Annotated in this window: 55 protein-coding genes, 2 tRNA genes and 2 rRNA genes (2 of these 59 only partly in view); 37 read left to right on the top strand and 22 right to left on the bottom strand. The window is 32.6% G+C overall.

Translation table 11 applies throughout. The annotated features are described in order from the left end of the window. The 5 genes from CELLY_RS01800 to CELLY_RS01780 all read left to right on the top strand — a co-directional run. Positions 1 to 370 carry the 3' end of a thioredoxin fold domain-containing protein gene (locus CELLY_RS01800; RefSeq protein WP_013619942.1) on the top strand. 617 nt of this gene lie to the left of the window's left edge, so the window shows 370 of its 987 coding nt (coding positions 618-987); its start codon lies off the left edge, out of view; the stop codon is at positions 368 to 370. A 2-nt stretch (positions 371 to 372) separates the two neighbouring features. After that, a complete protein-coding gene (gene map, locus CELLY_RS01795; RefSeq protein WP_013619941.1) occupies positions 373 to 1,137 on the top strand; it encodes a type I methionyl aminopeptidase in 765 nt (254 codons plus the stop codon). 149 nt (positions 1,138 to 1,286) lie between these two features. Beyond that, positions 1,287 to 2,183, top strand: coding sequence for an energy transducer TonB (locus tag CELLY_RS16595; RefSeq protein ID WP_013619940.1), 897 nt, complete (start codon positions 1,287 to 1,289; stop codon positions 2,181 to 2,183). Positions 2,184 to 2,349: 166 nt separating this feature from the next. After that, entirely contained in the window at positions 2,350 to 2,799 is a 450-nt protein-coding gene (locus tag CELLY_RS01785) for a hypothetical protein (RefSeq protein WP_013619939.1), read from the top strand. Between the two features lie 177 nt (positions 2,800 to 2,976). Continuing rightward, positions 2,977 to 3,570, top strand: coding sequence for a hypothetical protein (locus CELLY_RS01780; protein ID WP_013619938.1), 594 nt, complete (start codon positions 2,977 to 2,979; stop codon positions 3,568 to 3,570). Between the two features lie 149 nt (positions 3,571 to 3,719). On the opposite strand, the gene purU is transcribed toward CELLY_RS01780, so the two are convergent. Beyond that, positions 3,720 to 4,565 carry a formyltetrahydrofolate deformylase gene (gene purU / locus CELLY_RS01775; protein WP_013619937.1) on the bottom strand — a complete coding sequence of 282 codons (846 nt, stop codon included), beginning with the start codon at positions 4,563 to 4,565 and terminating at the stop codon, positions 3,720 to 3,722. A gap of 144 nt (positions 4,566 to 4,709) precedes the next feature. Between purU and CELLY_RS01770 the strand changes: the two genes are divergently transcribed. Beyond that, positions 4,710 to 8,159 carry a methylmalonyl-CoA mutase family protein gene (locus CELLY_RS01770; RefSeq protein ID WP_013619936.1) on the top strand — a complete coding sequence of 1,150 codons (3,450 nt, stop codon included), beginning with the start codon at positions 4,710 to 4,712 and terminating at the stop codon, positions 8,157 to 8,159. 94 nt (positions 8,160 to 8,253) lie between these two features. On the opposite strand, the gene CELLY_RS01765 is transcribed toward CELLY_RS01770, so the two are convergent. Continuing rightward, entirely contained in the window at positions 8,254 to 8,643 is a 390-nt protein-coding gene (locus CELLY_RS01765; protein ID WP_013619935.1) for a hypothetical protein, read from the bottom strand. 114 nt (positions 8,644 to 8,757) lie between these two features. On the opposite strand from CELLY_RS01765, the gene CELLY_RS01760 reads away from it, so the two are divergent. The 3 genes from CELLY_RS01760 (at position 8,758) to CELLY_RS01750 (ending at position 11,641) form a co-directional block, all read left to right on the top strand. Continuing rightward, complete coding sequence (locus CELLY_RS01760) at positions 8,758 to 9,210, top strand: Lrp/AsnC family transcriptional regulator (protein WP_013619934.1); 453 nt, start codon at positions 8,758 to 8,760, stop codon at positions 9,208 to 9,210. A gap of 71 nt (positions 9,211 to 9,281) precedes the next feature. Next, positions 9,282 to 10,115 carry a mechanosensitive ion channel family protein gene (locus CELLY_RS01755; RefSeq protein WP_013619933.1) on the top strand — a complete coding sequence of 278 codons (834 nt, stop codon included), beginning with the start codon at positions 9,282 to 9,284 and terminating at the stop codon, positions 10,113 to 10,115. Positions 10,116 to 10,231: 116 nt separating this feature from the next. Beyond that, positions 10,232 to 11,641, top strand: a complete 1,410-nt coding sequence (locus tag CELLY_RS01750) for a hypothetical protein (RefSeq protein WP_013619932.1) — start codon at positions 10,232 to 10,234, stop codon at positions 11,639 to 11,641. Here CELLY_RS01750 and CELLY_RS01745 read toward each other — a convergent pair. Further along, complete coding sequence (locus tag CELLY_RS01745) at positions 11,631 to 12,392, bottom strand: DJ-1/PfpI family protein (RefSeq protein ID WP_013619931.1); 762 nt, start codon at positions 12,390 to 12,392, stop codon at positions 11,631 to 11,633. The genes CELLY_RS01750 and CELLY_RS01745 overlap by 11 nt on opposite strands. Further along, on the bottom strand, positions 12,389 to 13,591 hold the full coding sequence (locus CELLY_RS01740) for an MDR family MFS transporter (protein WP_013619930.1): 1,203 nt from the start codon (positions 13,589 to 13,591) through the stop codon (positions 12,389 to 12,391). Before CELLY_RS01740 ends, CELLY_RS01745 begins: the two co-directional genes overlap by 4 nt. Positions 13,592 to 13,815: 224 nt before the next feature. On the opposite strand from CELLY_RS01740, the gene CELLY_RS01735 reads away from it, so the two are divergent. Beyond that, positions 13,816 to 14,466: a DUF1684 domain-containing protein gene (locus CELLY_RS01735; RefSeq protein ID WP_013619929.1), complete on the top strand. Its 651-nt coding sequence runs from the start codon at positions 13,816 to 13,818 to the stop codon at positions 14,464 to 14,466. Positions 14,467 to 14,536: 70 nt separating this feature from the next. On the opposite strand, the gene CELLY_RS01730 is transcribed toward CELLY_RS01735, so the two are convergent. The 5 genes from CELLY_RS01730 to CELLY_RS01710 all read right to left on the bottom strand — a co-directional run bounded on the left by CELLY_RS01730 (position 14,537) and on the right by CELLY_RS01710 (position 18,145). Continuing rightward, on the bottom strand, positions 14,537 to 15,553 hold the full coding sequence (locus tag CELLY_RS01730; protein WP_034646332.1) for an outer membrane beta-barrel protein: 1,017 nt from the start codon (positions 15,551 to 15,553) through the stop codon (positions 14,537 to 14,539). A 116-nt stretch (positions 15,554 to 15,669) separates the two neighbouring features. Continuing rightward, positions 15,670 to 16,950, bottom strand: coding sequence for an ammonium transporter (locus CELLY_RS01725; protein WP_013619927.1), 1,281 nt, complete (start codon positions 16,948 to 16,950; stop codon positions 15,670 to 15,672). A gap of 32 nt (positions 16,951 to 16,982) precedes the next feature. Next, on the bottom strand, positions 16,983 to 17,321 hold the full coding sequence (locus tag CELLY_RS01720) for a P-II family nitrogen regulator (protein ID WP_013619926.1): 339 nt from the start codon (positions 17,319 to 17,321) through the stop codon (positions 16,983 to 16,985). 253 nt (positions 17,322 to 17,574) lie between these two features. Beyond that, positions 17,575 to 17,946 (bottom strand): fluoride efflux transporter CrcB, encoded by a 372-nt coding sequence (gene crcB, locus CELLY_RS01715; RefSeq protein WP_013619924.1) that lies wholly within the window; start codon positions 17,944 to 17,946, stop codon positions 17,575 to 17,577. 19 nt (positions 17,947 to 17,965) lie between these two features. Further along, on the bottom strand, positions 17,966 to 18,145 hold the full coding sequence (locus CELLY_RS01710; protein WP_013619923.1) for a hypothetical protein: 180 nt from the start codon (positions 18,143 to 18,145) through the stop codon (positions 17,966 to 17,968). A gap of 344 nt (positions 18,146 to 18,489) precedes the next feature. On the opposite strand from CELLY_RS01710, the gene CELLY_RS01700 reads away from it, so the two are divergent. Continuing rightward, positions 18,490 to 18,876 carry a pyrophosphohydrolase domain-containing protein gene (locus tag CELLY_RS01700; RefSeq protein ID WP_013619921.1) on the top strand — a complete coding sequence of 129 codons (387 nt, stop codon included), beginning with the start codon at positions 18,490 to 18,492 and terminating at the stop codon, positions 18,874 to 18,876. Between the two features lie 52 nt (positions 18,877 to 18,928). Here the strand turns inward: CELLY_RS01700 and CELLY_RS01695 are convergent, their stop codons facing one another. Then, the gene (locus CELLY_RS01695; RefSeq protein ID WP_013619920.1) at positions 18,929 to 19,999 is read right to left on the bottom strand and encodes a branched-chain amino acid aminotransferase; all 1,071 of its coding nucleotides are present in this window, start codon (positions 19,997 to 19,999) and stop codon (positions 18,929 to 18,931) included. 107 nt (positions 20,000 to 20,106) lie between these two features. Here CELLY_RS01695 and CELLY_RS01690 point away from each other — a divergent pair, with 107 nt between their 5' ends. From CELLY_RS01690 to CELLY_RS01650, 9 genes are all read left to right on the top strand, one after another. After that, positions 20,107 to 20,610, top strand: coding sequence for a DUF4920 domain-containing protein (locus CELLY_RS01690; protein ID WP_013619919.1), 504 nt, complete (start codon positions 20,107 to 20,109; stop codon positions 20,608 to 20,610). A 4-nt stretch (positions 20,611 to 20,614) separates the two neighbouring features. Further along, positions 20,615 to 21,277, top strand: a complete 663-nt coding sequence (gene mnmC2 / locus CELLY_RS01685) for a tRNA (5-methylaminomethyl-2-thiouridine)(34)-methyltransferase MnmC2 (RefSeq protein WP_013619918.1) — start codon at positions 20,615 to 20,617, stop codon at positions 21,275 to 21,277. A 98-nt stretch (positions 21,278 to 21,375) separates the two neighbouring features. Beyond that, positions 21,376 to 21,936: a nucleotide exchange factor GrpE gene (locus CELLY_RS01680; RefSeq protein ID WP_013619917.1), complete on the top strand. Its 561-nt coding sequence runs from the start codon at positions 21,376 to 21,378 to the stop codon at positions 21,934 to 21,936. Positions 21,937 to 21,945: 9 nt separating this feature from the next. Beyond that, complete coding sequence (dnaJ, locus tag CELLY_RS01675) at positions 21,946 to 23,067, top strand: molecular chaperone DnaJ (protein ID WP_013619916.1); 1,122 nt, start codon at positions 21,946 to 21,948, stop codon at positions 23,065 to 23,067. A gap of 121 nt (positions 23,068 to 23,188) precedes the next feature. Further along, positions 23,189 to 24,118, top strand: coding sequence for an ABC transporter ATP-binding protein (locus tag CELLY_RS01670; RefSeq protein ID WP_013619915.1), 930 nt, complete (start codon positions 23,189 to 23,191; stop codon positions 24,116 to 24,118). Next, a complete protein-coding gene (locus CELLY_RS01665) occupies positions 24,118 to 25,455 on the top strand; it encodes an ABC transporter permease (protein ID WP_013619914.1) in 1,338 nt (445 codons plus the stop codon). The genes CELLY_RS01670 and CELLY_RS01665 overlap by 1 nt, the downstream gene beginning before the upstream one ends. A 1-nt stretch (position 25,456) precedes the next feature. After that, on the top strand, positions 25,457 to 26,302 hold the full coding sequence (locus tag CELLY_RS01660; protein WP_013619913.1) for a mechanosensitive ion channel family protein: 846 nt from the start codon (positions 25,457 to 25,459) through the stop codon (positions 26,300 to 26,302). Between the two features lie 34 nt (positions 26,303 to 26,336). Continuing rightward, positions 26,337 to 27,203 carry a DUF6268 family outer membrane beta-barrel protein gene (locus tag CELLY_RS01655; RefSeq protein WP_013619912.1) on the top strand — a complete coding sequence of 289 codons (867 nt, stop codon included), beginning with the start codon at positions 26,337 to 26,339 and terminating at the stop codon, positions 27,201 to 27,203. A gap of 9 nt (positions 27,204 to 27,212) precedes the next feature. Continuing rightward, positions 27,213 to 28,376 (top strand): sigma-54-dependent transcriptional regulator, encoded by a 1,164-nt coding sequence (locus CELLY_RS01650; protein ID WP_013619911.1) that lies wholly within the window; start codon positions 27,213 to 27,215, stop codon positions 28,374 to 28,376. Positions 28,377 to 28,449: 73 nt separating this feature from the next. On the opposite strand, the gene CELLY_RS01645 is transcribed toward CELLY_RS01650, so the two are convergent. The 6 genes from CELLY_RS01645 to CELLY_RS01620 all read right to left on the bottom strand — a co-directional run bounded on the left by CELLY_RS01645 (position 28,450) and on the right by CELLY_RS01620 (position 33,351). Continuing rightward, the gene (locus CELLY_RS01645) at positions 28,450 to 28,827 is read right to left on the bottom strand and encodes a PH domain-containing protein (protein ID WP_013619910.1); all 378 of its coding nucleotides are present in this window, start codon (positions 28,825 to 28,827) and stop codon (positions 28,450 to 28,452) included. 15 nt (positions 28,828 to 28,842) lie between these two features. Then, positions 28,843 to 29,196, bottom strand: coding sequence for a hypothetical protein (locus CELLY_RS01640; protein WP_013619909.1), 354 nt, complete (start codon positions 29,194 to 29,196; stop codon positions 28,843 to 28,845). 46 nt (positions 29,197 to 29,242) lie between these two features. Then, entirely contained in the window at positions 29,243 to 30,022 is a 780-nt protein-coding gene (locus CELLY_RS01635) for a carboxypeptidase-like regulatory domain-containing protein (RefSeq protein ID WP_013619908.1), read from the bottom strand. Positions 30,023 to 30,180: 158 nt separating this feature from the next. Continuing rightward, entirely contained in the window at positions 30,181 to 31,989 is a 1,809-nt protein-coding gene (locus tag CELLY_RS01630) for a DEAD/DEAH box helicase (RefSeq protein ID WP_013619907.1), read from the bottom strand. Between the two features lie 155 nt (positions 31,990 to 32,144). Beyond that, positions 32,145 to 32,774, bottom strand: coding sequence for a DUF4337 domain-containing protein (locus tag CELLY_RS01625; protein ID WP_013619906.1), 630 nt, complete (start codon positions 32,772 to 32,774; stop codon positions 32,145 to 32,147). Further along, positions 32,767 to 33,351 (bottom strand): non-canonical purine NTP diphosphatase, encoded by a 585-nt coding sequence (locus CELLY_RS01620; protein WP_013619905.1) that lies wholly within the window; start codon positions 33,349 to 33,351, stop codon positions 32,767 to 32,769. Before CELLY_RS01620 ends, CELLY_RS01625 begins: the two co-directional genes overlap by 8 nt. 95 nt (positions 33,352 to 33,446) lie before the next feature. Here CELLY_RS01620 and CELLY_RS01615 point away from each other — a divergent pair, with 95 nt between their 5' ends. Both CELLY_RS01615 and serA read left to right on the top strand, forming a co-directional pair. Continuing rightward, on the top strand, positions 33,447 to 33,899 hold the full coding sequence (locus CELLY_RS01615) for a methyltransferase family protein (RefSeq protein ID WP_013619904.1): 453 nt from the start codon (positions 33,447 to 33,449) through the stop codon (positions 33,897 to 33,899). 147 nt (positions 33,900 to 34,046) lie between these two features. Beyond that, complete coding sequence (gene serA / locus CELLY_RS01610) at positions 34,047 to 35,939, top strand: phosphoglycerate dehydrogenase (protein ID WP_013619903.1); 1,893 nt, start codon at positions 34,047 to 34,049, stop codon at positions 35,937 to 35,939. Between the two features lie 64 nt (positions 35,940 to 36,003). Here the strand turns inward: serA and CELLY_RS01605 are convergent, their stop codons facing one another. The 3 genes from CELLY_RS01605 to rlmH form a co-directional block, all read right to left on the bottom strand. After that, positions 36,004 to 36,480 (bottom strand): hypothetical protein, encoded by a 477-nt coding sequence (locus CELLY_RS01605; protein ID WP_013619902.1) that lies wholly within the window; start codon positions 36,478 to 36,480, stop codon positions 36,004 to 36,006. A 79-nt stretch (positions 36,481 to 36,559) separates the two neighbouring features. Next, entirely contained in the window at positions 36,560 to 38,110 is a 1,551-nt protein-coding gene (locus CELLY_RS01600) for a TlpA family protein disulfide reductase (RefSeq protein ID WP_013619901.1), read from the bottom strand. An 86-nt stretch (positions 38,111 to 38,196) separates the two neighbouring features. After that, positions 38,197 to 38,670, bottom strand: a complete 474-nt coding sequence (gene rlmH / locus CELLY_RS01595) for a 23S rRNA (pseudouridine(1915)-N(3))-methyltransferase RlmH (RefSeq protein WP_013619900.1) — start codon at positions 38,668 to 38,670, stop codon at positions 38,197 to 38,199. A gap of 124 nt (positions 38,671 to 38,794) precedes the next feature. Between rlmH and nadC the strand changes: the two genes are divergently transcribed. From nadC to priA, 4 genes are read left to right on the top strand one after another with little or no spacing between them, the layout of a single operon-like run. After that, on the top strand, positions 38,795 to 39,652 hold the full coding sequence (gene nadC, locus CELLY_RS01590; RefSeq protein WP_013619899.1) for a carboxylating nicotinate-nucleotide diphosphorylase: 858 nt from the start codon (positions 38,795 to 38,797) through the stop codon (positions 39,650 to 39,652). Next, positions 39,652 to 40,638, top strand: a complete 987-nt coding sequence (locus CELLY_RS01585; protein ID WP_013619898.1) for a YihY/virulence factor BrkB family protein — start codon at positions 39,652 to 39,654, stop codon at positions 40,636 to 40,638. Before nadC ends, CELLY_RS01585 begins: the two co-directional genes overlap by 1 nt. Then, entirely contained in the window at positions 40,625 to 41,065 is a 441-nt protein-coding gene (locus CELLY_RS01580; protein WP_013619897.1) for a DUF2147 domain-containing protein, read from the top strand. Before CELLY_RS01585 ends, CELLY_RS01580 begins: the two co-directional genes overlap by 14 nt. An 8-nt stretch (positions 41,066 to 41,073) precedes the next feature. Beyond that, positions 41,074 to 43,530, top strand: coding sequence for a replication restart helicase PriA (gene priA, locus CELLY_RS01575; protein ID WP_013619896.1), 2,457 nt, complete (start codon positions 41,074 to 41,076; stop codon positions 43,528 to 43,530). A gap of 57 nt (positions 43,531 to 43,587) precedes the next feature. On the opposite strand, the gene CELLY_RS01570 is transcribed toward priA, so the two are convergent. Then, entirely contained in the window at positions 43,588 to 44,280 is a 693-nt protein-coding gene (locus CELLY_RS01570) for a LytR/AlgR family response regulator transcription factor (protein WP_013619895.1), read from the bottom strand. A gap of 251 nt (positions 44,281 to 44,531) precedes the next feature. On the opposite strand from CELLY_RS01570, the gene rpsF reads away from it, so the two are divergent. From rpsF to hisS, 6 genes are all read left to right on the top strand, one after another. Beyond that, positions 44,532 to 44,870 carry a 30S ribosomal protein S6 gene (gene rpsF, locus CELLY_RS01565; protein WP_013619894.1) on the top strand — a complete coding sequence of 113 codons (339 nt, stop codon included), beginning with the start codon at positions 44,532 to 44,534 and terminating at the stop codon, positions 44,868 to 44,870. Positions 44,871 to 44,872: 2 nt separating this feature from the next. After that, positions 44,873 to 45,172, top strand: coding sequence for a 30S ribosomal protein S18 (gene rpsR, locus CELLY_RS01560; RefSeq protein WP_170854752.1), 300 nt, complete (start codon positions 44,873 to 44,875; stop codon positions 45,170 to 45,172). A gap of 13 nt (positions 45,173 to 45,185) precedes the next feature. Next, the gene (gene rplI / locus CELLY_RS01555; RefSeq protein ID WP_013619892.1) at positions 45,186 to 45,638 is read left to right on the top strand and encodes a 50S ribosomal protein L9; all 453 of its coding nucleotides are present in this window, start codon (positions 45,186 to 45,188) and stop codon (positions 45,636 to 45,638) included. 99 nt (positions 45,639 to 45,737) lie between these two features. Beyond that, positions 45,738 to 48,893 carry a TonB-dependent receptor gene (locus tag CELLY_RS01550; protein WP_013619891.1) on the top strand — a complete coding sequence of 1,052 codons (3,156 nt, stop codon included), beginning with the start codon at positions 45,738 to 45,740 and terminating at the stop codon, positions 48,891 to 48,893. Between the two features lie 67 nt (positions 48,894 to 48,960). Continuing rightward, a complete protein-coding gene (locus tag CELLY_RS01545; RefSeq protein ID WP_013619890.1) occupies positions 48,961 to 49,431 on the top strand; it encodes a DUF6495 family protein in 471 nt (156 codons plus the stop codon). An 87-nt stretch (positions 49,432 to 49,518) separates the two neighbouring features. After that, on the top strand, positions 49,519 to 50,895 hold the full coding sequence (gene hisS / locus CELLY_RS01540; RefSeq protein WP_013619889.1) for a histidine--tRNA ligase: 1,377 nt from the start codon (positions 49,519 to 49,521) through the stop codon (positions 50,893 to 50,895). 134 nt (positions 50,896 to 51,029) lie between these two features. Here hisS and CELLY_RS01535 read toward each other — a convergent pair whose 3' ends face one another. Continuing rightward, entirely contained in the window at positions 51,030 to 51,578 is a 549-nt protein-coding gene (locus CELLY_RS01535; protein ID WP_013619888.1) for an NUDIX hydrolase, read from the bottom strand. A 54-nt stretch (positions 51,579 to 51,632) separates the two neighbouring features. Continuing rightward, on the bottom strand, positions 51,633 to 52,721 hold the full coding sequence (locus CELLY_RS01530) for a M42 family metallopeptidase (protein ID WP_013619887.1): 1,089 nt from the start codon (positions 52,719 to 52,721) through the stop codon (positions 51,633 to 51,635). Between the two features lie 96 nt (positions 52,722 to 52,817). Between CELLY_RS01530 and CELLY_RS01525 the strand changes: the two genes are divergently transcribed. From CELLY_RS01525 to CELLY_RS01505, 5 genes are all read left to right on the top strand, one after another. Beyond that, positions 52,818 to 53,501 carry a DUF4294 domain-containing protein gene (locus CELLY_RS01525; protein ID WP_013619886.1) on the top strand — a complete coding sequence of 228 codons (684 nt, stop codon included), beginning with the start codon at positions 52,818 to 52,820 and terminating at the stop codon, positions 53,499 to 53,501. 712 nt (positions 53,502 to 54,213) lie between these two features. Next, a 16S ribosomal RNA gene (locus tag CELLY_RS01520) occupies positions 54,214 to 55,733 on the top strand. Between the two features lie 114 nt (positions 55,734 to 55,847). Next, a tRNA-Ile gene (locus CELLY_RS01515) sits at positions 55,848 to 55,921 on the top strand. A gap of 183 nt (positions 55,922 to 56,104) precedes the next feature. After that, positions 56,105 to 56,181: transfer RNA gene (locus CELLY_RS01510), tRNA-Ala, on the top strand. 214 nt (positions 56,182 to 56,395) lie between these two features. Beyond that, positions 56,396 to 57,671, top strand: a 23S ribosomal RNA gene (locus CELLY_RS01505); it runs 1,551 nt beyond the window's last position. Together the 16S and 23S rRNA genes with 2 tRNA genes alongside form the textbook arrangement of a ribosomal RNA operon.

Below are 57,671 nucleotides of genomic sequence, written 5' to 3'. Positions count from 1 at the left end.
ATCCATAGAATTAAAAAAGCCATTACTGCTATATTTTACAGGCTATGCTTGTATAAACGCCAGAAAAATAGAACATTACGTTCTATCCGACAGTACAATTACAGAAAAATTAAAAAATGAATTCCATTTTGTGAACCTTTATGTTGACGATAGAACAAGTTTACCCGAAAATGAAAGTATAAAATCTAAAACAAATGGAAAATTGTTAAAATATGTTGGGCAAAAACATTCAGAATTACAAACTGAAAAATTTAAGAATAATTCACAACCATACTTTGTGATTATAGATAAAAACGGAAATAAAATAAAGGACATTGGTTATACCACAGAAAAAAAAGTATTTGAAGAATTTTTAAACACAGAAAAATAAATATGTCTATAACAACAGAATCAGAATTACTAGGAATGATAAAAGTTAGTGAAGTTGTTGGTACTACACTAAAATTAATGAAAGCGTATGCTAAAATAGGTATGTCTACCAAAGAGCTAGATGCATATGGAGGAGAAATATTAAAGAGTTATGGAGCTAAGTCTGCTCCTTATGAAACCTATGGTTTTCCTGGTTATGCTTGTATAAGTGTAAATAAAGAAGCTGCTCACGGTATACCATCTAAAAATAAAATACTAAAAGAAGGAGATTTAATAAATATTGATGTTTCTGCTGAGTTAAATGGATTTTGGTCAGACAATGGAGGTTCTTTTGTTCTTGGTGAGGATATTCATAATCATCAACCTCTTGTAGATGCTTCTAAAAACATCTTAAAAAAAGCTATTACCAACATAAAAGGTGGCGTAAAAATAGCAGACATTGGACACTTAATAGAGTCCGAGGCTAAAAAATCTGGTTTTAAGGTAATTAAAAATTTAGCAGGTCACGGAGTTGGCAGAAGTTTGCATGAAGAACCTGAAAATATTTTGAATTACAGAGTTAGAACAAATAGAGAACGATTTAAAAAAAATACTACAGTTGCAATAGAGACTTTTATTTCTACAAAATCTACCGTTGCTGTAGAGTTACAAGATGGCTGGACTTTGGTTGGAAACAAAGGCGGATACGTAACACAGCATGAGCAAACAATATTAATTACAGATAACACACCAATAATTTTAACAGAGTCTAATGGTATGTGGAACTAAAACTGATTAGAAGATAGCCAATAAAACCTTAACAAGAAGGATATTTTTAATATCAAATATTACTTAATAGCTAACAAATATACATTGGTGGTTATATTAGCCTTAAAAATGTTTAATATTTGGATTGTAAACTATACAATAAAACCATTATGAAATTTGAATTAAAAACAACTTACCTTACTTTTTTTACCATTTTTAGCTTTGTATTTGTGTTAAGTGCCCAAGACTACCAAGTAGATGGTCAGGAAATAACATCTTACAAACCTTTTGAAGTAGCTACCGATTATGCCAACTTTAGCAAATGTATAATGCCTGGTGCAGGAGCACAAAACGCTTGTTTTACAGACAATTTACAAGAGCTTTTTAATGAGAACTTAAAAATGCCCAAAGATTCTATTTCTCAAAACTTTAATGGAAAAGTATATTTTAACTTTTTTACAGATGCTAAAGGAGAGTTAGAGTCTACGGAGATTTATAATAGACCAGAAACTAAATTTATTGAAGAAGAAATAGATTTGGTCTTAAAAAAACTCCCTACACTAAAAGTGGTTAAATTAAAAGATACAGCTGTTAGCACAGGTTATGTGTTGTATGCCAAATTTAACCCAGGAAAAAATGTTAAGTTAAAGGTTATAGATATTAAGGTAAGTAAAGAAAATTTAAAAAAAGAAGAGAAAAAAGAAGCAGGTGAAGGCAATTTTAGCTTTCAAATAGTAGATGATGTACCTGTTTTTCCTGGTTGTGAAGATTTAGCCAAAAGTAGTTGGAGATCTTGTTTTCAAAAAAAATTAGGCAAACACATTGTTAAAAATTTTAGGTACCCAGAAGAAGCTCAAGAATTGGGAATAGAAGGTAGAGTAAACATTATGTTTGTTATAGATAAAGACGGATCTGTAAAAAACATAAAAACCAGAGGCCCACACCCTTTATTTGAATTAGAAGGGCGAAGAATTTTTGCAAAACTTCCTCGTATGACACCAGGGAAAGTAAAAGGAAAACCTGTAAGAGTACCTTTTAGTATACCTTTGACATTTAGACTTAACTAATTAAAAAAACTTAATATTTTAGTCCTAATTTATACTTAAAGATTGCTAATTGCCATTACCCATTAGCAATCTTTTTTGTTTTTTTGTAGAAAAAATATTACTTTTAATACGTATTGTTTTTACAGTGGTATATACAAATACTACTAAATATTTAAAGTTAAATTTTATGAATATGAATAGGCAGTTGGGCAAAAGTATTTTTGTATCTTATATATTAGGCGCTCCTATTGTGTTGCTTACAGTAATTGCAACTATTTTAATACCTGTTATTTATGTAGGTAAAGGCTTAAGCTCAATGTCTATAGTTTTAGGTAGTGGTTTTCAAACAATTGGGTTTGTTTTAACGTTTTTAATAGCATTTTGGTTAGGAGGAAAACTAGCTTATACAGATACAAAAAACAACAATTCGTTAATTTCAACTTCATTTAAATACTCTGTGTTAGTGAATTTAGTAATTTGGATTGTCTTTTGTTTAATTATTGGCAACTCTACAGGTAACTCTAATTTCTTATTTACAACACCTGCAATTATAGCCGTTATTGTAAGTACAACAATTACAACATTTACAATTGGACTTCTTATTTCTTACCTAATTAAAAAAATTAACAACTTGTAAAGTTTACTACAATTTAGTTTTAATAGTTGCTAACTAAATCTAAATTAAACTTACAAAAAATATTAGTTGCTGTTGTAATTATAAGCTTAAAAGTTTATGTATTAAAATATTAAACATAAGTTAATTCTTTTTTTAAAAGTAAGTCTTTGCTTACTTTTAAAGTAAAAAACAAACGCTATGAAAATTTTAAAAATTGCATTTAGTCTAATTCTTATAACCATTTTTTTTACCAGTTGTTCTAATTCTGATGATTCTGAATTTTATAATTTAGAAAATCGAGAAGTTGTCTATGTAGATGATGATAAAGTTACCTATGAAGTAGGGGAAACTCTATGGATTAATATGAAAGTAGAAAGCAAGCAAAACGATGATAAGTCAGACAAAGAAATTGATATTTATGACTTAACTAAAGCTTTAGAAACATTTTATGGTTTTTCGGTTTTTTTAACTGAAGATGATAATTTTTCTCCTGTAACATTTAAGCAAGAAAATATAGTAGAAGAAATAGGAAAGTTAAATCTTGCTGTAAATACAGTGCCTGAAGATTCAGAACTTTTAGGAGTAGCTATTTATAATGATGGAAGCTATATATTACGTGTGGGAATTAAATTAGACAAAGTTGGAAATTATTTTATAGCCAATGCTGGCCTAGGTTTAGGAGAACAAATACTTACATTTAATCCCACCAATGGAAAGGATGTTCAAATAAACTTTCATACTAAAATAAAGAATTCAGATACCGATGGAAGATTTTATTTTACTGTAAAGTAAAAACAAGTAATGTAATTTATTATAATTATAGAAGGCTAATTATTTAGTCCTGTATACTTAGAGATTGTTAATTGCCATAGCGCATTAGCAATCTTTTTTGTTTGAATATAACTCAGATAAAGTAATAAATGTATTGGAGTTTGTAATAGCTATATAAAAACAATAGTTTTATTATTAAATACCATTGTTTTGCGTTCTATATGCAGTTTTACACCTCTTGCAAGTACAATTTTTTCTAAATCTCTACCTTTAGCAATTAAATCTGTTATGCTGTGTGTATGAGATACCGTGGTAACATCTTGATCTATAATAGGTCCTTCGTCTAAATCTGCTGTTACATAGTGGCTTGTTGCACCAATAATTTTAACACCTCTTTTATAGGCTGCGTGGTATGGTTTGGCTCCTGCAAATGCAGGTAAAAAAGAGTGGTGTATGTTTATTATTTTATTAGGATATTGGTCTATTACAGTCTGGCTCACAATTTGCATATACCTTGCCAAAACAATAAAATCTACATTGTATTCTGACAAAAGAGCAAGTTGCTTTTCTTCGGCTTCTTTTTTAGTTGCTTTGGTTACTGGTATGTGGTAAAAAGGAATATTAAACTGGTTAGCAATATTTTTGGCTTTATCGTGGTTGCTAATAATTAAAGGGATGTCTACAGCTAGTTCACCAGAGCTATATCGGCTTAATAAATCATACAAACAATGATCATACTTGCTAACAAAAATAGCCATTTTAGGTACGGTAACCTCTTTGTATACTTCCCATTTCATTTGGTAAGTAGGCGCTAAAGTTTTAAAACCACTTTTAAACTCATTAAGGGTAAGCGCATTACTAAATTCACTCTCTAACCGCATAAAAAAAGTAGCACTTTCTTTATCTACATATTGGTCTATATACACAATATTACCGCCTTTAGTATGTATAAAATTAGTTACTGTGCTTATAATACCAGCTTGGTCTGGGCAATTAATTAGTATGGTTAGCTTCATAAATAGCAAATTTCAGCTATCTAATTTAGGGTATTATCAAATAAAGAGCCTTGCTTTCTGCTATTTTTATAATATTGAATGTTTTTAGTGTAAATTTTTGCAATTTTCGTAAATTGCAAGTCTAAAATTAGCTATTTAATACGAATGGAACAACAGAAACCATATACACCAAAACATAAAATTAGAATTGTTACAGCAGCAGCTTTGTTTGATGGACATGATGCGGCAATAAATATAATGCGTCGTATTATACAATCTACAGGCGTAGAAGTAATACATTTAGGTCATGACCGTAGTGTTGCAGAAGTAGTTGATTGTGCCATACAAGAAGATGTAAATGCTATTGCTATAACATCATACCAAGGTGGTCATAACGAGTATTTTAAATATATGTATGATTTGCTTCAAGAACGTGGAGCTACACATATAAAAATATTTGGCGGCGGTGGCGGCGTAATTCTACCAGAAGAAATTAAGGAATTAATGGACCACGGTATTACTAAAATTTATGCGCCAGATGATGGTCGTAAATTAGGGTTACAGGGTATGATTAATGATTTGGTAGAGAAAAGTGATTTTCCTGTGCCTGCATTAAAATTGCCAGAAAACACAACGGTTTCTGCATCTATAAAAAATAAAGATATAAACACCATTGCGCGTTTAATTAGTCTTGCAGAAAACAGACATGAAGAGTTTGTAGAGTACTTTTCTAAGGTTAATAAATCTACCAAAAACGTACCTGTACTAGGTATAACTGGTACTGGTGGTGCTGGTAAATCTAGTTTGGTAGATGAGTTGGTAAGGCGTTTTTTATTAGATTTTCCTGAAAAAAAAATAGGTCTAGTTTCTGTGGATCCGTCTAAAAGAAAAACCGGTGGTGCACTTTTAGGAGACCGTATACGTATGAATGCTATTAATGATGATAGGGTGTATATGCGTTCTTTAGCAACAAGGCAGTCTAACCTTGCGTTGTCTAAATATGTAGAGGAAGCAGTAGAGGTTTTAAAAGCTGCCGAGTACGATTTAATTGTGTTAGAAACATCTGGTATTGGACAGTCTGATACAGAAATTATAGAACATAGTAATGTATCTCTTTATGTAATGACACCAGAATTTGGTGCTGCTACACAGTTAGAAAAGATTGATATGTTAGACTTTGCAGATTTAGTAGCCATTAATAAGTTTGATAAGCGTGGTGCTTTAGATGCAATTAGAGATGTAAAAAAACAATATATGCGTAACCATAATTTATGGGATACGCCACAAGATGATATGCCAATTTTTGGTACAATGGCTAGCCAGTTTAACGATCCTGGGATGAACAAGCTGTACACTAGAATTATGGAAACATTGGTTGAGAAAGCCAATGCAGAATTAAAATCTACTTTTAAATTTGGTAACGAGATAGAGGAAAAGGTATTTGTTATACCACCAGCTCGTACACGATACTTATCAGAAATTGCAGAAAATAATAGAGGTTATGATGCCACTGTGGTAACACAAACTAAAGTTGCACAACGTTTATATGGTGTGTATCAAACTATATTATCAGTTTCTAATACGGCAAAAACTGAAACCGATTTACTACTCAAAAATGGCTTAGATACAGCTGCCATTTTAGAAGGGGTAAAAGAAGCAGCAGATAAAGACTTTTTAAACTTGCTATTTAAGGAGTTTGATAGAGTTAAAATGGATTTAGATCCTTATAACTGGGAAATTATTACAACTTGGGATGCTAAAGTAAATAAATACAAGCAACCTATTTATAGTTTTAAAGTAAGAGATAAAGAAATTAAGATAGCTACGCATACAGAGTCGTTATCTCATTCACAAATACCAAAAGTAGCTTTGCCAAAGTACCAAGCTTGGGGAGATATTTTAGGTTGGTGTTTGCAAGAAAATGTACCAGGAGAATTTCCGTATGCATCAGGTTTGTACCCGTTTAAAAGAACAGGGGAAGACCCAACGCGTATGTTTGCTGGTGAAGGCGGACCAGAACGTACCAACAGACGTTTTCATTATGTTAGTTTAGGTATGCCTGCAAAAAGGCTTTCTACTGCTTTTGATTCGGTTACTTTGTATGGTAACGATCCAGACCACAGACCAGATATTTATGGTAAAATTGGTAACGCTGGTGTTTCAATCTGTTGTTTAGATGATGCCAAGAAATTATATTCTGGGTTCGATTTAAGTCACGCAATGACATCTGTTTCTATGACTATTAATGGTCCGGCGCCTATGTTATTAGGTTTCTTTATGAATGCTGCTATAGATCAAAATTGTGAAAAGTACATTAAAGAAAATGGCTTAGAGGCACAGGTTGAAGCTAAGTTTAAAGAAGTATATGACAGCAAAGGTTTAGAAAGACCTAAATATAATGGAGATTTACCAGAGGGTAATGATGGGTTAGGGTTAATGTTACTTGGCTTAACAGGTGATATGGTTTTACCAGCAGATGTATACGCAAAAATAAAAGCAAATACATTGGCACAAGTGCGTGGTACAGTACAAGCAGATATTTTAAAGGAAGATCAGGCACAAAATACGTGTATATTTTCTACCGAATTTGCATTGCGCTTAATGGGTGATGTGCAGGAATATTTTATAGAAAAACAGGTTAGGAATTTTTATTCGGTTTCTATTTCTGGCTATCATATTGCAGAAGCTGGAGCAAATCCAATAACACAATTGGCTTTTACACTGGCTAATGGCTTTACTTACGTAGAGTATTATTTAAGCAGAGGAATGGACATTAATAAGTTTGGTCCAAACTTATCGTTCTTCTTTTCTAATGGTATAGATCCAGAATATGCAGTAATTGGTAGAGTTGCACGTAAAATATGGGCAAAAGCACTAAAATTAAAGTATGGTGCAGATTCAAGAGCGCAAATGCTTAAGTACCACATACAAACATCTGGACGTAGTTTACACGCACAAGAGATAGATTTTAATGATATTAGAACAACATTACAGGCATTGTACGCTATAAACGATAACTGTAACTCATTGCACACAAACGCGTATGATGAGGCTATTACCACACCAACAGAAGAATCTGTTAGGCGTGCAATGGCAATACAGTTAATAATAAACAAAGAGTTGGGACTTGCTAAAAACGAGAATCCAATACAAGGGGCTTTTATTATAGAAGAGTTAACAGAACTTGTAGAGGAAGCTGTTTTAAAAGAGTTTGATAGGATTACTGAACGTGGTGGAGTTTTAGGTGCAATGGAAACTATGTACCAGCGCTCTAAAATACAAGAAGAGAGTTTGTATTATGAGACATTAAAGCACACAGGAGAGTTCCCAATAATTGGGGTAAATACATTTTTAAGTTCTAAAGGATCGCCAACAGTATTACCAGCAGAAGTTATACGTGCTACAGAAGAAGAAAAACTAGCACAGATTGATACGTTAAAAAGTGTACAAGGTAGAGCAACTAATGCAGAAAAGTTATTAGAAGACTTGCAACAAGCTGCTGTTAAAAATGAAAACATTTTTGAGAAGCTAATGGAGGTTTCTAAAGTGTGTACATTAGGACAAATAACAAGTTCGCTTTTCCAAGTAGGAGGGCAGTACCGTAGAAATATGTAAGCGCAAAGCAGTACAAATTTTTATAAAGTATTATAAAGTAAAAAATCACCTAATGTAATGTTAGGTGATTTTTTTTATTTTGTAAATATACGTATTAACGTAGAGACCTACGCCAGTTTTTATATGACTTTCTAAAGCTTGTAATTTCTGTACGTAAAAGATTTAAGTATTCTTTTTCCTTGACACCGTGGTGTTCTAAGCCATTGCAATAACTTAATATGTTTCTGGTAATAGTATTAATAAATTTAATGCTATGCAATTTAGTATGTTTACAGTCGCTACGCTCTGCTTGCTCTATTTGTATAGGCAACAAAATGGCATCAGTAAGTATAGAATTTGCCATTATATCTCTTAAGCTACTAGACTTGTATAACTGCAATAAATCCTTATTGTAGCTAAAATAAGAAGCTAGTTCTCTACTAGTGTGGCAAAGCGATAGTGCTTTTTTATAAACCGGTACTGTATTAAGATTTCTGTATGGCATTGTGTTTACTATTATACTATAAAATTACATTCTTATTCTTATTGTTTTAATTATGATTATAAAGTGATTTTTTATATTTACTTTTGATTCTAAATATTTTAAATAATAAAGGCTTTGAATAATAAGATTGATGCAATTAGCTGGAAAATTCTTAGTTACCTGCAAAAAAATGCAAGAGAATCCTTTGCAAATATTGGTAGGCAAGTGGGCTTATCTGCACCGGCAGTGGCAGAGCGTGTTAAAAAAATGGAAGATTTAGGTATTATTACAGGCTACAATGCAATGGTGTCACATACAGAAACGGGTTACCAATTAAAGGCAATTATTACATTACGTGCTTTTATGGGAAAATTAAAACCTTTTTTAGAGTTAGTTGGTACTTTTGATGAGGTTATAAATTGCTACAGAATTACTGGTAATGAAAATATTATAATGGAAGTAGTTCTTAGAAATCAGTTTCATTTAGAGCAATTTATAGATAGGTTAATACAATATGGTGAGGCCCGTACGCATATAATTTTATCAGATGTAGTCTCTAATGCGCCCATTAAAAAAATAGAAGGCTAAAACATAGGTTTTAGGAGTAAATTTGTAATTTGCGCTTTTAAATAAAAATATCATTTTTTAGTATCGTTAAAATGCAAGCAGAAGATTTAGACACTATTGGAAAATACATACAAATAGCTACAGATAAGGCAGTATTTTTTCTGCCTCGTATTATTGGTGCTGGTTTAGTAATTTGGATAGGCTTTAAACTGGTAAAAAGGGTACTAAAAATGGTTGGCGTTGCCTTAGAAAAAACAGGCATATCTAAAACTCTACGTCCATTTGTTTCATCCTTAGTAGGAGTAGTTTTAAAGGGGGCAGCTTTATTTATAGCAGCATCTATTGTAGGTGCAGATTTAACCGGGTTAATGGCTATTTTAGCAGCTGTTGGCTTTGCTGTTGGTATGGCTTTGCAGGGTAGTTTAGGTAACTTTGCTTCAGGTATTTTAATTTTAACGTTAAAGCCATATAAAATTGATGACTGGATTCAGTTAGAAGATAAATTTGGTAGAGTTTCTGAAATAGGAATCTTTAGTACAGATATTATAACACCAGGTAACAAAGTATTAATAATACCAAACTCTAAAATTACAGACTCTGTTGTTACTAATTTTTCAGAAAAAGGAATGATTAGGTTAGAGTTATTGGTGACAATGCCATACTCAGAGAGTTTTCCTAAGGTAGAAAAAATTATTATAGATGCTTTGTTAGAGCTTCCAAATGTATTAAAAGATCCAATTCCTGATATTGGTATACAAACTTTTGATACACATAGTATACAACTATTAGTTAGGCCTTTTGTTCAGCCAGATGATTATTGGCCAGTTACATTTCAGGCTAATAAAGCCATAAAAAATGCATTTAGCAAACACGGTATACAAGTAGCTTACTCAGAAGGGGTAGAAATGGGTGCTATTGGTGATTAACTCTTAATTCACTTTTTTTGGCTAGGTTTTTGATGCTTTAATAAGAGTTAAAAACAAATATTAATAGTAATTTAGTTTATAACTATACCTAACTAAAAAACCAAAAGACAACGCTTGTGAAAAAATTAGTACTTCTACTGTTAGCATTTTTAAGTTTGCAGCTTTCTGCGCAAGAATTAAAATTAAAAAAAGGAGCTGTTGTAGACAATATAAAGGTAGGGGACTCTTTGCCGTATAGTTTCTCTCTTTTACTTCCATCAAACTTTACAGTTAATAAAAAATGGCCTGTTGTATTTATTGTAGACTATAACAATAGAGAAAAACAAGTAATACGCTTAATGGCTAGTATTGCAGAGGAAAAAGGCTATATTTTGGCGGCATCAAACAATTTAAACGATACCATTTCAATCTCTAAAAATATTTTAGCATTTACAAAAACATTTAATTCTGTGGTAGGAATGTTACCTATTGATGAAAATCAAATTTATACAACTGGCTTTAATAGAGCTGGTAGGTTAGCATCTACAATTCCTGCATTTATTTCTAATATAGATGGTGTGCTGTCTTACAGCTCTACTGTTGGTAATATTGAAATTATTAACGTTAAAAAGCCTTATCAGTACATTGGTATAGTTAGTGGTTATAATTTTAATTATACAGAAATGCTAGCTAATAAAGAGTTGTTAAATAAGTTGAAAATTCCAAACCAGTTATTAATAGAAGAATCTAGAAACAATTGGCCCTCTACAAATAACTTGGCTACAGCATTAGATTTATTTAAAATGTCTGCTATGGCTAAAGGTAATTTAGCTGTAGATAGTTTATTTATAAATAATAATTACAATACTACGCTTACTACAATTAATAAATTGGTTGCAGCAAATAAACTTAAAAAAGCAAAAAACTTAATAGACCAGACTATAATGGTTTATAAGCCTTTTAAAAAAATAGATTCTCTAAAGGATAAAAGCAATGCATTACGTAAAAACAAAATATACAAGTCGTTAAAAAGGGCAGAAAATAATGTGTGGTTTAAGGAGCAATCTTTAAAAAACGATTTTGCATATTATGTAGAAGAAGATGCTTACACACACAATTTTAATAACCTTGGTTGGTGGGCACACCAAACAAAAGAAATAGATAGGTTTAAAAATAGCACCAACCAAGAGCAACAAAAGATGGGATATAGGTTAGAAGGATACTTGGTTGCGCTAACAAATGACTATATTGATACTGTTTTAGCAGAAAAAAATACAGATTATGATGCTCTTAGCTTTTTGTATATGCTAAAAACAATAATTGCACCTAAAGACTATGATCCTTACCTAAAAATAATATCTTTAAGTGCAAAAAATAATGATTTTGGAACCTCTATTTTTTATTTAGAAGAGCTGCTTAAAAATGGATATACAGATGCAGATAAACTTTATAATTTAGAGTCTACTACATTATTAAAACTTACACCAGAATACAACGCTTTAATTGAAAAATATCTTAAGAAAGGACGTTATATCCTTAAGGAATAATAAGGTGTGGTACCTTAGTTACGTCCCAATCTATAACTAAGCCACCAGCTAAAGATTTAGCAACTTCTTTACCATATAAATATTCACACAAGTAGAGAGCCGCCTCAAAACTCTTAGCGCCTCCTGCAGAGGTAATGTATTTTTTGTCATGTACAAATAATACGTTATCTGCTACCTTTAAATTAGGAAATGTTTTTTTGTATAAATCTATATCACTAGGGAAAGTGGTAGATGTAACAGTGTTTAAAACTCCTGCTTTTGCAAGTACAAATGCACCATCACAGTGCGATGTAATAAATAACGCATCTTTATTTACTTTTTTCACAAAATTTAGCATTGTAGTATCTTTTAAATCGGAATCTAAATGATGCTCTGCACTAGGTACAACCAATATGTCTATTTTAGGAAGTTCATCTTCAATATAATTGTAGTCTGGTAAAATACGCACACCTTCAAACGTAGTTATAGGTTTTAGTGTGTTAGCAACCGTAAATACATTCATCGCTTTAATATTTTTTCTAAACTTTGTATGCTGAAAAATATCAAAAGGAGCAGTAAATTCGGTATTAAAAGTACCATCCATAATTAAAAACGCTACGTTATATCTTGTAGAATCTAATTCAGGATAAAAACGTTCTTTAGTTTCTACATTATTAAGGACTTCAGTTTTTACAGTTTCTTTTTTCTTGTCTGTACAGGCTAAAGCTAAAGTTAGTAGTATGCCTAAAATTATGTTATTTATTTTTTTCATTTGTTTGCAATTGTAATTCGTTTTAAAATAAAGAGTAGTGCTATACCTATTACGGCTATAACGGTAATGCTATTCCATGTAAATATATAACCATTATTTGCAATAGAGTGCATACCGTAATTGTGAGCAAAAATGTGTGATATTGAAAAAGCTATACTATACAGTGCCATATATTCTCCTTGTTTGCCACGTTTAGAACGCTCCATAGCAATTGCGTTAGAAAACGGAAAGGCAATCATTTCGCCAATAGTCATTAGTAACATTCCAACAACTAAAATTCCAACCCATGAAAAAATATTTAGCAATGCAAAGCTTAAACCAACTAATATTAGCCCAAAAATTACATAAGTAACTTTGGAGTGGTTAAGTTTTTCTAGGTATTTAATTAATGGCATTTCAAAAGCAAAAATTAAAAAACCATTCATAGCAAGTAAAAGTCCTATTTTAAATTCGCTAAGTTTATAGGCATCACTGTAATATACTGGTACGGTAGAAAAATACTGTACAAAGCAAAATCCAAAAAGTACCATAGCAGCAATAAATACCCAGTAGTAACCGTCTGTGTATGCAGATTTTGGACTTTCGTTTTTGGAACTATCCATAACTCGTGCTTTTATAGGATTTAAAACAATAAGCAATAAAATACTGGCCAATACGCAGGTTATTCCGTCTACCCAAAAAAGACCAATATAGCCTAAAGATGTAATTATAATACCGCCCAAAGCCGGACCAGCAGAAAACCCAAGGTTAATGGCAAGTCTAATTAGTGTAACAGATCTAGTTTTATTTTCTGGTTTACTATAAGCAATTAAGGCAACAAAAGCAGCGGGTCTAAAACAATCTGCAACAATCATAAGTATAAAAATGCCTGCGCAAATACTATAATAATCGTGTAAAAATTGAAGACCAATAAATAATATACCACTCGTAAATAAACTAAAGAGCATTACTTTGTAGTAGCCAAATTTATCAGTTAATGTACCTCCAAGCCAAGAGCCAATTAATGAGCCAGCTCCAAAGCAAGACATTACAACACCTACATTTTCAAAAGTTAGTCCAACATCGTTTTTTAAATAAAGCGATAAAAAAGGAATAACCATTGTGCCTGCTCTGTTTATAAGGGTAATGAGTGATAGCCACCATACTTCTTTAGATAGCCCCTTAAATGAGTCTATATAGTTTGTGTAAAGTTTTTTCATTTTGGTTGGTATATAAAAAAAGCCTGGTGATTTTTTCGCCAGGCTTAGTATTAGTATAATATATCTATTTCAATATTAAATACAGCAGCGCTGGCACCTTTTTAAGGTACAGATAGCCACAGATTTATACATTGAAAGTCTTTGCATTTTTCTTTTATTGTAAAACAAAGCCAAGTAAAAAAGTAATAAGTTGTATTTTTACTGTATTAATTTAATGTAATATAATGAGGTATACAGTATTTTTATTTGTAATGATGTTGTTAAGTTGTAATGGGCAAAAGAAGTATCATACAAATGAGGTTGAAGAAAAAATAGCAGCAACAAAATCTGACAAGCTAAAAGGTATTCTAGAGTATCATAAAAAGTTAAATGATGAGTATAAAGATGCAAAAACCTCTCCGTTGCCTAATAAATACAGAAAAGATTTTGAAGGACTAGATTTTTTTGAGCCAGATACAAATTATGTGGTAAAAGCAAGGTTAGAGTTGGCTTTAGGTGCAACTCCATTTTTAATGCCAACTACAACAAACCAAAATCAAGAATATAAATTATACGGTAGATTGTTTTTTAAATTAAATGGTAAAGATTTACAACTAGAAGTATATCAAAACCAACAATTAATAAAGCAAGAAAAATATAAAGATCATTTGTTTTTGCCTTTTTTAGATAATACAAATGGTAAAGAAACGTATGGAGGAGGAAGATATATAGAGTTATCTGAGCCAGATGAAGATTTTATTATGGTAGATTTTAATAGGGCATACAATCCTTATTGTGCTTATAGTAAAAAGTATTCTTGCCCAGTAGTACCACTTGTAAATACATTAGACACAGAGGTTAGAGCAGGGGTAAAAGCCTTTAACAAAGAGCACTAAAAAAGAAGAAAGCCTAGCGCACAAACTAGACTTTCTTCAACAACCAAACTATAAACTAAACTTAATTTTTTTAAAAAGAATAAACTGCTGCAATTAAAAAGGTAGATAAGCTTTTTGAAGGATCTCCGTCGTTATTAAAAAACGGTTCGTTATTACTCCAAGCATCTAATCTAACCTCTGGTTTAATTGTTAAATCTTCAACAGTGAAACTACCAGTTAAAGTAGTTGCAAATACGCTAGGCTCATCATCTAAACCATCAACAATTTGTGTAAAATACTCACCTCTTAATCCAAAAGAAGCAGTTTCTGATGCCTTAATTTGTGGGTATAATGCAACGCCAGCAAAACCATTACCATCATTATCAGCGTAAGCACCATTTATACCTAGATAAAAACTATCAGATAAATCAAAACCACCTGTATAGTCAATCTCAAAACCTAGGTTTGCTTTATCGTCATAATAAAGATTTAAATATTGACCAGCATAACCTAATTGTGCTCCAAGAGCATATTGGCTAGTTAAATTATTATCTACATCTGTAACATTCATTACAGCAAGCATTAAGCTAAAATCATCAGATAATGTAAAATCTGCTTTTAAACCAGTATGAGAAAAAGGCCCGCTAGAGAATAAGTGAGACGTGCTGTAGTTAAAATTACCTACAGGAGAAATAACCTCATATCCTAAATACGTATTAAAACGTCCCATTGTTAACTTTGTTCCTTCGCTTACATTCCAGTATGCATACAATTGGTTAACATTTAAACCGGTAATAGCTTGTTCTCCTCTTGGTCCAAAAACAAGATCTGCTACTGCTCCAGTTTTTTCACCTTCATAACTAGCAATAATGTTTGCCATACCAAGTGCAAAACCAGTTTCATTAGCAAAAGAAGTTAGAGGGCTTATTAATCCGTTAGCTTCTGCATTATCATCTGCGCTTAAATTTGTTCTAAAGTAAGCATCAACAGACCCGCTAATTTCTAATTTTTTTTCTTCTTCTTCCTGAGCAAATATTAATGCAGAGGATAACATCATTATTGAAAATGATAATTTTTTTAAGTAATTTGTTGTCGTATTCAATTTCATATCAAATAAATTGTAAACCCTTTATTATAAGGGGTTTGTTAGTGATTTTATTTTTTGTTGTTGAAACATTTTGTGACGGAGCGTTCTGCAAAACGCTCCGTTTTTGTTTCTTGTGTTTATTTTTCTGTAGTTGTAAACTCTGGATAAACTTCTATATCATGTTCATGCACATCTAAACCTTCTAATTCTTCTTGTTTAGAAACTCTTAATCCAATAGTTTTCTTTAATATAAATAAGACGATAAATGTTGTAATAACAGCCCATAATATGTAAGCTAAAGAACCGTAAGTTTGTACTAGTAATAAGCTAGCGCCACCACCATTTATTAGTCCGCCATCTATAGCAAATACACCTACTAACACGGTACCTATAAATCCGCATACTCCATGCACAGATATAGCTCCTACTGGATCATCAATTTTTAATTTTTTATCTATGCCTTCTATAGAAAGTACTACGGCTATACCGCAAACTAAGCCTATTGCAAGTGCGCCCCAAGCGTTAACAGCTCCACAGCCAGCAGTAATACCAACTAAACCAGCTAGTGCGCCATTTAGTGTCATAGAAATATCTGGTTTACCGTATTTAATCCAAGTAAAAAATAAGGCTGCAACAGCACCAATAGCAGCCGCTAAGTTTGTGTTTATAATTACACTACCAGTAGCAACAGTATCAGATCCACCCCATGCAAGTTGAGATCCGCCATTAAAGCCAAACCAACCCAACCATAGGATAAATACACCTAATGCACCAAGAATCATATTATGTCCTGGAATTACGTTTACTTTACCATCTGTATATTTGCCAATACGTGGGCCAACCATAATTGCAGCAACTAAAGCTGCGCCACCACCAACTGCGTGTACTACAGAAGAACCGGCAAAGTCTACAAAACCAGCAACATTTAACCATGCATCATCATCAAATGGCCAGTACCAGCTACCAGAAATAGGGTATATAATTGTTGTTAATATGGCAGAATATATAAGGTAAGTAGAGAATTTAGTACGCCCTGCTATAGCTCCAGATACAATTGTAGCTGCAGTTGCGCAAAATACTGTTTGAAAAAATAAGTTGTACCAATCGTCTGCAGAAAAGAAGAAATACCCTTGTTCTGCTGGGCTTAATCTAAAAAATCCGCCTAAAACAGTATCGCTACCATACATAATTCCGTAACCTACAGCCCAGAACATTAAGGAACCTACGCAAAGGTCCATAATGTTTTTCATTATTATGTTACCAGAGTTTTTACTGCGTGTAAAGCCAACTTCTACTAATGTAAAACCAGCTTGCATAAAAAATACTAAAATGGCAGCTATTGTTATCCATAATGCACCCATATCACTGTTGATACTTTCAACAGCTTTACTTAGTGCTTCTTGTTGTTCGTTAATCATAATTCTAATTTTTTAATAGTGTCTTGGTTTGGTTAGTTTATTCCTGCGTGACCGTTTTCTTTGGTTCTAATGCGGTATGCATCTATAATTTCAGATACAAATATTTTTCCGTCACCTACATTGCCTGTGTAAGCAGATTCTAAAATTGTATTTACAGTTTTTTCTAAAAACTCATCTGAAACTATAATAGATAGGTATCTTCTTTGAATATCAGTTGTGCTGTAAGATATTCCTCTGTATACGTGTCCTTGTTTTTCATTTCCTACTCCAGTTACATCCCAGTAACTAAAAAAATTCACTTCAATTTGGTGTAATGCTTTTTTTACATCATCAAATTGAGATTTTCTAATAATTGCTTCAATTTTTTTCATATCGTTTAGTTAATTACAGGGTAAATGTATTTAATAATGAATTATACCCCATATTTTTTATGGGTACTTATTTAATTTTTATGATATAAATAAAATAACCCCTATTTTAAATAGGGGTATTGTAATTATATTTTAATTTTTTGTTAAAATGATATTTGATAAATGAAAAAAAATAGGATATGACGGGGTATTACAGCAAAAAATATTGCTATTTACGTGTATTGTTGAATAAAAAAAGATTTTTTATGAAATATTATATGGATTTAGAAATCCATAAACCGCCTATTACGGCAAAAATACCAATAGAGATACTTAATAAGGTATAAAAAGTAAAATGCAAAAGATCGCCATTTTTTAATAGAGATTGGTTTTCTAATGCAAAAGTAGAAAATGTAGTAAAGCCTCCACAAAATCCAGTAGCTAATAATAATGCTTGGTTTTCTGTAAGGTAATTACCTTTTAAAGTTAGTCCTATTATAAAGCCAATAAGTAAACTGCCTAATATATTAACTAAAAAGGTTCCTAAAAAGTAGGGTTGAAATGAACTATTTAGTGTTTTGCTAATAAGAAAACGCAATACACTACCTACACCTCCTCCTAAAAAAACAAGTAACAACTGTTTCATACCTTACAAAGGTAAAAAACTATATTGCTTTTTTGTATTTTGTAGAGATAATATTAAGTGGGTATACTTTAGCTGTTGTTTCTGCTGTAGGTTTGTTAACAGATTTTTTTGCTTTAGCATTGTTACGGTTAACGCTAAACACTAAAAGTAAGGCATTTACAGCCACTAAAATAAATAAAATGTTAAGAAAAATTGTCATTAAACAGAATTTGTTATCAATACAACGCAAAAATACGGTTTTTCTTACACTATAACGAAGAAAGCCTAGTTTTTGTTGTGTGTTGCTTGATTTTTGTGGTGAACGATAAAAATTCGTTAATTTTTTAGAAAATGCTTAATAATAAACAATGAAATTATGAAGATAATAAAGGTAATGGCTACCCATTTTACACCAGAATAGTTTTTTAAATGTAATTTTTTGTCTCTTTTATATGTAATTACAATAATAATAGTAAAAACAATAACAAAAAGAGCGGCAAATATATATTGTCCGGTGGTAAACATATTTCTATTTTTGTGCAAAACTAACGTAAAATTATACAAATGAAAAATAAACTTAAAGCGGTAGAGTTATTTCATAAATCTTTTGGAGCTGGGGTTTCTGAAGAATTAAAAGCAGATTTAGGACAGCAAAAAAATTTATTGCGCTTTAACCTTATGGATGAAGAAAATAAGGAGTACTTAGAAGCGGCTAATAATAATGATATGGTTGAAGTAGCAGATGCTTTAGGTGATATGCTGTATATTTTATGTGGTACTATATTAGAGCATGGTATGCAGTATAAAATTGAAGAGGTTTTTGATGAAATACAGCAAAGTAATATGAGTAAGCTAGGTGCAGATGGTAAACCAGTTTACAGAGAAGACGGTAAAATATTAAAAGGGCCTAACTACTTTAGGCCAAGTATAGAAGCTATTCTTAAAAAATAAAAAAAGTGCCTAATAAGGCACTTTTTTATTATATTATATAGGTAACATAAGGTTATTCAACCTTAAAACGCCATCCAAATTTATCTTCAGCTTTATTGTATTGTATGCTAGTAATACGGTCTTTTAATAAAGTAGCGTAACTGTTTTCTAGGTTAGTAGGTAACATATAGTCATTATCTCTAAAACCAAAACCTGCAATAGGAGAAATTACAGCAGCAGTACCTGCACCAAACATTTCTTTTAAACTACCATCTTTAGCAGCGTCTACTAATTCTTGTACTTTTATTTTACGTACTTCGGTTTTAATACCTTCGTCTTCAGCAATTTTTAAAATACTTTTACGTGTAATACCATCTAGTATGCGGTCACTAGTTGGGCACGTTAAAAGAGTATCATTAATACGTACAAAAACATTCATAGCACCAGCTTCTTCAATGTACTCATGCGTATTGTCATCTGTCCAAATTACTTGTTGGTATCCTTTGTCCTGTGCAAGTTTAGTTGGGTAAAATTGTCCAGCATAGTTACCACCTGCTTTAGCAAAACCAACACCACCATTTGCAGATCTAGAGTAAGTTTCTTCAATAAGTACTTTTACTTCGCCAGAAAAATAAGATCCAGAAGGGGCGCCACAAATAACAAACTTGTATTCATCTGCAGGAGATGCGTGGAAGCCTAATCCGGTAGCAAAAATAAAAGGTCTAATGTATAAAGAGCTTCCTGGAGATTGAGGAATCCAATCACTATCTGTCTTTAATAAAGCCTTAAGGCCTTCCATAAAGTAGTTTTCAGGAATTTCTGGGATAGCTAATCTTTTAGCAGATAAGTTTAAACGTTTATGGTTGTCTAGAGGACGAAACATCCAAATGGTGTCTTGCTCATCCTTGTAAGCTTTCATTCCTTCGAAAATAGATTGCCCGTAGTGAAAAATTTTAGCAGAAGGGTCTAAAGAAATTGGCTGATAAGGCACAACTTTAGGAGCTTCCCAGGCGCCATTTTTGTAATCACAGACCAACATATGATCCATATAAATACTTCCAAACGAAAGATTATTAAAATCAACATCGTTAATTTTAGTGTTTTTTGTTTTTTCTACACTAATTTGGTTTGTAGTAACATCCATAGTATTCAGAATTTAAGTTCATAAAATTAATCAATTATCAGTACTAGTGCTTCTTTTTTAGATTAAAAATGTTCAAATTTGCAATCTATCACTAAATTTTATCAGATATGAAAAGTTTTAACATTTTGCTTGTAGTAATTTTATTGTTTATGTCTTGCAAAGAGGCAAAAAAAGAAACCGTAGTTCAGGAACCTGAGCAAAAAACAGAAGAATTAGCATCTTTTGGTGAAAAAATCACAAAAGATAATGCTAAAGTTACTAAAGAAATGGCATCTGTATACCATAATTTAGCAGTTGCAGATACGGTAACAACAAAATTTACAGGTAAGGTATTAGATGTTTGTCAGTCTAAAGGCTGTTGGATGAAGTTAGATTTAGGAGATGGTGAGCAAGCTATGGTAAAATTTAAAGACTATGGCTTTTTTATGCCAAAAGATATAACTGGTAAGGAAGTTGTAGTAAACGGAAAAGCTTTTATTGAGCAAATGTCTGTAGATGAACAACAACACTATGCAGAAGATGGTGGAGCAACTAAAGAAGAAATAGCACAAATTACAACTCCTAAAAAAACATATAGGTTTGAGGCAGACGGAGTGCTTTTAAAAGAGTAAATATTTGAAACGTAAAATAATAACAACAGGTGATGGTTCTAAAACCATACAAATAGAGGATTGGAACGAACAGTACCACTCTATACACGGGGCAGTACAAGAAGCTTATCACGTATTTATAAAACACGGCTTATCTTTATTTAAGGATGAGCCTGTTTCTATTTTAGAAATTGGTTTTGGAACTGGACTAAATGCTATAATTACGGCAATTGAGGCACCAAAAAGCAATTTAAATATAGATTATACAGGGGTAGAGGCATATCCTGTAGAAGCAGAAGAAGTTGCAGAGCTCAATTATATAGCGCAATTAAATGCTTCTAATTTTGAAGATGTATTTAATAAAATGCACAATGTAAATTGGGAGGTTAAAACAGACATATTACCAAATTTTAACCTGCTAAAAAGAGAGCAAAATTTTTTAGACATCACAGATAAAGAAGCATACAACCTTATATATTTTGATGCTTTTGGAGCTAGGGTACAGCCAGAACTTTGGACAGAAAACATTTTTGGTATTATGTACAACGCATTGCAAACTAATGGGGTGTTGGTAACTTATGCGGCTAAAGGTAGTGTTAGGCGTGCAATGTTGGCAGTTGGTTTTAAAGTAGAACGCTTGCCAGGACCTCCAGGAAAAAGAGAAATGCTTAGAGCAACCAAGCTATAATATTATTTTTAATAAAGTTTAGTGACATTTTGACATTTTTAAAGAAATGGCAGTACTTTTGCCATCTTAATTTTCAAGATATTAAACATTAGCATATAATGAGTAAAAAAGATAAAGCTGAAGAAGTAGCACAAGAAGAAAAAATAAATAAAGCTGCTGAAGAAGTTAAGGAAAGTACAGAAACTACTGAAGAAGAAACGGTAGAGTTGTCTGTTGAAGAACAATTGCAACAAGACTTAGCTAAAGAAAAAGATAAGTTTTTACGTTTGTTTGCTGAGTTTGAAAACTATAAAAAAAGAACATCTAAAGAACGTATGGACTTGTTTAAAACAGCAGGTCAAGAAGTTATAGTGTCTATGCTTCCGGTTATGGATGATTTTGACAGAGCTATGAAAGAAATTTCTAAGTCTGAAGATAAAGAGCTAGTTACCGGTGTAGAGCTTATACAAAATAAATTTAAAGAGACTTTAAAAGGAAAAGGATTATTAGAAATAGAAGTAGTACAAGGTGACGCGTTTGATGCTGACGTACACGAAGCTATTACGCAAATACCTGCCCCTGATGAAAAGTTAAAAGGGAAAATTATAGACGTAATAGAAAAAGGATTTACGTTAGGAGATAAAATTATTCGTCACCCAAAAGTTGTTGTTGGGAACTAAAAATAAAAAATGAAAGAAGATTTTTACAGCATATTAGGCATTACTAAAAATGCAACTGCAGCAGAAATAAAAAAAGCATACCGTAAAAAGGCTATAGAATTTCATCCAGATAAAAATCCTGGTGATGCTAAAGCAGAGGAGATGTTTAAAAAAGCAGCAGAAGCATATGAAATTTTAAGTGATCCTGATAAAAAAGCAAGATATGATCAATACGGTCACGCAGCCTTTGAAGGTGGTGCTGGCGGTGGCGGCGGCGGCTTCGGCGGTATGAATATGGATGATATCTTTAGTCAGTTTGGAGATATCTTTGGCGGAGGCGGCTTTAGTGGCGGCTTTGGCGGTTTTGGCGGAGGCGGCCAACGTAGAGTTAAAGGTTCTAATTTAAGAATTAGAGTTAAGTTAACTTTAGAAGAAGTGGCTAATGGCGTAGAAAAAAAGGTTAAAGTTAAACGTAAGGTACAAGCAGACGGTGTTACATATAACACGTGTACTACGTGTAACGGCTCTGGTCAGGTTACTAAAATTGCAAATACTATTTTAGGAAGAATGCAAACTTCTGCTACTTGTAGCACTTGTGGTGGTAGTGGTCAAATTATAGATAAAAAACCAGCTGGTGCAGATGCACAAGGTTTAATTGCAAAAGAAGAAACGGTATCTATTAAAATACCTGGTGGTGTAGAAGATGGTATGCAGTTAAAAGTACCTGGTAAAGGTAATAGTGCTCCTGGTAACGGTGTAAACGGAGACCTTATTGTACTTATAGAGACTGAAGAACACAGCACTTTAAAAAGAGAAGGAGATAACTTGCATTATGATTTATACATAAGTATTCCTGAAGCAGTTTTGGGTACTTCTAAAGAGATTGATGCTGTTGGTGGTAAAGTGCGTATAAAGCTAGAAGAAGGTATACAATCTGGTAAAATTTTACGCTTAAGAGGTAAAGGTATTACAAGTCTAAATGGCTATGGTAGCGGAGACCTTTTAGTACACGTAAATGTTTGGACACCAAAAGGGTTAAATAAAGAGCAAAGAGAGTTTTTTGAGCGTATGAGAGATAGTGAAAACTTTACTCCTCAGCCTGAAAAATCAGACAAATCTTTTTTTGAGAAAGTAAAAGATATGTTCTCTTAAGCATATTTAAAATACTGGGCAGTACTTGTTGCTGCTCATTTTTTTTCCCATCCTTATGTAAATAAGGGTGGGTTTTATTTTTATATGCTACCATTTATCTATCTTTGAAAAAATTGTGAAAATGAATACTATTTTGGCGGCAAAAGGTGTTTCTAAAAAATTTGGAGACCACACAGCCCTAAACAATGTTTCCTTAGAAATTCCTAAGAATTGTATATATGGTCTGCTAGGGCCAAATGGCGCAGGAAAAACTACGCTAATACGTATTATAAATCAGATTACCTTTCCAGATACGGGAGCTGTTTTTTTTGATGGTGAACCTTTAAAACCTGAACATATTGCTACTATTGGTTATTTGCCTGAAGAAAGGGGTTTGTATAAAAGTATGAAGGTTGGTGAGCAAGCTTTGTATTTGGCTCAGTTAAAAGGCTTATCTAAAGCAGAGGCAACAAAACGACTTAAATATTGGTTTGATAGGTTAGATATAGGAGATTGGTGGAATAAAAAAGTGCAAGAATTATCTAAAGGTATGGCGCAAAAAATACAGTTTGTAGTAACTGTACTTCATCAACCAAAATTATTAATTTTTGATGAGCCTTTTAGTGGTTTTGATCCTATTAACGCTAACATTATTAAAGATGAAATTCTTCATTTAAAAGAACAAGGTGCTTCTATTATATTTTCTACTCATCGTATGGAGTCTGTAGAGGAATTGTGTGAGTATATAGCACTTATACATCAGTCAGAAAAAATATTAGACGGCAAATTATCAGACATTAAAAATGAATATAAAAACAATATTTTTAATGTAGGTCTGCAAGTGACTAATGAAAATGATGTTTTAAAAAAGTTAGAAGAAAAACATAAAATCTGGACACCATCATACAACGTACAAGATGAACAGTTAAATTTTAAAATACAACTGCCTTCTAATGATACTGGTGCGTTATTAGGGTATTTATCAGAAAAAGGAAAAGTAAACCACTTTGTAGAAACTATACCGTCTGCAAACGATATTTTTATACAAACCGTAAAAAGCAAAACAAAGTAGTGGGTAAATTAGGCTTAATTATAAAAAGGGAGTATTTAGCTAAAGTAAAAAATAAGTCGTTTATAATAATGACTTTTTTAAGTCCTATTTTAATGGTAGGTATGGTTGCTTTGGTATTGTATTTGGCTATGCTAAATGACAGTGATAAAAGAGTAATTACAGTTTTAAACGAAAGTAGCTTTTTTACTGAAGATTTTAACAACACAGAAAGTACATCTGTTGTACGTTTAAAAAATCTAAGTTTAGAACAAGCAAAAGACTCTACAGAGCAACTTGGGTATTATGGTTTGGTGTTTATACCAAATGGCAATACGTTAGAAGAGGTTGCTAATTCAGCTTACTTTTTTTCTAAAGAGTCTCCTACAGATGGTTTTTTAGATGATTTAGAAGATATTTTTCAGTACCGTCTTAAACAAAAAAGATTAGAGCAATTAGGGGTTTCGCAAGAGCAATATAGTGCTATTAGTAAAAACTTTTCTATACACACGGCTACTTTTCAAGGTAAAGAAAATTTAAAAGGGTTAAATGAGCTTAACGCTATAATTGGTGGTGGCTTTGGGTATTTAATAATGATGTTTATTATTATATACGGTAGTTTTGTAATGCGTAGTGTTATTGAAGAAAAGACAAGTAGAGTAATAGAGGTTATTATTTCATCGGTTAAACCTTTTCAGTTAATGATGGGTAAAATAATAGGAACCTCTTTAGCAGGTGTAACTCAGTTTATAATTTGGGTGGTGTCTGGTTCACTATTGTTTTTAATTGTTTTTTTAGTGTTTGATTTAGATGTTGGTGCTTTGCAAAACGGAGGTGCTAATTTGCCACAGGCTCAGGCTATGCAAATGGCAAACAGTAGTATGCCAAATGATATGCAAAAATATGCAGATATGTTTGTGCAAATACCTTGGGTTTCTTTATTTAGTTTTTTCTTGGTATATTTTGTTTTAGGATATTTAATATACAGTTCTATATATGCTGCAATTGGTGCTGCTGTAGATAATGAAACAGACACACAGCAGTTTATGTTGCCAGTAATATCTCCGCTAATGCTAGCAATTTATGTTGGTTTTATATCGGTGTTTAGTAATCCTCACGGCCCAGTGGCAGTAGGTTTTTCTTTATTTCCGTTAACGTCGCCAATAGTAATGCTAATGCGTTTGTCTTCTGGTATAGGAGAAGGTGGTGTGCCAATATGGCAATTGGTAGTTTCTATAGCTTTGTTAATAGTAACATTTTTGTCTATAGTTTGGTTAGCTGCTAAAATTTATAGAATAGGGATATTAATGTATGGTAAAAAACCAAGCTACAAAGACTTGTACAAGTGGTTAAAATATTAGTATGAAAGATTTAAAAGATATATTTAAGTACATAATGGATTTTATGTCTTATAAATTGGTAGATAGTGATAAAGTAGACATCACTATTGGGACATTATTTATTATAATAATTGTACTTGTTGTTGTTACCTATCTTTTAAAATTAATACATAAAATTGTAATTGCTAAGCTCCCGCAAGATGATAAAAATAAGTTTTTAAGCATTTTTAGTTTCTTAAAGTACTTTTTATACATACTAGCGGTAATTACAGTGTTGCATTCTTCTGGGGTAGATTTAACAGTGTTGTTAACAGCTTCTGCAGCTTTATTTGTTGGTTTAGGTTTTGCTTTACAATATCTTTTTCAGGATATAATTTCTGGAATATTAATTATTTTAGACCAAAGTTTACATATAGGAGATATTATAGAAGTAGAAGGTAAAGTGGGGAGAGTTTTTGAAACCAGGTTAAGAACCACAAGAGCTTTAACCAGAGATGATAAGGTTATTGTAATACCAAACCACAAATTTTTAACAGATAGTATTTACAACTATACACAAAACCATAAAACTACAAGAGAAAATGTTAAAGTTGGTGTTGCTTATGGTAGTGATGTAGAGTTGGTTTCTAAATTATTATTAGAAATTATAGATACTAAAAAAGGGATTTTAAAAAATCCAAAACCATTTGTGTTGTTTGAGGACTTTGGAGATTCGGCACTTATGTTTTCTATAAATTATTATACAAATGATAGCTACGGAGACCCTAGAATTAAAAGTGATCTGCGTTTTTTAATAGATGCAGCTTTTAGAGAAAACAATATATCTATTCCTTTCCCTCAAAGAGATATTCATATTATTAGTAAATAATTTAGTTAAGAATTACGCATATATTTGTTTGCATATGAAAAAACTTTTAGGAGTTTGTTTTTTTCTAATGATACAATTTGTTTGGTCTCAAAGCTCAGACATTGTTAGAATAGAGTACACTACGTTGCCAAAAAAAAAGTCATCTAGAAGTATATCTAGATTTCGTTTTTTGGCAAATTTACCTATCAAATTAAATGATAAAAATTATATAATAGCTGGTGCAGAGTATGGTATTATAGACTTTGCAAACGATAGTATTTATGAGTTTGATGATAATGAACTTGAAAAATTAAGAATTGTAGATCTTAATTTAGGATACGCGCATATGCTTAATGATAAGTGGACTTTTGTAGGATTGCTTACACCAAGGTTGGCATCAAACTTTATTGATGGAGTACAAAAGGAAGATTTTAATTTAAATTATTCTGTTTTAACTATTAAGGCAGATATGAAAAAAGAAAAACCTACAAGATTAATATTGGGGTTGTCTTATAACAATGCCACTGGGTTTGATGTTCCTTTACCTATAATAAGTTATTACAAAAAGTTTCATCCTAACTGGTCATATATGATTGGTGTACCCAGAATGGAGTTTAAATACCACTTAAAACAGCACCATACTTTTAAAACGGCATTATTATTGGATGGTTATTTTGTAAATGTACAAAATGATATTGCTTTGCCAGATAATGATTTAGGATCTGGTTTATCTTTATCTGTTGTTGTAGGTGCTTTTGGTTATCAGTATAACATTAATAAAAATATATCTTTTTATGCATTGGCAGGGCACACCTTATCACAAAGAGGTTTGTTAAGAGATGAAGAAAGAAAAAGCGTATATTCGTTATATGACGATGGAAATGTATATTTTAAAACAGGATTTAAAATAGGAATTTTTTAAAACACGTATATGTCAAAAATATTAGTAATAGAAGATGAAGCTGCAATACGCAGGGTTTTGGTAAAAATTTTATCAGAAGAAAGTGATACTTATAATGTTGAAGAGGCAGAAGACGGTTTAAAAGGTATAGATGCTATTAAAAAAAACGATTACGATTTAGTTTTGTGTGATATTAAAATGCCAAAAATGGATGGCGTAGAGGTATTAGAAGCTGCGCGTAAATTAAAACCAGAATTGGCTTTTATAATGATTTCTGGTCACGGAGATTTAGATACTGCAGTAAACACAATGCGTTTAGGTGCTTTTGATTATATATCTAAACCGCCAGACTTAAATAGGTTGCTAACAACAGTACGTAATGCATTAGATCGTAAAAATTTAGTTGTAGAAAATACTAAACTTAAGAAAAAGGTTAGTAAAAATTACCAAATGATAGGGGAGAGTGAGGGTATATCTTTAATTAAAGATATGATAGAAAAAGTAGCTCCTACAGATGCACGTGTTTTAATTACGGGGTCTAATGGTACCGGTAAAGAGCTAGTTGCGCATTGGTTGCATGAAAAAAGTCCGCGTAGCAAAGCACCATTTATAGAGGTAAACTGTGCCGCAATACCGTCAGAGTTGATAGAGAGTGAACTTTTTGGTCATGTTAAAGGTGCTTTTACATCTGCAGTTAAAGATAGAGCAGGTAAGTTTGAAGCGGCTAATAAAGGAACTATTTTTTTAGATGAAATAGGTGATATGAGTTTGTCTGCGCAAGCAAAAGTATTACGTGCTTTACAAGAAAGTAAAATATCTAGAGTTGGTACAGATAAAGATATAAAAGTAGATGTTAGAGTAGTAGCAGCTACTAACAAAGACCTAAAAAAGGAAATAGCAGAGGGTAATTTTAGAGAAGATTTATACCATAGACTAGCTGTTATACTTATAAAAGTACCTGCTTTAAATGACAGAAGAGAAGATATTCCTTTGTTAATAACATATTTTGCAGATAAAATAAGTAAAGAGCAAGGAACGGCTAAAAAAGTATTTTCTGATAAAGCAGTTTCATTGTTAAAAAGTTATGATTGGACAGGAAACATTAGAGAGCTACGCAATGTTGTAGAACGATTAATTATTTTAGGCGGACAAGAAGTTACAGAAGAAGATGTAAAACTATTTGCAAGTAAATAATACGTAGTTTACTAAAAACAAAAAAAGCCTATATTTTTAAAATATAGGCTTTTTTTTATAGGCTGTAAAGTTGTTACATTACTTTGCTTGCCAAATATTTTTGTACTTCGTAAACATCTATACTTTTGTTAAATTTTTTGCTTACAGATGGTAAGTTTTCACTAGAAATCCAAATTTTTAATTCGGCATCTAAATCAAAAGTACCTGCAGTTTCTAAAGAGAATCTAGAGATGCTTTTGTATGGCATAGATCTGTACTCTGCTTTGTTGCCAGTTAGGCCTTGTACATCTATTAATATTAAACGCTTATTGGTAAACATAAACGTATCTCTAAACAATTTAAATCCTAGTTCTACTTGTTCATTATCTGTTAGAAGTCTTCCGTATTTTTCATTTAATTTTTCTACAGATACTTCACTTGCGTTACCAAGTATTTTATTAAATAACCCCATTATTTGTAATAAAATTTAGTTTGCTTCGTTGGTTTTGTTTTCATTTTTGTTTAGCAACTTGGCTGATACTTTATAATCTGCATTATATATCATTTTTGGTGTAGCTTTTTTTAAATCAAAATAAGCTCTTTTATACCATTTAGCATCTGTTGCTTTTTTTTTGTAATCTTCATTGGTTTTAGTAGTGCCAAATTCTTCATTTATATATGGTTTAATAGCGTGTATGCCAATACCAAAGTATTCAATACGTTCTAAAACCATTGCAAAATCTAGCTCAGAAAAGTAAAAGTTGTCATCAGCATCAAATCCTGTATTTAAGTTTTGAAGATCTGTAAAAACATTCTTTTGTAAAAATTCTAATTTAGTCATAGGTAGTGTTAAGGTGTGTATTTATAAGTAGTAGTTAATTGTACTCTTATTTTTTTCTGTTTAAAACCTTGTACTCTTCATAACAGCCGCTAATGGCATCTAAAATTTGCAAGTCATTAGCTGTTTGTATAAAAGATTTAGAGTAATTACAGTTGTTTAATATGTCTTCAATATCTACTTTTTCTAGTTGTAGTAATTCTGTTAGTGTTTCCCTGTCAAACTTTGCGGCTAGTAAATCTCTAATACGATCATCTTCTTTTATTTGACGAAGTTTACGCATTTGCGCAGGTTTTTTACCAAATAAATTACGGAGTAAATCTGCAGGGTTTAGTATTGCACCAAGTACTTTTGTAACAGCACTTGGGTTTTTGTTACCTGCTTCATAACCTGTGTTTAGTCCAGAAATTGCATACTGGTAAGAGTCATTTAAACTTACGTTTTTGGCATCTATTTCTAAAAAACCTGTTAATTGGTATGGTTTTACAACAACTTCTTCTAGGGCAAAAGCAAGTTCTGTTAAGGTAATTTTAGTGTCTTTAAACTTAAGCATATCATTAGTAATCTTAATTTTTTGAGATTTAAAACCAAGGTATGTTAGGTAAAGTGTATCGTTGGCAACTGCAGGTATTGTAAACTTACCTTCTTGATCTGTAATTGTACCTTTTACTTGGTTAAGGTTTACAATGTGTACGCTAGGCATAGGTTCATCAGTTTGTGCATTTATAATGGTTGCAGTAAACTCATTTTCTTTTTCTTTTGTTTTTTTATCCTGTGAAAATCCACAGAATGTAATTAAGCTAAAAACAAGTAGGATGTATTTATTCATAAAAAAAGTGGTGTCGTTTATCTTCTACTAAAAACTCTAAGATATTAAAGTTTATCTCTTTAGGTGCGGAATATGGGTTAATTTTTTGATTAGAGGTGGTAAATAAACAAAAAAAAATACGCCGAAGCGTATTTTTAATATTCTATTAACTTAAAAGCTTAGTATCTTCTTTTGCTTCTTTTGTTTCCGTAGCTTCCACCACTATCGCGGCTTCCTCTGTTGTCTCTGTTACGAGAACGACCTCTGTCTCCGCCACTTCTGTTATCTCTTCCTCCACGAGAAGAAGAAGAACGGCCTCTGTCTCCGCGACCTCTACCGCCTCTTCCACGGCCACCACCGCCTCCAGGATTGTTAGAGATTTCAACATTAACAAATCTGCCATCTACCTTAAATTCAGTAAAAGTACTTAATACTTTTTCAGAATGTTCTGCATCTGTGTTAAAGAAAGAGAAACTCTCTTTTACGTCTACTTTAAAAACATCTTCTTTACCAAGACCAACAGTATTTCTTAAGAAATCTTTTAATGTCATCCAATCGTAATCATCACGCTCACCAACATTAATAAAGTAACGTACAGAACCACTTGTAGGTATTTCTGCTTTGTTTTTACCACGCTCCTCACGATCTCCTCTTTCTCCACGGTCAGAGCCATTTAAGTCTCTAGTTTTGTTGTAGTAATCAAAGAAACGAGTAAACTCTACAGATACAATCTTTTTAATAAGATCTTCTTTATCTACACCTTCTAATATTTCATTAATAGCAGGTAAGTAGCTTTCTACTTCATCATTAATCTCTGTATCTTTAATTTTATTGGCTAAATGGTGCAATTGAATTTCACAAATTTCCATTCCGGTTGGAATCTTTTTTGATAAAAATTCAGTTTGTAGCTTTCTCTCTAAGGCTTTTATTTTACGTAACTCACTACGAGTTACAATAACCATAGATACACCAGATTTACCAGCTCTACCAGTACGTCCACTACGGTGTGTGTATGTTTCTATTTCATCAGGTAATTGGTAGTTTATTACGTGCGTAATATCATCTACATCTATACCACGTGCAGCAACATCTGTTGCAACAAGCATTTGTATTTGTTTTTTACGGAAGGCGTTCATTACCAAATCTCTTTGGTTTTGACTTAAATCTCCGTGTAAAGCACCAGCATTGTAACCGTCTTCAATTAATTTTTCGGCAACCCTTTGTGTATCTCTTTTTGTTCTACAAAAAACAACAGAGAAAATATCAGGGTTAGTATCTGCTAATCTTTTTAATGCAGGGTATCTATCTCTACCACCAACAACATAATACTCATGTTGTACTGTAGTTGCACCAGCGTTTTTAGATCCCACAGTAATTTCTTGTGGGTTGTGCATGAATTTTTTAGCAATGGTAGATACTTCTCTTGGCATAGTTGCAGAGAATAACCAAGTAAATTTTTCATCTGGAGTGTTAGATAAAATGTCTTTAATGTCTTCATAGAAGCCCATATTTAACATTTCATCTGCTTCATCCAATACGCAGTAATCTAATTTAGAAATGTTAACCATACCACGGCTAATCATATCTTTTATTCTACCAGGAGTAGCAACAACTATTTGTGCTCCTCTTCTAATTTGGTTTGCTTGGTCTGTAATACTAGCACCACCGTAAATTGCAACTACGTTAAGTCCTTTTTCGTATTTAGAATACGCTTTAAGCTCGTTTGTAATTTGTAAACAAAGTTCACGTGTTGGTGAAAGTATTAATCCTTGAGTAGTTCTGCTGCTAGAATCAATTTTCTGAATTAACGGAAAACCAAAAGCTGCAGTTTTACCAGTACCTGTTTGCGCTAATGCAACTAGGTCTGTGTCTTCATTTAAAAGGATTGGAATTGCTTTTTCTTGTACTTCTGAAGGTGATTCAAACCCAAGATCTACAATAGCATCAAGTAGGGACTTGTCTAGCCCTAATGCTTCAAATTTTGTCATAATATGTTATTCTTAATCGCAAATATGTATGTTACATAGAGCGTTTATCATATTATAACTCAGAGTAACACATGCTATACCAGCGGCGTTTTTAATAAAGTGCAAAAGTACTCTAAATATTTTGAATAACCATACAACATAGGTAATACTTGTTTTTAAGGCGCAAGACTATAACCATATACAGACATAATAACACCAATAACACCAAAAATTATCATTAATGCAACTAATGATTTTTGTAGCTTAGGATTGTCGTAAATAATAATACAAACAGCACCTAAAACTATACTAATTTGAAAAAAAAGTACGCCAAAATCAAACTTACGTGTAGCAATATCATATTTACGGGCAAGCACTTTCCACTCGTTAATGCCAGTTATTACACCCATTTGGCCATCTAAATCTTGTACCCAATCTTTTTTATCAATGTTTTTAGAGCCAACTAAAATTTCATGCTTTTCTGCTTTGTACTTTTCTATTTTAGCTTTTGTTTTTTCAATTTTAGTGTAAACAAAATCTCTTTTTTCTTCAGCTATAGCATTTGTATAAAGTAGTGCTTCAAGATTGTCTAACTCACTTTCTTTTAAACTCTCTTTTATGCTTTTAGACTGATACCAACTCGAATAATTGACCAATTTATTGTGTGCAATCATCATTTCTTCCTCTAATTCTCCGTTAACTAACTGAGAAATAGCCATAAGTGCGGCAAAAAATGCAATAAGTACACCACCATATGCTTCGGCACGTTCAGATGCTACAGAAACCTCTACTGTTTGCTTAGCCATTGTTGTATTGTTTTAAAAAAGAAATTAACTGTTGTGTAGCTTTTGCTCTGTGACTAATTTTATTTTTTGTATTTAATGGTAATTGTGCAAATGTTTGGCTGTAACCTTCAGGAGTAAAAATTGGGTCGTACCCAAAACCATCTGTACCCTGTTTACCTTTGGTAATAACACCATTAACAACACCCGTAAAAATATGTTGCTCTCCGTTAATGTGTAGAGCAATAACTGTTTTAAAATGTGCTTCTCTGTTTGGGTTGTCTCCTAACTTATGTAAAAGTTTAGCCATATTATCTTCTGCACTTTTTTGTTCACCAGCGTAGCGTGCAGCATAAATACCAGGTTCTCCGTTTAGAGCATTTACTAAAAGGCCTGTGTCATCAGAAAAACAAGGTAAGTTGTATTTTTCTGTAACATAGCTAGCTTTTTGTATAGCATTACCTTCTATGGTGTCTGCGGTTTCTGGAATATCATCAAAACAACCAATATCTGTTAAAGAAACAAGCGTAATAGTAGTAGGTACTAATGCTTTTACCTCTTTAAATTTATTAGTGTTGTGTGTAGCAAATACTATTTTCATTATCTGTAATTAGGAGCGTTTTTATAAAACTTTACATTAAAAATGTAAAAAAAACAATTGCAAAAGTAGTAATTTTATTTTCTTAAATATTTAGTATGACTTTAAAGTTCCCGCCAGTAGTAGTAGTTTTTATATTTGGTTTGTTAATGTATGTTTTAGCAAGGTTTTTACCCTTTGGTATATTTGATTTTTTTGGTAGAACAATGTTATTAAAAGGATTGTTAGTTGCTATGTTTTTAATTTTAACAACATCTACCTATAAATTTTTTAAGGCTAAAACCACTGTAGATCCTAAGAACATAGAAAAAACAAATGCTTTAGTAACCACAGGTATTTACAAGTTTACTAGAAATCCAATGTACTTAGCAATGCTTTTACTATTAATTGCTTGGGGCTTATTTTTAAGTAATGCTTTTAATATGCTTTTGGCTGCTGCATTTGTGTCTTATATGAACGCTTACCAAATAGAACCAGAAGAAAAAATGCTTGCTCAAAAATTTGGTAAAGAATATACTTCTTACACAAAAAAAGTACGTCGTTGGTTTTAATTTTATTATCATATTCTTAATTAAAGGGCTTTTAAAAAACAATTTTTATAGCATATGTGATGATACACCTTTTTTGCTTTAATTTTATTTTGATTTAACAGCATACACACTAATATTTTTTACTTTTACTACTTAAATTTTTTTAAAATGGTAGACCAAGGGAGAAAATATGTTTTTGATTTTGATAGTACTTTAACCAGAGTTGAAGCATTAGATGTTTTAGCAGAAATTACATTACAAGGTAATGCTAACAAAGATGAAATTATTAAAGAAATACAAGAAATCACCAATCTAGGTATAGATGGGGATATTTCCTTTACAGAGTCCTTAGAAAAACGCATAAAACTGCTTAATGCACATAAAAGCCATTTAACGCAATTGGTAGCAGAACTTAGAGATAAAATATCTAAGTCTATAGAAACTAATAAAGAGTTTTTTCATAATTATTCTGATGATATTTATGTAATTTCTTGCGGATTTAAAGAGTTTATAGATCCTATTGTTGAAGAATACAACATACCATCTAGTAAGGTATATGCAAACACGTTTAAGTTTGATGAGGATGGTAATATAATTGGTTTTGATGAAGCTAATGTATTGGCATCTCACAACGGAAAAATTGAATGCCTTAAAAATTTAGATTTAGATGGTGAGGTACAAGTAATAGGAGATGGGTATAGTGATTATGTAATGCGTGAAGCAGGTATTGCAGATAAGTTTTTTGCTTACACAGAAAATGTGAGTAGAGATAAGGCCACAACAAATGCAGACCACGTTACGCCAAATATGGATGAATTTTTGTTTGTAAATGATTTGCCAAGGAAAATATCATATCCAAAAAACAGAATTAAAATATTGTTGCTAGAAAATGTGCATCCGGCAGCATTTCATAATTTATCTGAAGACGGTTTTTCTGTAGAACTTGTAAAACACAGTCTACCAGAAGAAGAATTAATAGAAAAATTAAAAGGAGTACACGTTTTAGGTATTCGTTCTAAAACACAAGTAACCAAAAAAGTATTAGAGGCAGCAGATAAACTTTTGGTAGTTGGTGCATTTTGTATTGGTACTACGCAAATAGACTTAGAGAGTGCTAAAAAAAGAGGTGTAGTTGTGTTTAATGCACCTTATAGTAATACACGCTCTGTTGTAGAATTGGCAATAGGAGAAATTATTACCTTAATGCGTAATGTGTTTCCAAGAAGTCAGGAAATTCACAGTGGACAATGGAATAAAACAGCAGTTAACTCTAGAGAAGTACGTGGTAAAAACCTAGGTATTGTTGGTTATGGTAATATAGGTAAGCAATTATCTGTACTAGCAGAAGCAATTGGTATGCGTGTATATTATTATGATGTTAATGATCAATTAGCACTTGGTAACGCTACAAAATGTAGTACTTTAGAAAATTTACTAAATGTTTCTGATGTGGTTACATTACATATTGATGATAATAAAGCAAACAAGAATTTTATTGGTGAGCGTGAAATTAAGCAGATGAAAAATGGTGCTATGCTTATTAATTTATCTCGTGGTTTTGTAGTAGATATACAAGCATTAGTAGCTGCATTAAAAAGCGGAAAAATTGGAGGTGCTGCTGTAGATGTTTATCCAGAAGAGCCGCGTAGTAACGGTGAGTTTTTTACAGAGCTACAAGGTTTAGAAAACGTAATATTAACACCGCATGTTGGTGGTAGTACAGAAGAAGCTCAACGAGATATTGCAGATTTTGTACCTAATAAAATTATGGAATATATAAACTCTGGTAATACAGTAGATGCTGTAAATTTCCCAAGTATACGATTACCTAGACAAACAAATGCACACCGTTTTTTACATATACATAAAAACGTACCAGGTATTATGGCTAAAATAAATAAGGTTTTAGCAGAATATGAAATGAATATTAACGGTCAGTATTTATCTACAGACAGTGAGGTTGGGTATGTAATTACAGACTTAGATAAAAAATACAACAAGGAAGTTATTAAAGCTCTAAAAAAAGTTGAAAACACTATTAAGTTTAGAGTGCTTTATTAGTAGTATATATGTTATAAGTAAATAAAAGGACTGTACTTAAAAGTGCGGTCTTTTTTATTACATATTATTCTAGAAAATTTTTAACCTTAGTTTTTATAAAAAATATGTTCTTTTTCCTTTTTAGTTTGTAACTAATAAAATTTCCTAGTTTTGTTTTTAGTTGCTCTATTTCTGTGTTGCTTAAATCTTTAATAAGAGTGTTATTAATTTCTAATATTTGATTGTTTAAAGAAACTTCTGAGGTATTAGTTTTATTGGTAAAAGTGGTGCTAACAAATGCTTTTTTACCTCTTTTTATAATTTTAAAGCCATCAGTGATTAATTCAGACGCTATCTTTACTTTATCTCTAAATTGTTCTAGTATTAGCTTATTCTGGCTATTGTAAATACTAAAATACTTTAGTATTCCGCCTCCAATAAAACCAATACCATTATTAGAACAGTCAGAGTGTCCACCTAAAACAGATTTCAATTCATCACGTTGAAGCATTTCATTAGCTTCTAATTTAAAATTAATTTTTCTTTGGTCTATTAAAGACACCCAAGGCTTGTGTCCATTCTTCGCGAAAGAATATTTTTATATTATTGTAATACCTCTTTTAAGTTTTCGATTGAGTGTTTTAGTTTAATTTATTTATTATTCGTTTAAAATTTATACTGTCTGATGGTCTTGGAGCGTTCTCTAAAATAACTTCATTGTTTTTGTTTAAAATAGAATATCTAGGAATTGTTTCTATTCTTAAATATTTTATAAGTTTAGAGCTTTTACTGTTTAATAATAAATACTGTTGTTTGCTCTCTAATTTAGACTCTAATGCTTTGGATTTTTGTAACCACTGTTTCTTATTTTTATCAATAGAAATGTAAATCCAGCTAACATTTTGCTCTTTAGATAAATTATTTTTAAAACTAAAGCTTTTTTTAATTTCAGTAATGCAAGGGCCACACCAACTAGCCCAAAAATCTATAATCTTTGTTTTACCTTCACTTTGTTTTAAAATATCTTTTAACTGTATAGTGTCGCCTTTAATAGTTAACAATTTTTCATTTAAAACAATACTAGGGAGTTCTAAATTTAAAAGCTTTGTTTTTTCTTGAATAGCAGTTAATTCATTTACGTAAGATGCATTTTTTAGTAAAGGCTTATACTCGTTAATAACCTTATTAAGTATATCTACATTGGTTTTGCTGTTTCCAAATCCTTTTTTATAATAATCATAAATAAGTCTGCTTATGGCAAAATGCTTTAATTCTCCGTCTAGGTTTTTCTCAATAAAATCTTTTTCTTTTGCAAAGGTTTTTTCTGAATAGTCTAAATAATCATAAGTAACAAAATAGTGCCTAATAAAATCTGTAAGGCTTCTTTTAAAATAGTCATTATTAATTAATTCTGGTTTTTTAAAATCAGCTATGGTAACATTGTTAAAGTACTCTTTTGGATTAAAAATTTCTTCAGAATTTAATTTTTCGGGTTTATTTACTGTAGAAAAAACACTTTCTGTATTATTAAAATAACTTACTGTGCATTCCGATTTTATGTTTCTAGGAGCTATTAAGTTGTATAAATATTCATATTCTATTTCTTGGCTAACAAGACTTTTAAAGTTGTTAGAAACTACATTGTTTTTAATATAAGATTCATAGAATAGTTTTATTGCGTTATAAACATAAGAGCAACTGTCTTTGTATTGCTTAATGTTGTTTTTAAACGTAGGCCATTTTAACTGTAAAGAATCTAAAGCGGTATAGAAATTATAATGAGAAGCATTTTTACCTGAAAATTGTAATTGCCCTTTTTTAGTGGTAAACGTTATGCTATCACCAGGAGAAACTAAAACACGAGTATTGTAGAAATCATCTCCAAAACTCATTAATTCAATAATTTGTGGCTTTTCTATACTATCTAATACAGTATTGTAAACACTGTCATATAGCCTTTTATTTTGACCATTGTGATTTGTTCCGTATAGGTAAGAGTAATTTAGTATATTAAAGTACTCTAGAGCTTTTTTGTCCTTAGATGTTCCGCTAATAACAATAGGTTTATAAGTTTTAGTAGCACTTGTCTGTTTAATGCTAACAGAGGTGGTTGTTTTGTCTTTTTTACAGGCAAACAATAAACTAAATAATAGTAAAAGTGTTGTAATGTATAATAGTTTATTGTGCTTCATATTAAAAACTAATTTCTTAGTTCTAAAGTATGACTTTATATCATTAAAATAAGAATAAGATTGTTAAAAATTAGTTAAAGCTAGTTTTACCTATGGTGATAAGGCTCGTTACGTAAAATAGTAAACCCTCTATAAATTTGTTCAACCACAAATAAACGTACCATTTGGTGAGAAAATGTCATTTTAGAAAGACTAATTTTTCCTTTAGCAGTAGCGTAAATTGTATCACTAAAGCCATAAGGACCTCCAATAACAAAAACCAATTGTTTAATACCTGCATTCATTTTCTTTTGTAAGTAATCAGAAAAATCTACAGAGGTAAATTGTTTTCCGTTTTCATCTAAAAGTATAAGCACGTCAGTAGTACTCAATTTTTTTAAAATAAGCTCGCCTTCCTTTTCTTTCTGTTGTGCTTCAGACAGGTTTTTTGCATTTTTTATATCTGGTATAATGTCTAAATTAAACTTAATATAATGTCCTAATCGCTTTTCATACTCAGCAATTAGTGCTTGTAAGTTTTTATTATCGGTTTTGCCAATGGCAAGGAGCTTAATAGTCATACCACAAATATACTGTCAATTTTTAAAAATTATTAGATAACAACTGCATTATGTAGATAATCAAAAAAACAGTTAAAGTTTAATAAAACAATTTAGTAAATTAGCACAAAACAAAAACAAATTAATGATTTCAGAAGAGCAGTTTCAGAAAGAAATAGACCAAATTATTAGTAATGCAATACGTGAAGATGTTGGTGATGGTGACCATAGTTCTTTAGCGTGTATACCAGAAACAGCAACCGGAAAAGCAAAATTATTGGTTAAAGATAATGGTATAATTGCTGGCGTAGATTTTGCTAAACAAGTTTTTGCCTATGTAGATAAAAATTTACAAGTAGAAACTCTTATTAATGATGGTGAAACTGTAAAGCACGGAGATATTGTTTTTTATGTAGCTGGTAGCTCACAAAGTATTTTAAAAGCAGAACGCTTGGTGTTAAATGCTATGCAACGTATGAGTGCTATTGCTACTAAAACCAACTTTTTTGTGAAATTATTAGAGGGTACAAATACTAAAATATTAGACACGCGTAAAACTACACCTGGTTTACGTGCAGCAGAAAAATGGGCTGTAAAAATAGGAGGTGGAGAAAACCACAGGTTTGCTTTGTATGATATGATTATGTTAAAAGATAACCATATAGATTTTGCAGGTGGTGTAACCAAAGCAATAGAAAAAACAAAAGAATACTTAAAAGCAACTAACAGAGATTTAAAAATTATAGTTGAAGCTAGAAACCTTGATGAAATTAAAGAAATTTTAAAGACAGATGGTGTGTACCGTATTCTTATAGACAACTTTAATTATAAAGACACAAGAACTGCTGTTGCATTAATTGGAGACAAATGTTTAACAGAATCTAGTGGTGGTATTAATGAAGATACTATTAGAGAATATGCAGAATGCGGTGTAAATTACATTTCTTCTGGCGCACTTACGCACTCTGTTTATAATATGGATTTAAGTCTTAAAGCAGTTTAATGTCGGTAGAAATTGAAGAAAAACTAGCAAAAATACCAGTAATAAACTGGATAGTAGCACTATTAAAAAAAGTGACTTTACCTGCCTTCGTAGGTTTGTCTTTGTATGATTTATTAGAGCTTTACCTTAACGGAATACTAAAAGGAACCTTATCTACACGTGCCAGTGCCATTGCCTTTAGCTTGTTTATGGCATTGTTTCCGTTATTAATTTTTTTGGTAACACTAATACCGTTTTTAATACCTTATGTAGATTCTGGTAATCCAGATACCAATTTAAATACAGAGTTTATTGCGTATTTAGAGTATGTATTGCCAAATGCTATAAACGACTATTTTTTTGATCAGATTTACGATGAAATAATGAGTCAGAAACGAGGTGGTTTACTATCATCTACATTTGTACTGTCTATATTTTTAATAGCTAATGGTGTAAATGCTATTTTTAGTGGGTTTGAAAACTCGTACCACGTAAGTTTAAATCGTCATTTTTTAAGACAATATTTGTATGCTTTAATGGTAGGTTTACTACTGTCTATACTAATAATAGTTAGTGCTATAGTTTATATGTATTTTGAGATTTATGTAATAGAAAACATATCAGACACCACCCAAGTTTATTTTGGCACAGGTCTTGAAGAAACAGATATATGGACAACCGAGATTGCTAAAGTCGTTTACTTTACATTTTTATCATACTTATCCATCTCAATTTTATATTATTTTGGTACAGCAGAAGGTAAAAAAACAAAGTTCTTTTCATCGGGTTCATTAATGACTACAATTTTATTTGTGCTAACCTCTTACCTGTTTGGAGTTTACGTAGATAAATTTGCAAGGTATAATGAATTGTATGGGGCTTTAGGAGGATTATTAATTTTGATGGTTTATATTTGGTTAAATGCTAACATCCTTTTGCTAGGGTTTGAGCTAAACGCAACATTAAATTCATTAAAGAAAAAAATTATAAAAAATGAAGAAGAATAAAACACTATTTACCATTGCAATCCTTTTTTTTGTAGCTCATATTAGTGTAGCTCAATCTGTTTTTGGAAAATGGAAAACCATTGATGATAGAAACGGAAAAGAAAAAGCGATAATTAATGTTTACGAGAAAAACGGAAAAATGTATGGGAAAATAGTAAAAATTGTTGACCCAAAGCGCAGAGATGCTGTTTGTGAAAAGTGTGAAGGTGATTTAAAAAATGCACCTATTTTAGGTTTGCATATTATTAAAGACGCAGAAAAAACAGACAAGAATGAATATAAAGGAAAGCATCTTTTTGACCCAGAACAAGCAATGACTTTTAGGTGTAAAATTTGGTTAGATCCAGATGACTCAGACAAACTAAAAGTTCGTGGTTACTTAGCATTTATATACAGAACTCAAACTTGGATACGTGTTAAGGAGTAACATACTTTATGCAGCATTTTATAAATGTAATATTACCAATTCCCTTAGAGAAACTATTTACGTATAGTGTAACAAGGGCAGAAGCCAATTTTTTAAAAGTGGGTATGCGCGTAGCGGTACCCTTTGGCAAATCTAAAATACATACAGCACTAGTTGCAGAAATACATACAACAGCTCCTACTTTATACGACGCAAAAGATATTCATCAAATATTAGATGATGAACCTATAGTTACAGAGTTGCAAATTAAGCATTGGTCTTGGGTTGCAAAATATTATATGTGTTCTGTAGGCGAGGTGTTTAGAAGTGCAGTACCTGGTGCGTTTTTATTAGAAAGTGAAACGTTAATTCTTAAAAATTCTGAGGCCACTGTAGATGAAAATACACTAACAGATGAAGAGTTTTTAGTGTTTGAAGCATTAGAACGCCAGTCTATGTTAAAGGTGCAAGAAATTGCGGCCATAGTAGATAAAAAAAACGTGCTACCTATTTTAAAACGTCTGTTAGATAAAAATGTAATTTTAACTAAGGAAGAAGTTTACCAACAATATAAGCCAAAGTTAGTAAGGTATGTAAAGTTAGGAGAAAAATACCAGACAGAAGAAGAGTTAAGTGCTTTGCTAGATTCGCTTTCTAGAGCACCAAAACAAAGTAATGTTATTTTATCACTGTTTCAGTTACAAGGAACAAATCAAAAAAAAATAACAGTAAAAGAGTTAGAAAAAAAAAGTAAATCCTCTGCATCTATAATTAAAACACTTATAGATAAAGATATTTTAGAGGAGTTTTATGTACGAACAGACAGAGTTGTTTTTGATGCTACAAAAAAAACAAAACAATTAAAAGAGCTTAACAAGTACCAAACAGAAGCTATACAAGAAATAAAAGCAAGTTTTAAAGAAAAAAAAGTAACCTTGCTACACGGTGTAACCTCTTCAGGAAAAACTGAGGTTTATGTACAGCTTATTGCAGAGTGTTTAGCAGAGGGAAAACAAGCGTTGTATTTGTTACCAGAAATTGCTTTAACCACACAATTAATAGCTAGGCTCCAAAATTATTTTGGAGAATATGTAGCTGTTTTTCATTCAAAATATACCGTAAATGAAAGAGTTGAGGTTTGGAACAATGTTTTAGCTAACAAGTCTAAGGCTCAAATTGTAATAGGAGCTAGGTCAGCGTTGTTTTTACCATTTTCTAACCTAGGGTTAATAATTGTAGATGAAGAGCATGAGGCGTCTTTTAAGCAGTATGATCCGGCACCAAGATACCACGCAAGAGACAGTGCAATTGTTTTAGCTAGCTTTAGTAATTGTAATATTCTTTTAGGTTCTGCAACGCCAAGCATAGAAACGTACTACAATGTTAAACAGCAAAAATATGGTTATGCACAAATAACGCGTAGGTATGGCAATGTACTAATGCCAGAGGTAGAGTTAGTAGATATAAAAGAGCTAACTCGTAAAAAACGTATGAAAGGTCATTTTTCAGAACGGTTATTACTTGGTATTACAGAAGCAGTACAAGAGGGAGAACAAGTAATATTGTTTCAAAATCGTAGAGGGTATGCTCCAATTGTAGAGTGCACAACTTGTGGGCACTCTCCCCAATGTCCTAATTGTGATGTAAGTTTAACGTATCATCAATACAAAAAGCAAATGCGTTGCCATTACTGCAGTTACCATATGGCATTACAAAAAAGTTGTTTAGCCTGTGGTATGTCTACCTTAAACACCAAAGGTTTTGGTACAGAACAAGTAGAGCAAGAACTGCAAGAGCTAATGCCAAACCTTAGAATTGGCCGTATGGATTTAGATACCACTAGAGGTAAACATGCGTACGAGAAAATAATTACTTCTTTTGAAAAACACGAGTTAGATGTTTTAGTAGGTACACAAATGCTTACCAAAGGTTTGGATTTTGGTAATGTGAGTTTGGTAGGTATTATGAATGCAGACAACTTATTAAATTTTCCAGATTTTAGAGCGCATGAACGCAGTTACCAACTTTTAGCGCAAGTATCTGGTAGAGCAGGTAGGGCACAAAAGAGAGGAAAAGTTTTAATACAAACATATAATCCATATCACCAAATTTTACAGCAGGTATCTACAAATGATTATGAGGCAATGTATACAGACCAAATTAATGAACGTAGGTTATTTAAGTATCCGCCTTTACACAGAATTTTAAAAATAACATTTAAGCATAGAGATTATGGTAAGGTAGAAGGTGCCTCTGCTTGGTTTGCTAAATCTTTACGAGTTTCTTTTAAAGATGATGTGTTGGGTCCTGAGTTTCCTGCTGTGGCAAGAATAAGAAATCAGTATTTAAAAAATGTGGTTTTAAAAATAAAGAAAGACCAACCCTTAGGCAAAACAAAAGATTACATTAAAAAAATTGAAAAATCATTTAATTCAATTGGGCAATTTAAGGGGGTAAGAGTAATTTATAATGTAGATTATATTTAAAAAATAAGCATAAAAAAAGCTGACGTTAGTCAGCTTTTTTTATTTGGTGTATAATTGTTAGACGTTACTTAATGCTTCAGCAAGCTCGGTCTTTTTATTTCTACTTAAAGGTATTTGTCTTCCATCAACTTCTACATTTTTACTATTAAATTTTTCAACCTTTTCTAAGTTTACAATATAAGATTTGTGTATTCTTAAAAACTTATCTTCTGGCAATTGTTTTTCAAAAGATTTCATTGTAGATAAAATTACAATATTAGCCTCGTCTGTAACAAGTTTAATATAATCGCCTAAGGCTTCTATCCATTTAATATCATTTAAAATAACCTTACGTTTTTTAAGGTTGCTTTTTGCAAATATATGTTCTTCGTCTTCCTGTACTCTGTGCATTTGCTCATATTTACCTACGGCTCTTTTTACAGAGGCATCAAACCTACTCATTGTAATTGGTTTGTGTAAGTAATCTGTTACGTCATAATCAAAGGCTTTTAATGCGTAATCAGGTTTTCCAGTTATAAGTATAACTTGTGGCGGATTTTCTAAAGACTCTAATAAGTCAAATCCGTTAATGATTGGCATTTCTACGTCTAGGAAAATAAGATCAACTTCGTTGTTCTTAAGTCCGTTCTTGGCTTCAATAGCATTGCTGTACTCAGCAACCATTGCTAGGTTTGGATGATTGTTAACCAACTTTGCAACGGCCATACGCTGCATAGAAGAATCATCTACAATTATACATCTTAGTTTCATAAATAAGTTGATTTGTGGGGTTAAATCTCGGCTAAAGTACTAAAAATGTCAGATGAATTGCAAGAAAAGATGTGAACATGCACTAATCTGTTGTGTAATTAGCATTAAACGAGTTATGGATTGCATTTAGCTTTGGTTAGATATTTGGGGTTTGTTAATAACTATTTTAATGTATAACGAAGATTTTAGTGTTTTCTTGTGAGAATAGAAAAAAATAATTACTTTTGCGGACTGAAAAAAAAATATATAATATGAATCATTACGAAACTGTTTTCATTCTGAATCCCGTTCTATCTGATGTACAGATAGAGGAAACAGTTAAGAAATTTGAGGATTTCTTAATTAAAAAAGGTTCCAAAATGGTTGCCAAAGAAAATTGGGGACTTAAAAAATTGGCCTATCCTATTCAACACAAAAAAAGTGGTTTTTACCATTTGTTTGAATTTACTGCACCTGGTGATGTAATCAATGGCTATGAGCTAGAATTTAGAAGAGATGAACGTGTTATGCGTTTCTTAACTGTAAAGCTAGACAAGCACGCTATTTCTTGGGCAGAGAGAAGAAGAACAAAATTAAAAACTAAAGCTTAAGGATTATGTCAGCTATTGAACAACAAGCAAAAGGAAAAAAAGACGGAGAAATTAGATATTTAACTCCGTTAAACATTGAGACTAACAAACAGAAAAAATACTGTAGATTTAAAAAATCAGGTATTAAGTATGTAGATTATAAAGATCCAGATTTCTTAATTAAGTTAGTTAATGAGCAAGGTAAATTACTTCCAAGAAGACTTACTGGAACTTCATTAAAGTATCAAAGAAAAGTGGCTGTTGCTGTAAAAAGAGCACGTCATTTAGCATTAATGCCATATGTTGGCGATTTATTAAAATAAAAAAAGCTAAACAATGGAACTTATATTAAAACAAGACGTACAGAATTTAGGTTTTAAGGATGACGTAGTAGAAGTAAAAAACGGCTACGGAAGAAACTTTCTTATTCCTCAAGGATTAGCTGCTCTTGCTACACCGTCTGCAAAGAAGGTTTTAGCAGAGAACTTAAAGCAAAGAGCTCATAAAGAGAAGAAAATTGTTGATGAAGCTAACAAAACTGCAGAAGCATTAAAGCAATTAGAAATTAAAATACCTGCTAAAGTTGGTGTTGGAACTAAATTGTTTGGATCTATATCTAATATAGATTTAGCTGCAGCTATAGAAAAAGCTGGTCAGTCAATAGACAAAAAATACATTTCTATTAAAGGTGGTGCCGTTAAAAGAACTGGGCCTTACAACGCTCAGATTAGATTACACAGAGAGGTTATTGTAGAATTTCCTTTTGAAGTTGTAGCGGAAGCTAAATAAATAGTTAATATAATGTTAATAGAAAAAAGAGTTATGCACGCATAACTCTTTTTTTTGTTCTAAATTTAGCGTATCTAAAAATAACTAACTTAGAACAATATGAAAAACTATTTATTTTTTTGCTTATCGTTTTTGTTTGTTTCCCTTTCGGTTAATGCCCAGGTAACAACCTCAAACATTAAAGGTTTAGTGGTAGACGATCAAGCGGCACCTCTTATGGGGGCAAATGTTATTGCTGTACATACCCCAACGGGTACTAAATACGGTGGTATAACTAATGACGAAGGTAGGTATAACCTACTTAATATGAGGGTTGGTGGCCCTTATGTAATTACTGTTTCTTACGTAGGTTTTGAAAATCAAGTTAAAAATGATGTTTACTTAACACTGGGGAAAACTTTTAATTTTAACGTTACACTTACTGAGTCTAGTCAAATGCTAGATGAAATTATTTTAGTGCAAGACCAAAGTGGTACTTTTGGTAGTGGGCGTACAGGAGCAGAAACAAGTGTTGGTAGTAGAGAACTTACTAAATTACCAACAATTTCTAGATCAGCTTCAGATTTTACTAGATTAGAGCCAACAGCAAGTGGCGATTCTTTTGGAGGTCGTAATGATCAGTTTAATAATTTCTCTTTAGATGGTGCAATTTTTAATAATCCTTTTGGTTTAGATTCTCCAACACCAGGTGGGCAAACAGGCTCACAGCCAATTTCTTTAGATGCTATAGAGCAAATACAAGTAAGTACTGCTCCTTATGATGTTACTTTGTCTGGTTTTACTGGAGCTTCTGTTAATGCTGTTACAAAAAGTGGTACTAATGAATTTCATGGTACTGTTTATGGCTTTTTTAGAAATGAAGATTTAACAGGTGGTAAAGTTAAAGGTGAAGATGTAATTAAGCCTAAATTAACGCAAAACCAATATGGTGTAAGTATTGGTGGGCCAATTGTTAAAAATAAATTATTCTTCTTTGCTAATTTTGAAAAAGAAGAAAGAGATGATTTAGGTACAAACGGATGGATTCCTAATACTGGTTCTGGTAATATTGGTGAGTCTAGAGTTTTAGAGAGCGATTTAATGGCAGTGCAGTCTGCCCTAGCAGGTATTGGTTATGACACTGGTCGTTATGAAGGGTTTACTTATGGTGGCGAGTCTACTAAAGGTATCTTTAAGTTAGATTGGAATATTAATGACAATAACAGATTAGCTGTTATTTACAACTTTTTAAATTCTTCTAAAGAAAAGCCAGCTCACCCTACAGCTATTAGACAAAGAGGACCAAATTTTACAACTTTACAGTTTGAGAATTCTGGTTATGAAATTAATAACAACTTAAAGTCTTTTCAGATAGAATTAAATTCTACATTGTCTGAAACTATGACAAATAAATTGCAAGTAGGGTATTCTCATTTTGATGATTTTAGAGATGCTTTATCTTCTCCAATTCCTGCAATGACTATTCAAGATGGTAATGGGTCTAACTATATTGTAGTAGGTCATGAGCCTTTTTCAATTAATAATACATTAGATCAAAAGGTTTTTCAGTTTTCAAACAATACAAATATATTTAAAGGAGATCATACGTATACTATAGGTTTTTCTTTTGAGAAATTCGATTTTAAAAACTCATTTAATCTTGGAGCATATGGTTATGCTGATGATAGAGGTTATGTAGGTGCTTTTGGTGCATTTGGTAGTTTAGCAGATTTTCAAACAGCAATAGATAATGGATTAATTTCTGATGCTATTACAAATGCTGAAGGTATTAATGCAGCAAACAATGCTAATGATACTTGGAGCTTGGCAGAAACTAGTGTAGGTCAAATGGCATTTTATGTGCAAGATGAGTGGAATGCTACTGAAGATTTTAAATTGACTTACGGAGTTCGTTTTGATAAGCCTTTATTTTTTGATACAGCAGATAAAATACGTGAAAATATAGCAAGAAAAGGTACATATGTGCCAAGTATACCTTACTACAATCCAGAGACAGGAGAAGAGGTGTTTATAGATTCTGAAAAATTACCAAGTAACCAATGGTTAATTTCTCCAAGAGTTGGTTTTAATTGGGATGCTAAAGGAGATAATTCTTTACAAGTACGTGGTGGTACTGGTTTATTTACTGGTAGATTGCCATTTGTATGGTTGGGTAACCAAGTGCAAGGTGTAGATGTTTTTTACTACCAAACTGTAGATCCAGATTTTAAATTTCCACAGGTTTGGAGAACTAATTTAGGTTTAGATAAAAAGTTTGAAAATGGTGTTATTGGTACTTTAGATGTTTCTTATACTAAAGATTTAAACGCTGCTCATGTTCAAAACTGGGGATTAAGAGAGCCAACAGGTACGTTAGTTGGTCCTGGTGGAGATAGACCTGTTTATTTACCTGGTGATACAGGTAATAATGCATATGTATTTACAAATTCTGATAAAGGTAGAGTGTTTAATGTTTCGTTAAAGGGGCAAAAAACGTTTGATAATGGTTTGTATGCAATGGCTGCTTATAGTTATTTAAATGCGCAAGATGTAAACTCTATTGAAGCAGAAATTACAGGTGATGCTTTTGAGTTTAATCCTAATGCAGGTAATGCTAACTCAGATGTGTTAAGTCATTCTAAATATGGAGATACACACCGTTTTATTGGTGTTCTTTCTAAGAATTTTGAGTACGGACAAGGAAAATGGAATACAACAATTTCTACTTTCTTTGAGTATGCTAAAGGGGCAAGATATAACTATACGTATGCAGGTGATATTAATGGTGATGGTTCTGGTCAAAATAACGATTTATTATATATTCCTACTTCATCAGAGCTTAGTCAAATGCAATTTTCTGGTGCAGGACAAGCAGAAGCTTTTGAAGCGTATATTCAGCAAGATGATTACTTAAAAGATAACAGGGGAGAATTTATGGAGCGCTATGGTGCTTTAGCTCCTTGGAGAGGTCGTTGGGATCTTAAATTTTTGCAAGACTATAAATTTGCTAACAATAACAAAATACAGTTTAGTATAGATGTGCTTAATGTTGGTAACTTAATTAGTTCTGATTGGGGTATTGTACGTCAGCCAAATAATATTAGTCCGGTTGGAGTTAGTTTTCCAGATGCTAACCCAGATCCTAATATTTATGAAGCAGACCGCACACAAGCACCAACATATACTTTTGATCCTAGTTTAACAAATACTAATGGATATGATGCTAGTTTGTTGTCTAGATGGCAAGCACAATTTGGATTGCGCTTTATTTTTTAGTAAAAAATAAATAATTTTAATTATTAAAAGGTTATGCATATGCATAGCCTTTTTTTATTTTTGCAAAATGAAATATGCAAGACTAACAAAACAACAGCTAGAAGAGTTACAACCAGAGTTTGTAAACTTTTTAGCATCACAAACAATTACTGCAGAAGAATGGGAAACCATAAAAAAGGAAAAACCAGATGTGGCAGAAGAAGAGTTAGATGTTTTTAGTGATTTAATTTGGGAAGGTGTATTAACTAAAGTTGAGTATTTAGAAAATGTATCTGCCCAGCAAATGCATTTGTTTCATTTAGAAGAAAAAGAAATGAAATTGCTTTCTGTTAAAGTAATGAATCCAGATGTAGACTTAACAACAAGTGTTGGGTTTGCTTGGTTTAAGAAAAACTGGCAGTCAGATTTTGTGGAGTATTTAACGGCGTCTAAAATTTATACAGAAGATAAAAATTTAGATAAATTTAATTTAATTAAGCAAGGAGCAGTTATTACTAAAGGAGATTTATACAAGTGGTTTGATAATGTAATTAGCTAACATTTGTAACAGCAACTAATACTATAAAATTAACAGTCTTAAAATAAGGCAGCAAGAATGTTATCATTCTATCATATTTAAAAATTTATGGCACAAAAACCATCAATACCAAAAGGGACAAGAGATTTTTCTCCGTCTGAAATAGCAAAAAGAAATTATATTTTTGACATTGTAAAAAAGCATTTTCAGACTTTTGGTTTTCAACCTATAGAAACACCTTCTTTTGAAAACTCACAAACTTTAATGGGTAAATATGGAGATGAGGGAGACCGACTTATTTTTAAGATTCTAAATTCCGGAGATTATTTAAATAAGGTTAATGATGAAGTATATCAACAAAAGGACTCTAGTTTATTAACGCCTAAAATCTCAGAAAAAGCATTACGTTATGATCTTACCGTGCCGTTTGCACGTTACGTAGTAATGCACCAGAATGAAATTGATTTTCCTTTTAAAAGATATCAAATTCAACCTGTGTGGAGAGCAGACAGACCACAAAAAGGTAGGTTTAGAGAATTTTTTCAGTGCGATGCCGATGTGGTTGGCTCAGATTCTTTATTGCAAGAAATAGAATTGGTGCAATTGTATGATGCAGTTTTTACAAATCTAAAGCTTACCGGGACAACAATTAAATTAAACAATCGTAAAATTCTTGCAGGTATAGCAGAGGTTATAGGTGCAAAAGAGCGCTTAATAGATTTTACTGTTGCCTTAGATAAGTTAGATAAAATTGGAGTAGAGGGAGTAACTAAAGAAATGCTAGAAAAAGGAATTTCTGAAGCCGCAATACAAAAAGCAACGCCTCTATTTTCGTTGGCTGGTACTAATACAGAGCAATTGAAAGTTTTAGCAGAATTGCTTAAAGACTCAGAAGAGGGGAAAAAAGGAGTAGAGGAGCTTACTTTTATTATAAAAGCTGTAGAAAAATTAGGATTACAATCTGCTAATTTAGCTATAGATGTTACTTTGGCACGTGGGTTAAATTATTATACAGGTGCTATTTTTGAGGTTGCTGCACCAAGCGGAGTAAAAATGGGTTCTATTGGCGGCGGTGGACGTTATGATGATTTAACAGGGATTTTTGGATTAAAAGATGTTAGTGGTGTAGGTATCTCTTTTGGGTTAGATAGAATTTATTTAGTGCTAGAAGAATTGAATCTTTTTCCTGAAGAAATAAATAAATCATTGGAAATACTTTGTGTTAATTTTGGAGATAATGAAGCTTTTGCGGCTTTAGAATTGGTTACAGAGTTACGTAAAAACGGAGTAAAAGCAGATGTGTATCCTTCAGCTGTAAAAATGCAAAAACAAATGAAATATGCTAATAAGCGCAATGTTCCTTATGTTGTTTTAATAGGGGAACAAGAGTTGCTTAATGGCGATTTTGTTGTGAAAAATATGGAAAAAGGAGATCAGCAAACTTATAAGTTGTCAAATGTATCAGAATTTATAGCCTCGTTATAAGTTATACATTAACTTTTTAGTAAAAAACTGCTGTGCAATAGTATTGTGTAGCGGTTTTTTTAATTCATTTCTTTTTATCAGAAAAAGAAGAATAATATCAATTGGTAGCGCAAGAAAATGCATCTGTTTAAAAATTAGAAAACTTTTTCTATTGCTGCTAAAACGGTATTGTAATACTTTTTACTGTGTGGAACATAAAGTTTCTTCGTTTCAATATTGCTTAATTCTATTTTAAAATCAGAAATAAGTTTAAGCTCTAAGTCTTCAACTTCATTATCTTGTTTTGTTAGAGAATTTAAATCTGTTTTTAATTTACATATAAATGTATGATGAAATTCACAGTCAATTAAGTAATCCGTATGTTTTTGGATAGATTTAAAGCATCCAATTTTTTGTAAATCTGTTTTTTGTATGGTAATTCCAATTTCTTCTTCAATTTCTCTTAAAGCAGAATTAATGATGTCTTCTCCTGCTCCAATATGTCCGGCAACAGAAACATCCCATAATAAAGGAAATATATCTTTGTTTTTTGAACGTTGTTGAAGTAGAATTTCTTTTTTTTTAGTGTAAAACCAAATATGTGTTGTTTGGTGAAACCAACCGTTTTTATGAGTTTCAGATTTTAAAGCGGTTTTGCCTGTTTTTTTTCCTTTAAAATCTAAAATATCTACAAGCTCATCCATATAGTAGTAAAAGTATTAAAAATAAAACCCCCCATATGAGGGGTTTTGTAAAAGTTAATCAAAGTAACTAAAAGTTTCTCCTTCTTTAATATTTAAAAGTGTTTCATATATTAAACGTATAACGTTTTCAACGTCATCTCTGTGTACTGTTTCTACAGTTGTGTGCATATAGCGTAGAGGTAAAGAAATCAATGCAGAGGCAACTCCGCCATTACTATAAGCAAAAGCATCTGTGTCCGTACCAGTAGATCTAGATGCTGCCATACGCTGAAAAGGTATTTCTTTAGCTTCAGCAGTTTCAATAATGCGCTCTCTAAGTTTGTTTTGTACAGCAGGTGCATAAGAAATTACAGGTCCAGAGCCTATTTCGGTAAATCCTTGTACTTTTTGCTCAATCATAGGTGTGGTTGTATCGTGGCAAACATCAGTAACTATTGCAACATTAGGCTTAATAGTTTGTGTAATCATTTCTGCGCCTCGCAAACCAATTTCTTCTTGTACAGAGTTTGTAATGTATAAGCCAAAGGGTAATTTAACATTGTTCTCGTGTAATAGTCTGGCAACTTCTGCAATCATAAAGCCTCCAGCTCTATTATCTATAGCTCTACAAACAAATTTGTTTCCGTTTAAAACTTTAAAAGTGTCTGGGTAGGTGATAACACAACCTACGTGTACACCCATTTTCTCAACTTCAGCTTTATCTTTTGCGCCTATATCAATACATATATTGTCTAATTTAGGGGCTTCTTCTTTGCTTTTATTTCTTGTATGTATTGCTGGCCATCCAAAAACACCTTCAACAATACCGTTTTTTGTATGTATGTTAACCCATTTAGATGGTGCTATTTGGTGGTCACTTCCACCATTTCTTATAACATATAGTAAGCCATTGTCAGATATGTAATTTACATACCAAGAAATTTCATCAGAGTGTCCTTCAATAACAACCTTGTATTTAGCATCTGGATTAATTACGCCCACAGCGGTTCCGTAGGTGTCCGTAATAAAAGTGTCTACATAAGGCTTTAGGTAGTCCATCCAAATTTTTTGACCTTCCCATTCATAACCTGTAGGAGATGCATTATTTAAGTATCGTTCAAAAAAATCAAGAGATTTTTCAGTAATAATTTTCTTTGCGCTCATAAACATATATATTTAAATACAAATTTAATAATATTCATTTTTAATTAATAATATCGTCACGTGTTTATCGTTAATAATACGAACTCTATATATTGTATGAAAAGTATAGCAAACATATCATTTATAATATTTATTCTTATTTATGGCTCTGTGTCAGCACAAGTAGAGGAGGTAAAAGACTCTGTAGATGTTGAGTTGTATAAGATAGAGGGAGATTCTGTTTATGATACATCCATAACTTTAAATGAAGTGTATGTATTTGCTCCATTAAAATTTGCTACCAAAGAAGAAAAATTACGCTACTATATATTAAGGAGAAAAACATTAAAGGTATATCCTTATGCAAAAATGGCGGCAGAAAAGCTAGTTGTATTAAATGATAGTTTAAAAAAAATTAAAAAGAAATCAAAAAAACGAAAGTACACCAGGCAAGTTCATAAAGAAATTGAAGATCAGTTTTCAGAAAGATTAAAAAAATTAACCCGTACAGAAGGCCAAATACTTATAAAACTAATAAATAGGCAAACCGGAGATACAGCTTTTGGACTAGTAAAGGAGTTAAGAAATGGTTGGCGTGCCTTTTGGTACAACACATCTGCAAAGTTTTTTAAAATTAGCATTAAGGCAGAATATCATCCAGAAAGTGTACATGAGGACTATTTAATAGAGGATATTTTGCAGCGTGCCTTTGCTAAAGGAAGGTTAAAAGAGCAACCAACTGTTTTAAATTACAATTATACTACACTGACTAACAAGTGGATAACTAAAAAAAAGAAGTGATAATCGCTTGTTTAGTATAAAATTTCGTTTTATATTTAATGCCCTTTTTAAATGTATTAGAATTCTTTAGCCCTACAATCGCCTTTTTAGAGGTAAAGTAATATTGTTTTAGGCTAGTTTTTAATGATAAGCTTAGGCTTGGTAAAAAATAGGTTAAAAGTGTGTTGTTTTAAGTGCTTGAAAAATAGGGTTCTAAAGCATAAAATAAAAATACTTTAAAAAAGAATCAAAAAAGCCTTGTGGTGTTTAAAAATGGGAGTATATTTGCAGCCGCTAACGGAGAAACAAGCAGTTGTAAAGTTAGTAAAGTTCATTGATTCAGTTGTAAAATTAGTATAATATAAAGGTTAAAAAATAAGTAACTAAAAGCTTGTTTTGTAGCAATTAAAAATACTATTTTTGCATTCCCAATTTGCTAGGGTTGTTAAAGCAAAACTAACAGTAAAATAAATTAAATTTTTATTTTGTCAGTTTAAAAAAACGTTTTACATTTGCAACCGCTTTCAGAGAGGGTAAAGCGATAAGAAATTTTGGAATGATTTGTTATTAAAAATCAACTAGTTCGAGTCTAGTATTTCTACAAGAATTAAAAGTTCATTTGACATATTGAAGAGACAGCAAAATAATGCTACTTGTAGTATTATTGGATTAAAAAAAAGAGAATGAGTTTAGTTTAGGACGATTTTAGGTTGTTAAGAATATTTACAAAACAACGATGAAGAGTTTGATCCTGGCTCAGGATGAACGCTAGCGGCAGGCTTAACACATGCAAGTCGAGGGGTAACAGAGGAGCTTGCTCTTGCTGACGACCGGCGCACGGGTGCGTAACGCGTATACAATCTGCCTTACACTAAGGGATAGCCCAGAGAAATTTGGATTAACACCTTATAGTTTATTTTTATGGCATCATTTAAATAATAAAGTTTACGGTGTAAGATGAGTATGCGTCCCATTAGTTTGTTGGTAAGGTAACGGCTTACCAAGACTACGATGGGTAGGGGCCCTGAGAGGGGGATCCCCCACACTGGTACTGAGACACGGACCAGACTCCTACGGGAGGCAGCAGTGAGGAATATTGGACAATGGAGGAGACTCTGATCCAGCCATGCCGCGTGCAGGAAGACGGTCCTATGGATTGTAAACTGCTTTTATACAGGAAGAATAAGGACTACGTGTAGTCTGGTGACGGTACTGTAAGAATAAGGACCGGCTAACTCCGTGCCAGCAGCCGCGGTAATACGGAGGGTCCGAGCGTTATCCGGAATTATTGGGTTTAAAGGGTCCGTAGGCGGGCTGTTAAGTCAGGGGTGAAAGTTTGCAGCTCAACTGTAGAATTGCCTTTGATACTGATGGTCTTGAATTATTGTGAAGTGGTTAGAATATGTAGTGTAGCGGTGAAATGCATAGATATTACATAGAATACCGATTGCGAAGGCAGATCACTAACAATTGATTGACGCTGATGGACGAAAGCGTGGGTAGCGAACAGGATTAGATACCCTGGTAGTCCACGCCGTAAACGATGGATACTAGCTGTTTGGATTTCGATCTGAGCGGCCAAGCGAAAGTGATAAGTATCCCACCTGGGGAGTACGTTCGCAAGAATGAAACTCAAAGGAATTGACGGGGGCCCGCACAAGCGGTGGAGCATGTGGTTTAATTCGATGATACGCGAGGAACCTTACCAGGGCTTAAATGTAGATTGACAGGTTTAGAGATAGACTTTCCTTCGGGCAATTTACAAGGTGCTGCATGGTTGTCGTCAGCTCGTGCCGTGAGGTGTCAGGTTAAGTCCTATAACGAGCGCAACCCCTGTTGTTAGTTACCAGCACATTATGGTGGGGACTCTAGCAAGACTGCCGGTGCAAACCGTGAGGAAGGTGGGGATGACGTCAAATCATCACGGCCCTTACGTCCTGGGCCACACACGTGCTACAATGGTAGGTACAGAGAGCAGCCACTTAGCGATAAGGAGCGAATCTATAAAACCTATCACAGTTCGGATCGGAGTCTGCAACTCGACTCCGTGAAGCTGGAATCGCTAGTAATCGGATATCAGCCATGATCCGGTGAATACGTTCCCGGGCCTTGTACACACCGCCCGTCAAGCCATGGAAGCTGGGGGTACCTGAAGTTCGTCACCGCAAGGAGCGACCTAGGGTAAAACTGGTAACTAGGGCTAAGTCGTAACAAGGTAGCCGTACCGGAAGGTGCGGCTGGAACACCTCCTTTCTAGAGAAAGACGACCGTTACATATTAGTTTATGTAGTAAGAATTTAGTTTATCTAGATTTATTTTCTTTTTTCGCTGTCACTTCAAAATATTAAGATACAACAACTAAGATTGAGTCCCATAGCTCAGCTGGTTAGAGCGCTACACTGATAATGTAGAGGTCGGCAGTTCGAGTCTGCCTGGGACTACTAAGTAAAGCTTATCAAGAGTAAGTGTTACAAAAGTAGTCAAGGTAAAACAAGAGGCTATAGTTATTTTAGTTTGGTTGTATTGAGATAGCATTATAAACGTAATGTAAAAAGGAAATTCTGGAAGTTGAGTAGTAGTTGGCAGTACTAACTACAAGCTACTATATACTACTTTTAGTATATGGGGGATTAGCTCAGCTGGCTAGAGCGCCTGCCTTGCACGCAGGAGGTCATCGGTTCGACTCCGATATTCTCCACCAGGCAATTTCTGGAGATAATTAATATTATCATCCAGTGTATTGTAATCGAGAGCATAGATAATTTAATTGTCTGTTGCGATTCGTAATAACGTTCATTGACATATTGGGACATTGTGTATAATTACCACAGGGGTAATTATCACGATAAGAAATAAAAAGAATACGAAATAGAGAAGAGCAAGAGGCTATTAGATGGTATGTAAAACATCTAGTAGTGACAAGTTACAAAAGGGCGTATGGGGAATGCCTAGGCTCTCAGAGGCGAAGAAGGACGCGATAAGCTGCGAAAATCTGCGGGGATCAGCACATATGATATGATCCGCAGGTATCCGAATGGGGCAACCCGGCATATTGAAGATATGTCATCTCGAAAGAGAAGCAAACCCGGAGAACTGAAACATCTAAGTACCCGGAGGAGGAGAAAACAAAAGTGATTCCGTTAGTAGTGGCGAGCGAACGCGGATTAGCCCAAACCAATATTGTTTCGGCAGTATTGGGGTTGTAGGACCACGATATTTGGTGTGTTATGAATTAGAATACGTTGGAAAGCGTGGCCATAGCAGGTGATAGCCCTGTATAAGTAAAGACCATTACCGATAGTGGTATCCTGAGTAGCACGGGGCACGTGAAACCTTGTGTGAATTTGGCGGGACCATCCGTTAAGGCTAAATACTCCTGAGAGACCGATAGTGAACCAGTACCGTGAGGGAAAGGTGAAAAGAACCCTGAACAAGGGAGTGAAAAAGATCCTGAAACCATACGCTTACAAGCGGTCGGAGCCTTTAGGGGTGACGGCGTGCCTTTTGCATAATGAGCCTACGAGTTACTTTTACCAGCAAGGTTAAGGTTTTATGGACCGGAGCCGTAGCGAAAGCGAGTCTGAATAGGGCGATATAGTTGGTAGTAGTAGACGCGAAACCGTGTGATCTACCCATGGGCAGGTTGAAGCTTTGTTAACCCAAAGTGGAGGACCGAACCCGTTGACGTTGAAAAGTCTTGGGATGACCTGTGGGTAGGGGTGAAAGGCCAATCAAACTCGGAAATAGCTCGTACTCCCCGAAATGCATTTAGGTGCAGCGTGCATATAGTTTTATAGAGGTAGAGCTACTGATTGGATGCGGGGGCTTCACCGCCTACCAATTCCTGACAAACTCCGAATGCTATAAAATGTTTATGCGCAGTGAGGGCATGGGTGCTAAGGTCCATGTCCGAGAGGGAAAGAACCCAGATCATCAGCTAAGGTCCCAAAGTATATACTAAGTTGAAAAAACGAGGTCCAACTGCACAGACAGCCAGGATGTTGGCTTGGAAGCAGCCATTCATTTAAAGAGTGCGTAACAGCTCACTGGTCGAGCGGTTGGGCATGGATAATAATCGGGCATAAGTATATCACCGAAGCTATGACTTCTATATAATAGAGGGGTAGGGGAGCATTGTAGCGCCGTAGAAGGTTTACTGTAAGGTATTCTGGAGGTTCTACAAACGAAAAT

Origin of the sequence: Cellulophaga lytica DSM 7489, assembly GCF_000190595.1 — a bacterium.
GTDB classification, from domain to species: domain Bacteria; phylum Bacteroidota; class Bacteroidia; order Flavobacteriales; family Flavobacteriaceae; genus Cellulophaga; species Cellulophaga lytica.
Note: the sequence above shows the minus strand (reverse complement) of the source record. Positions and strands in the feature narration are given on the sequence as shown.

What these genes read in the sequence shown, in the direction of transcription:
- CELLY_RS01745 (WP_013619931.1), bottom strand. Translation starts at nt 12,392, where the DNA reads ATGAAAAAAATAAATAACATAATTTTAGGCATACTACTAACTTTAGCT.
- CELLY_RS01660 (WP_013619913.1), top strand. Translation starts at nt 25,457, where the DNA reads ATGAAAGATTTAAAAGATATATTTAAGTACATAATGGATTTTATGTCT.
- CELLY_RS01720 (WP_013619926.1), bottom strand. Translation starts at nt 17,321, where the DNA reads ATGAAAAAAATTGAAGCAATTATTAGAAAATCTCAATTTGATGATGTA.
- nadC (WP_013619899.1), top strand. Translation starts at nt 38,795, where the DNA reads ATGATTTCAGAAGAGCAGTTTCAGAAAGAAATAGACCAAATTATTAGT.
- priA (WP_013619896.1), top strand. Translation starts at nt 41,074, where the DNA reads ATGCAGCATTTTATAAATGTAATATTACCAATTCCCTTAGAGAAACTA.
- CELLY_RS01615 (WP_013619904.1), top strand. Translation starts at nt 33,447, where the DNA reads ATGACTTTAAAGTTCCCGCCAGTAGTAGTAGTTTTTATATTTGGTTTG.
- CELLY_RS01780 (WP_013619938.1), top strand. Translation starts at nt 2,977, where the DNA reads ATGAAAATTTTAAAAATTGCATTTAGTCTAATTCTTATAACCATTTTT.
- CELLY_RS01535 (WP_013619888.1), bottom strand. Translation starts at nt 51,578, where the DNA reads ATGGATGAGCTTGTAGATATTTTAGATTTTAAAGGAAAAAAAACAGGC.
- dnaJ (WP_013619916.1), top strand. Translation starts at nt 21,946, where the DNA reads ATGAAAGAAGATTTTTACAGCATATTAGGCATTACTAAAAATGCAACT.
- CELLY_RS01765 (WP_013619935.1), bottom strand. Translation starts at nt 8,643, where the DNA reads ATGCCATACAGAAATCTTAATACAGTACCGGTTTATAAAAAAGCACTA.
- CELLY_RS01740 (WP_013619930.1), bottom strand. Translation starts at nt 13,591, where the DNA reads ATGAAAAAACTTTACACAAACTATATAGACTCATTTAAGGGGCTATCT.
- CELLY_RS01635 (WP_013619908.1), bottom strand. Translation starts at nt 30,022, where the DNA reads ATGAATAAATACATCCTACTTGTTTTTAGCTTAATTACATTCTGTGGA.
- CELLY_RS01645 (WP_013619910.1), bottom strand. Translation starts at nt 28,827, where the DNA reads ATGGGGTTATTTAATAAAATACTTGGTAACGCAAGTGAAGTATCTGTA.
- CELLY_RS01695 (WP_013619920.1), bottom strand. Translation starts at nt 19,999, where the DNA reads ATGGATGTTACTACAAACCAAATTAGTGTAGAAAAAACAAAAAACACT.
- purU (WP_013619937.1), bottom strand. Translation starts at nt 4,565, where the DNA reads ATGAAGCTAACCATACTAATTAATTGCCCAGACCAAGCTGGTATTATA.
- CELLY_RS01710 (WP_013619923.1), bottom strand. Translation starts at nt 18,145, where the DNA reads ATGACAATTTTTCTTAACATTTTATTTATTTTAGTGGCTGTAAATGCC.
- map (WP_013619941.1), top strand. Translation starts at nt 373, where the DNA reads ATGTCTATAACAACAGAATCAGAATTACTAGGAATGATAAAAGTTAGT.
- CELLY_RS01655 (WP_013619912.1), top strand. Translation starts at nt 26,337, where the DNA reads ATGAAAAAACTTTTAGGAGTTTGTTTTTTTCTAATGATACAATTTGTT.
- CELLY_RS01630 (WP_013619907.1), bottom strand. Translation starts at nt 31,989, where the DNA reads ATGACAAAATTTGAAGCATTAGGGCTAGACAAGTCCCTACTTGATGCT.
- CELLY_RS01580 (WP_013619897.1), top strand. Translation starts at nt 40,625, where the DNA reads ATGAAGAAGAATAAAACACTATTTACCATTGCAATCCTTTTTTTTGTA.
- rplI (WP_013619892.1), top strand. Translation starts at nt 45,186, where the DNA reads ATGGAACTTATATTAAAACAAGACGTACAGAATTTAGGTTTTAAGGAT.
- CELLY_RS01640 (WP_013619909.1), bottom strand. Translation starts at nt 29,196, where the DNA reads ATGACTAAATTAGAATTTTTACAAAAGAATGTTTTTACAGATCTTCAA.
- CELLY_RS01570 (WP_013619895.1), bottom strand. Translation starts at nt 44,280, where the DNA reads ATGAAACTAAGATGTATAATTGTAGATGATTCTTCTATGCAGCGTATG.
- CELLY_RS01530 (WP_013619887.1), bottom strand. Translation starts at nt 52,721, where the DNA reads ATGAGCGCAAAGAAAATTATTACTGAAAAATCTCTTGATTTTTTTGAA.
- hisS (WP_013619889.1), top strand. Translation starts at nt 49,519, where the DNA reads ATGGCACAAAAACCATCAATACCAAAAGGGACAAGAGATTTTTCTCCG.
- CELLY_RS01755 (WP_013619933.1), top strand. Translation starts at nt 9,282, where the DNA reads ATGCAAGCAGAAGATTTAGACACTATTGGAAAATACATACAAATAGCT.
- CELLY_RS01585 (WP_013619898.1), top strand. Translation starts at nt 39,652, where the DNA reads ATGTCGGTAGAAATTGAAGAAAAACTAGCAAAAATACCAGTAATAAAC.
- CELLY_RS01690 (WP_013619919.1), top strand. Translation starts at nt 20,107, where the DNA reads ATGAAAAGTTTTAACATTTTGCTTGTAGTAATTTTATTGTTTATGTCT.
- rlmH (WP_013619900.1), bottom strand. Translation starts at nt 38,670, where the DNA reads ATGACTATTAAGCTCCTTGCCATTGGCAAAACCGATAATAAAAACTTA.
- CELLY_RS01650 (WP_013619911.1), top strand. Translation starts at nt 27,213, where the DNA reads ATGTCAAAAATATTAGTAATAGAAGATGAAGCTGCAATACGCAGGGTT.
- CELLY_RS01620 (WP_013619905.1), bottom strand. Translation starts at nt 33,351, where the DNA reads ATGAAAATAGTATTTGCTACACACAACACTAATAAATTTAAAGAGGTA.
- CELLY_RS01600 (WP_013619901.1), bottom strand. Translation starts at nt 38,110, where the DNA reads ATGAAGCACAATAAACTATTATACATTACAACACTTTTACTATTATTT.
- CELLY_RS01525 (WP_013619886.1), top strand. Translation starts at nt 52,818, where the DNA reads ATGAAAAGTATAGCAAACATATCATTTATAATATTTATTCTTATTTAT.
- CELLY_RS01785 (WP_013619939.1), top strand. Translation starts at nt 2,350, where the DNA reads ATGAATATGAATAGGCAGTTGGGCAAAAGTATTTTTGTATCTTATATA.
- CELLY_RS16595 (WP_013619940.1), top strand. Translation starts at nt 1,287, where the DNA reads ATGAAATTTGAATTAAAAACAACTTACCTTACTTTTTTTACCATTTTT.
- CELLY_RS01700 (WP_013619921.1), top strand. Translation starts at nt 18,490, where the DNA reads ATGAAAAATAAACTTAAAGCGGTAGAGTTATTTCATAAATCTTTTGGA.
- CELLY_RS01545 (WP_013619890.1), top strand. Translation starts at nt 48,961, where the DNA reads ATGAAATATGCAAGACTAACAAAACAACAGCTAGAAGAGTTACAACCA.
- CELLY_RS01680 (WP_013619917.1), top strand. Translation starts at nt 21,376, where the DNA reads ATGAGTAAAAAAGATAAAGCTGAAGAAGTAGCACAAGAAGAAAAAATA.
- CELLY_RS01550 (WP_013619891.1), top strand. Translation starts at nt 45,738, where the DNA reads ATGAAAAACTATTTATTTTTTTGCTTATCGTTTTTGTTTGTTTCCCTT.
- CELLY_RS01670 (WP_013619915.1), top strand. Translation starts at nt 23,189, where the DNA reads ATGAATACTATTTTGGCGGCAAAAGGTGTTTCTAAAAAATTTGGAGAC.
- CELLY_RS01625 (WP_013619906.1), bottom strand. Translation starts at nt 32,774, where the DNA reads ATGGCTAAGCAAACAGTAGAGGTTTCTGTAGCATCTGAACGTGCCGAA.
- CELLY_RS01730 (WP_034646332.1), bottom strand. Translation starts at nt 15,553, where the DNA reads ATGAAATTGAATACGACAACAAATTACTTAAAAAAATTATCATTTTCA.
- CELLY_RS01770 (WP_013619936.1), top strand. Translation starts at nt 4,710, where the DNA reads ATGGAACAACAGAAACCATATACACCAAAACATAAAATTAGAATTGTT.
- crcB (WP_013619924.1), bottom strand. Translation starts at nt 17,946, where the DNA reads ATGAAACAGTTGTTACTTGTTTTTTTAGGAGGAGGTGTAGGTAGTGTA.
- rpsF (WP_013619894.1), top strand. Translation starts at nt 44,532, where the DNA reads ATGAATCATTACGAAACTGTTTTCATTCTGAATCCCGTTCTATCTGAT.
- serA (WP_013619903.1), top strand. Translation starts at nt 34,047, where the DNA reads ATGGTAGACCAAGGGAGAAAATATGTTTTTGATTTTGATAGTACTTTA.
- CELLY_RS01725 (WP_013619927.1), bottom strand. Translation starts at nt 16,950, where the DNA reads ATGATTAACGAACAACAAGAAGCACTAAGTAAAGCTGTTGAAAGTATC.
- CELLY_RS01735 (WP_013619929.1), top strand. Translation starts at nt 13,816, where the DNA reads ATGAGGTATACAGTATTTTTATTTGTAATGATGTTGTTAAGTTGTAAT.